The sequence below is a fragment of the Pseudoalteromonas luteoviolacea genome (genome assembly GCF_018100925.1).
In the GTDB taxonomy this organism is placed as follows: Bacteria; Pseudomonadota; Gammaproteobacteria; order Enterobacterales; family Alteromonadaceae; genus Pseudoalteromonas; species Pseudoalteromonas obscura.
In genome coordinates this window covers 230,687-288,357 of sequence record NZ_JAGJEH010000004.1, presented here as the reverse complement: position 1 = coordinate 288,357, position 57,671 = coordinate 230,687, and the positions used below count along the sequence as shown (strand labels likewise).

The window sequence follows — 57,671 nt, the reverse complement described above, 5'->3', positions numbered from 1 at the left end:
GCGAGTATGTTACTTATTTTCATTCCTGCGGCTTTGATTGCTTCGCTTTGCCTGATGGGTATTGTTTATAGTTTTTATTTTTGTATTAAAGAAAGGCAAGCTAAGCGCAAACAAAGTTGAATCGTTGTTAGATGTCGTTGCAATAGTTGATAAGCAATTTACGACTTGAGTAATGAAGAGTTTTACGCATGTACTGGCATTTTATCGTTCAAAAATCTAGTTTTGACGCTGGTTGTCGAAGCGCCCGTGACTGAAGAAGTACTTTTTCCGAACGGGGCGGGATACTGAGTTTCGCTGTGATATCGTCACATCATTGTATACGTCATCGCTATAGTTGAATAAGGAGCTAACACCATGGTTGCAGGTACAAAAGGATACGAAAAAGATGTTTTGGCCTTTGCAAAGGTGAGTTTCGCACTTGAGTTTGAGTATATAAACAAAGAGTTTTTACCTTTCTTACCTGATGCTCCAGCACGAGTACTCGATGCTGGGTGCGGCGTAGGACAGAACTCTGCGGCACTGTTTAAAATGGGCTACGATGTTGTTGCTGTAGAGCCCTTAGGCGCCTTTCTAGAAGCAGCTAAGTTGCAGTTTCCAGAGTTAGAAATTAACTGGCAGCAAGATAGTTTACCTGATTTGAAGCTGCTGACACCCCGTGATGTGCTATTTGACTTTATTCTGCTGGATGGCGTTTGGCATCATTTAAACTATTCGCAAAGAAAGCGCTGTATCGATAGATTGTCTAATTTGTTGTCTCCTGGCGGCGTTTGCGCTATTTCTTTGAGAAATGGTCCGGCAGGAAAAGGCACCCATATCTTTCCAACCAGTTGCAATGAACTATTTAAGTATGCGAAGGAGTGTGGGCTCGAAGTTGTGTTCCATGTAGAAGATCAGCCCAGCAAGATGCCAAATAAACACAATGTAACTTGGTCTCGAGTTGCGCTAAGAAAATAGTTTTTTTCTGACAATTTTTCGATAAGCGCTCGGTGTTTGGTTCATTTGCTCTTTAAAAGCCCTAGATAGCTGGCTCTGTGAGTTAAAGCCAACCGTCAAGGCAACTTCCTGAATGCTTAAGTTACTCGAGGCCAATAGCTCGCATGCCTGTTGGAGTCTAACTTCTTGCAAGTATGCAATGGCCGTTTTACCTGTGGCAGCTTTAAATCGGCGGTTGAAGCTTCGATAACTTATACCAAATTGCTGCGCAACTTCTGCCAGTGATAAGGCGGAGCTCGCATTGTTCTTTAGCCAAAACTGGATAGCGGCAATTTGTTCGTCACTGTGCCGATCGACAGCACCCTCTAAGTAACGTTGCTCTTCATAGGGCTTTCTGATCTCATGGGAAAAATTTTGTTGCACGTGATTGGCTGCGTCTTTGCCATAAAACTGCCCGATCAAATGCACCACAACATCCGCCAAAGCGTTGAGACTGGCTACAGTGTACAACCTATCAGACTGGGTTATGAAATAGTCGGGTTTTAACTCGACAGCAGGGTAGCTTTTCATAAATTGGTTGGCGTAGTGCCAATGTGTAGTTGCTGAATGGCCATTTAACATACCTGACTCGGCCAAAAAACATACGCCTGTGCCAACACCAATAATGGTGGCGCCACGCTCCCATGCAAAGGCTAAGTTTGTAGCGAGTTGCGGATTGTGCCGAACAACGGGTCTAGGGTTTCTCCAGATACTAGGCACAATAATATAGTCGTAGCTATTTAATGACTGAAAGTCAGAATGAACAGCCATATTGATACCAACACTCGTCGTTATATTATTCCCGTCCTCGCTTAAGCACTCTATGGCTAGAGGCTTAAAGTTTTGACCTTTGTGTCGCTTTGCATAAGCTTCACCAGCTTTGAGCATTTCTATAGGTAGCGTTACGCTAGTGATCAATAATTGCTCATATAAAGAAATGGCTATTTTTATTATTTCCATAAAACTCATCGGATCTGGTTAGGTTGGCGAAAAAAGTCAATTCAGTGGCGAATTGTGTAAAGTTATATTATCTACTTCATTCTAGAATTATTGCAACAAATATGTATTAAAGAGTTAAGTATGACAGCATTACCTATTATTGTCGGTATGGGTGGTATTAATGCCGCAGGTAGAACATCTTTTCACCAAGCGTATCGCAGAATTGTGCTAGATAAATTAGATAATGACGCAAGAGCAGATACCTTTTTAGGTTTGGCAACTTTGATGAATTTAGTGTCTGTGGACGGGGACAATCTCGTCACACACCATGGCGATGTCATCAGTAAGTCAGAAGTTGAAGCCAAAGTTGGTGAGCAAGTGATTGCTGGTACTTTAATTCGAAGAATAGAAAAAAACCACTTTGATGTAGATGCAACGCATTGGCAGCAGAAGCTAACAATTACTGCAAATACTGAGCAGGGTATCCGCTTTACCTGTCGTAAAAAAGACTTACCTACTCCAGTCCCTAGTAGTTGGGTGGTCGAAGAGGTGGATGCAAAAACGGTTAACGTCCATGTTCCTGAGCAATTAGAAGTTAAACACGACAGCTTCAGAGACAACCCAATTAAAGCTGCGGGCCAATTACCTACAGGCTTTGAACCTGCAAAAATGTATAACAGCCGTTACCAACCTCGTGGATTACAAGCCACGATATTTGCCGCAACTGATGCGATTAAATCAACAGGCCTTGATTGGGACGGCGTCATGTCTCGTGTGAAGCCTGATGAAATTGGCACTTACTCAGCATCTGTTGCAGGACAAATGGATAATGAAGGCCTCGGTGGGCTGGTAAGAAGCCGACTCAAAGGAGAGCGTGTAAGTACTAAACAGCTGGCATTAGGACTAAACACCATGTCAACTGACTTTATCAATGCGTATGTAACAGGAAGCGTAGGTACTACATTCTCGACAGCAGGGGCATGTGCAACCTTCCTTTACAACTTGCGCGCGGCTGTTAATGACATTCAGGCCGGCCGTACACGTGTAGCGGTTGTAGCCAGCGTCGAATGTGCACTTACGCCAGAAGTTATCGAAGGCTTCGGTAATATGGGGGCTCTTGCAAATGAAGAAGGTTTGAAAAAGCTGGACAATACGGATCAAGTCGATCATCGCAGAACGAGCCGCCCGTTTGGTGAAAACTGTGGTTTCACTATTGGTGAAGGTGCACAGGTTGCGATTTTGATGGACGACAAACTCGCTTTAGAACTCGGTGCTGAGGTAATGGGATCAGTCGTCGATGTTTTTGTAAATGCTGATGGCGTCAAAAAGTCGATTACGGCGCCGGGGCCTGGTAATTATATTACAATGGCAAAATCTGTGGCATTAGCGCAGGAGATTGTAGGCGAAGAATCGCTAAAAGAGCGTAGCTTCATCTTGGCTCATGGCTCAAGTACTCCACAAAATCGCGTTACAGAGTCTGCTATTTACCATAAAGTTGCAGAAGCATTTTCAATTAATGGCTGGAAGCTTGCTGCTCCAAAAGCTTATGTTGGGCACACAATTGCGCCGGCATCAGGTGATCAGTTGGCAATGGCCCTAGGTGTATTTAGCCATAATATTATGCCGGGAATTACGACAATTGATAAAGTGGCGGATGATGTCTTCGATGAGCATTTGGACATACGTAATTACCACTATGACTGTGGCGACATGGACATTGCGTTCATCAACTCCAAAGGTTTTGGTGGAAATAATGCAACAGCAACAGTATTCTCGCCAAAAGTAACGCACAGTTTACTGGCAAAGCGTCATGGCGAAGAGGCACTTAATGGGTATCAGCAAAAACTGGCGCAAACTACCAAGAATCAGGAGGCATATAAAGAAGCCGCAGATTTAGGTAATTACGAGCTGATTTATCGCTTTGGTAACGGCATGGTGGATGAATCACAACTGACCTTAGACCAAAACGAATTACACATTCCAGGTTTTGAAGAAGCGATTAAGCTAACTGGTAACAATCAGTATGCTGATATCAGCAAATAGAATTAATGTTAAGCAACAAAGGCGCTAGGGAATAGCGCCTTTTTTTGTGCTTTAAGTGCCGTTGATCAACGCAAGTGTTTGGCGTGAAACTCGATGTGCTGTTCGATAAATGAACTGATAAAAAAGTAGCTGTGGTCATAGCCATCATGCAACTGAAACTCGATGTTATAGCCGATATTTTTAGCTGCGTTTTGTAGTGCTTCAGGTTTTAGCTGGTCTACTAAAAAAGCATCGTCAGCGCCTTGGTCAATCTTGATTGGGATTTGTCTAGAGATGGTGTTTTGTCTCAAGAGCGCCGTTGCATCGTATTGTGCCCAAGAGGCCTCATCATCACCTAAATACCCGCTAAATGCTTTAATACCCCAAGGACAATTGGTTGGGTTTGAAATGGGGGCAAACGCTGAGATACTCTCGTATTGGAGGCTATTTCTAAGGCCGATAGTCAATGCGCCATGACCGCCCATAGAGTGACCACTGATTGACTTTTTCGTGCTGACAAGGAAATTTGATTCAATAAGCTTTGGCAGTTCGTTCGTGACATAGTCATACATGTTGTAATGGGTTGAGTAGGGGGACTGTGTTGCATTCAAATAGAACCCCGCGCCCAGCCCAAAGTCGTAACTGCCATTTTCATCGTCGGCAACGTCTTCACCACGTGGGCTAGTATCCGGCGCGACAATGACAAGCCCCTGTTCACTGGCATATTTGAATACACCGGCTTTTTGCATAAAGTTTTCATCCGTGCATGTCAGCCCTGAGAGCCAATATAAAACGGGGAGCTTGGTGTCGTTGTTTACTGACTTTGGCAAGAAAATAGCAAAGGTCATCTCGCAATTGTTAGTTGAGCTCTGGTGCTTGAAGCGTTTATGCACGCCGCCAAACACTTTGTTTTCGCTGATTAATTCCATATATTTTACGCTAATTAGAGATTGATAAAGGTTAAAGTGGAAATCAACGGCAAGTGATAGACTTGCCGCGCGAAATCGCAACTAGTAATGAATGACCGAACGGATGCTCTTACCTTCGTGCATCAGATCGAATGCATTGTTAATTTCTTCCAATGCCATCGTGTGGGTAATAAAATCATTTAGCTTAAACTCACCTGCCATGTAGCGTTCTACAATCTCAGGTAGCTCTGAGCGACCTTTTACACCACCAAAAGCAGAACCACGCCAGACTCTACCTGTAACAAGTTGGAATGGACGTGTTGAGATCTCTTGCCCTGCGCCCGCAACACCAATGATCACAGATTCCCCCCAACCTTTGTGGCAGCACTCAAGGGCGCTGCGCATTACATTGACATTACCAATACACTCAAAGGAGAAGTCGACGCCACCATCTGTCATTTCGACGATGACTTCTTGAATTGGTTTGTCATAGTCGTTCGGGTTGATTAAGTCTGTAGCCCCAAGCTTGGTCGCTAAATCGAATTTGTCGGTATTGATATCGATACCGATGATACGACCAGCACCGGCCATAGTGGCACCAATTATCGCTGATAAACCAATGCCACCTAAGCCGAATATAGCGACTGTATCACCTTTTTGAACTTTAGCCGTATTAAGTACCGCACCCATACCAGTTGTCACACCACAACCCAATAAGCAGATCTCTTCTAGCGGTGCTTCTTTATTTACTTTAGCTAATGAAATTTCTGGTAAAACGGTGTATTCAGAGAAGGTAGATGTTCCCATATAATGGTAGATAGGTTCGCCATCTTTGTAGAATCTAGTCGTGCCGTCTGGCATCAAACCTTTACCTTGTGTTTCTCTGATTTTTTGACAAAGGTTTGTTTTACCTGATGTACAGAATTTACATTCGCCGCATTCTGGTGTGTAAAGTGGTATCACGTGGTCGCCGATTTCAACACCAGTAACGCCTTCGCCAACGGCTTCTACAATGCCTGCGCCCTCGTGACCTAAAATAGCAGGGAAAACACCCTCTGGATCTTCACCGGATAGGGTGAACGCATCGGTATGGCATACACCGGTTGCTGTAATTTTCACTAGCACTTCGCCAGCTTTGGGCATCATGACGTCCACTTCCTCAATACTGAGTGGTTTTCCTGGTCCCCAAGCAATGGCGGCTTTGGATTTAATGAATTGTGTCATGTTCTTGTTTTCCTGTTTTATAGAGAGGCTTAAGTATAACCTTTATTAGAAATTTGATAATCTCGAAAATAATAAAAGACTTTTACGGATATGTAATAATGGATAGATGGATTGGTATAGATGAGTTTGTCGCTGTTGCGGTGTGTGGATCATTTACTGGGGCAGCAGATCAATTAGATACATCGGTTGCGCAGGTAAGTCGCAGGGTCAAAGCGCTTGAAAGTACTTTGGGTTACCAGTTGTTAAATCGAACTACGCGAAAGTTATCGCTAACAACAGAAGGAAATGTATTCCTGTCACATGCCAAGCACTTGCAACATGTCTTGGATGATGCAACTTCAGCTCTTAGACAGAGGGACAGCCAACCAGCTGGAAAAATTAAAATGACAGCCCCAGTGATGTATGGCGAACAGTATATTATGCCTTTGGTAAACCAATTTATGTCCAAATATCCAAATATTCAAATTGATATGGAGCTCAATAACAACCAGCTTGATTTAATCGAGCAAGGATTTGACTTTGCGATACGCCTTGGCAATTTAAAAGACTCATCCATGAGAGCCCGGTTACTGACGCATAGACAAACTCTAGTCTGTGGTGCTCCGGAGTATATAGACAACAATAAACCAATCAAAAGCGTTGCTGATTTAGATAACCACGCTTGTTTGGTAGGCCAGTCGAGTGTCTGGCGCTTTGTTGAGAAAGGAAAAGAGCGCCAGATAAGCGTCAAGGGACGGTTGCGTTGTAACAGTGGTTGGGCGCTTGTCGATGCAGCCAAGCAAGGCTTGGGTTTGGCACAGCTTCCCCATTATTACTTAATAGAAGAAATTGAAAAGGGTGAGTTGGTGGAAGTATTGAACGCATTCAGGCCAGAGGCGGAAGGGGTCTGGGCAGTGTATCCACCCAGACGTTATTTGCCTACCTCAGTCAGAGAGCTGCTTGAGTTTTTAGCTGAAGGGTTATTGTCAAACTAGTTGTCATTTCCTAGTGACATTGCTTCTAATGCCTTATTTAAAGCAGCTTCACGGCTGTGACAAAATGCATCTTTACCCAGCTTTTCACGAATATTGATTTTGTTCAGTTTTTCACTGGTCTCTTGGTTAGGTGAATAAATGAACACTTGAACATTCGCATCAATTGCATCTGTGATGGCATTTTCTATGGCCAAGCTTACTGTGACGTCCAACATAGCCACATCACTTAAGTCCAGTACCATGGTTTTATACTCACTGATGTATCTATGCTGACGTGCGATAGCCTTTGACACACTGAAAATCATTGGCCCAGACAAATAGAAAAATAATAGCTGGCCTTGTGCTTGCTCTAGTAGCGCCTTTTCATGGCTATTGAGCGGCACATCTTCATCTGTATCACTGTCGCTGATGGCTTTAACATGCTGCTCTTGAACACGACTTAATCGTTCGATAACCATGATATTTGAGATGAAAACACCCAGACCTACTGCGACGATCAAATCGACAAATACAGTTAAAAGCATAACGCCATACATGATCACCATTTGGCTAAGGCTTAGCTTATGCGCTCGTTGAATGAAACTCCAATCCAGAATATTGTAACCAACATATACGGCGATGCCTGCAAGTACAGCCATAGGGATAGGTTCAGTCAAACCGCCTGCAACAAATACCACAGCCATCAAGATCAGGGCACGAATAATGCCAGCCAGTGGCGAGCGAGCACCAACTTGAATATTGACGACAGTGCCCATAGTCGCCCCAGCCCCTGGTAATGCGCCAAACAAGCCTGAGATCATATTTGCTATGCCTTGACCTCGTAACTCTTTATCTGAGTCGTGTTCTGTTCGTGTCAAACTGTCGCCGATAACCGCAGTTAGAAGCGTATCTATACAGCCTAATGTACCAAGTACCAGAGCATCAATAACCATGGAGGTAAATTGCTCTGCGGTGAACGTAGGCCATACGATTGAAGGTAGGCCACTTGGGATTTCGCCGATGCGGCTAATGCTATCTTTGTCAAAGAGTAGGATAGATACTAGAGTCACTGCAACAAGCGCGACCAATTGTGCAGGAACATATTGGCGATACTTTTGTGGCAGATAAAACAAGATCCCTAATGTGAGGATCCCTAAAAATAACTCAGCAAAATGTAGGTCTAATAAGAGTTCAGGTAAGGCACTGAGAGTACCCAAAACACCGCCCGCCGGTGCCTGATGGCCTAGTAGAGGGGCCAATTGCAAAATAATGAGTATAACACCAATACCAGACATAAATCCGGATATCACGCTATATGGCATTAAGGTGACATATTTGCCTAACTTTAAAGTTCCGAGCAATATTTGAAATGCCCCGGCCATCATAACAACGGTAAAGCCCATTGCTAATCCATTTTCGGGGTACTGTGCCATCATCGTGGTCAAAACTGCGGTCATAATAACCGTCATCGGACCTGTAGGCTCAGAAATCAAAGAGGTAGAACCACCAAATAAGGCAGCAAAAAGACCGACGAGAATAGCGCCCCACATTCCTGCTTCTGCACCGGCACCAGAAGCAACCCCGAAGGCGAGGGCTAGGGGAAGAGAAATAATCGCAGTGGTCACACCACCGAACAAATCCCCCTTAAAATTCATATGCTTAAATCTGTCTAGGGATAACATAGAACTTCCATACCGCAAGATTTCACGCATTTTACACCAAATTGAGACATTAAGTAGCGGATAATTAAAAATTTTTTACACAACTAGGTGTGACCAGTGGATCTTATCTGTGTTAGCATTACCAAATTAGAAGAAATTAAATAATTAAATTTTAATATGTTTCAATCGGTTAGCCTATTTGTAGGGCTTAGATATAGTCGCTCATCCAAGGGAAATGCATTTGTTTCATTTATCTCATTTTTCTCTATTGCGGGGATCGCCCTTGGATTAATGTCTTTGATAACCGTAAATTCGGTTATGAACGGCTTCGAACAAAGCCTAAAAAATGCCATGTTGGATCTCATCCCACATATACAGTTATCGGCAAAAGAACATAATCAGCCAGCTACAAAGCTGGATGCACTTACATCGCTACCAGGTATTAAACGTGTCTCTCCTTATGTGACTTCGGATGTGATTTTACAGACCAATAAAGAGTTGGTCGGTGTTCGGCTACAAGGCTCATTTGATGGCTACCCAACCGCGATAAGCCCTCATATTGAATCAGGCAGTGTGAAATCACTGCATGATGATAGATATCAGCTTGCGTTAAGTCGCTTTTTGGCAAATAAGCTGGACGTTAGGCTAGGTAGTAAAGTGCGAGTTATTTTTCCAGACATTACGAGTTACACTCCCTTAGGCAGAGTCCCCAAGCAAAGGCTATTTACGGTGGCGGCAATTTACAATTCACGCAGTGAGGCCGATACGAGCTTAGCCTTCGCTGATGGCAACAGCTTGATGAAAATGCTAAAGAAAAAGCCCGGCGAATACGATGTGAGTTTGACCCTAGATGACGCATTTTCTGTGTCAGATTTTAACGCTGATCATCAAGCATTATTGTCTCAGTTTACCTACCAAGATTGGCAAGTCCAACAAGGGGCATTATTTGCAGCCGTTGCCATGGAAAAACGCGTTATGTCTTTACTATTAGCATTGATTGTCATAGTCGCGGTATTCAACATTGTTTCAGCGTTATCCATGATGGTAAGTGAAAAGCAAGGGGAGGTGGCGATTTTACAAACCCTTGGATTTACACCTAGTAAGATTGCTCAAGTATTTATGATCCAGGGTTTATACAATGGTGTCGTTGGCACTTTGATTGGCTCGATTTTAGGACTGTTACTTGCTGCGAATATCAATGAAGTTCTGAATTTGATTGGTCTATCCCTATTAGGGGGAATGGCACTCCCAGTGAAATTTGATACTGTGGGCTTGTCCTTTATTATTTTCACCAGTTTATTATTAAGTTTTTTAGCAACGCTTTACCCTGCGAAAAAAGCAGCCAAAGTGATGCCTGCAGAGGTTTTAAGATATGAATGATCCAGTGATTCAATGCCAAGCACTCAACAAGTCCTATCAAGAAGCTGGCAATCAAGTGTCAGTTTTAAAAGGGGTCAATTTATCTTTGCAGCAAGGTGATACGCTTTCGATTGTGGGTAGTTCAGGTTCAGGCAAAAGTACGCTACTACATATACTGGGCACATTGGATGCGGCCACAGATGGCACGCTAAAAATTAAAGGTGTAGATGTTCAGTCTCTTTCGCGTGCGAAACAAGCCGATTTTCGTAATCGTCATATGGGGTTTATATACCAGTTTCATCACTTGTTAATGGATTTCAGTGCACTAGAAAATGTGGCTATGCCACTTTTGATAGCAGGTAAACCAAAGCAAGAGGCAAAAAATGAAGCTACAAAAATGCTTGAAAAAGTGGGCCTTGGACACAGAGCTGAACATCGCCCATCTGAGCTTTCTGGCGGAGAAAGGCAGCGTGTTGCAATAGCGAGAGCACTAGTAACCAAACCATCATTGGTACTTGCAGATGAACCGACTGGTAATTTAGACAAACATAACGCCCTTAAAATCTATGAGTTACTGAATGAACTTAACAAGGAATTCGACACCAGTTTTGTCATTGTAACTCATGATTTGGAGTTGGCTGAAAAGTTAGGACGTGTAGTTCAGCTTGATGACGGTGTTTTGGTTGATTACCAGAAAACAGATAGGAGTGTGCATGCTTAGTCTGTTTTTGAGTAAACGGCTGCGAGAGTCCAAGCATCAAAGCGGTTTTATAGGTTTTCTCAGTAAAGCTTCAACAATAGGTGTGTTTCTAGGTGTTACTGTACTGATAGTGGCTCTGTCCGTAATAAACGGGTTTGAGCAGCAGCTTAAAGAAAGGTTACTGTCGGTTGTTCCACATGTGAGTTATCAAGCGCCTTATGACCCAATCTCGGACTGGCCTAGTAAAGTTGAATTGCTGGAAGCGCAACCTGGCGTAACAGCTGCGACGGCGGAAATCAATTTAACGGGTATGGTTCAGTACAAAGGCCAGTTAAAAGCAGCTCAGCTGAAAGGTATTGATCCAAGCCGACATGTCAACGTTTCGAGCATTCATGAATATATTCAGCCACTAAACCTAAAAGACCTTGCAGCTGACGAAATTGTCTTAGGGCAAGGGCTCGCTGCTCATTTGGGTGTAAACTTAGGGGATAAGGTCACGGTACTTGTCGCAAATCAGCATGCAAAAAATGCCCTTGCGGCACCTAAACGTGTTTCTTTCAATGTAGCAGGCCTGATTGCAATGGGAGGGGAGGTAGATAAAAATTTAGCCTTGGTCAACATTGCGAAGATTCAGCAGGCGCTTTCACTAGAACCAATGACCGTAACGGGATTGCGACTTACTGTTGATGATGTCTTCAATGCGCACCAAATTGCGATGGATGCTGGCAGAATATTGCCAGATCTGGTTTACGTGCAAAGTTGGTTTAGAACACAAGGTAGTTTATATCAAGACATTCAAATGGTGCGAACTATTGTCTACCTTGTTGTTTTTCTGATTATTGCAGTAGCGAGTTTCAATATTATTTCTTCAATGGTCATGGAAGTAAAAGAAAAACAAGCTGACATTGCTATCTTAAAAACGATGGGCACAAGAGACAAAACAATTTTTATGACCTTCGCAGTACAAGGGCTAAGTTATGCATTAGTAGGCGCGTTTTTTGGGCTAATTGTCGGTACTTTAATCGCGCTTAATGTATCAGATATATTCGCTTTTTGGACTTCAATTGATGGTAGTAACCCATTGCAAGGGGTTTACTTTATTGAGTTTTTACCGAGTAAATTGGAATTTTCGGATATCATAATTGTACTATTGGCGACAGTGGTAATTTCAATTATCTCGAGTGTATATCCTGCATGGCAGGCTACTAAGGTGCAACCTGCACGCGTACTTGGTGGTGGGTAGTTTACGCAGCGCAAGATTTAGCTCTCAAAGTGTAAGTAACTTGATTTGTCTTCAAGTACATATTCAATAAAGGCGTCTATTGGAAGAGGTTTACTATAATAGTACCCCTGAACATATTGGACGCCTTTTGCTTTTGCATAAATCATTTGCTCCATGTCTTCCACACCCTCTGCGACTAAGGGTTTATCGAGGTTTTTTGCCAAAGATACAATTGAGTTAAAAACGGATTGCAATTTTCCATCTTTGACCACGTTGGTCACAAACGAGCGGTCAATTTTGATTTCATCAAAGTGCAGCTTACATAAATAACTTAGGCTTGAAAACCCAGTACCAAAGTCGTCAATAGAAATGAGTAACCCTTTGCTTTGTAGAGATATAAGCACTTCATTTACATAGGAGAAATTATCGATTAGGGCCGATTCGGTAAGTTCTAATTTAATGCAACGCGGATCTATGTTGTACTCAGATAAAGCGGTAAGCAATTTACTTTCAAAGTTGACATCCAAAATTTCTACGACACTGATATTGATGGCAAACATATAGTTTTTGGGATCAATACCTTCGCGTCTGAGCTTGTCTTTGGCTTCCTTTATTTGTGAAAGTGTAAACATAGTGAGCTTATTGATATCCCCTGTACTCTCTACAATAGGAATAAACTCAACAGGTGAGACAGGTTGACCGTCGAGCGTCCACCTCATCAAGCATTCAGCGCCAATCAAACATTCCGTCTTGGTATCGTGTAGAGGCTGTAGCACAACATTAAAAGCATTTTTTGACTTTTCATTATGTAAAGCATCTCTTAGCGCAGTCTCTATTTTATTTTGCCGTTCGATCTGTCGCGCTAACCCTTCTTGAAATTCAACCAATCTAAGCTTTTCCGATAGGACATCAAAAGTTGCCATTTCTGCTTTGTTGAGGCTTAGTTCATGGTCATCTTTACTCGTTTCTTTGTAATACCCCAAGGCGACATTGCTATAAAAGCTACTGTCATTGAACTCAAATGGCTCGTTTAGGTGGTTGTATAAGGCCTCGATATTGAGGGAAGAAGAGTTGGGAACAAATACACAAAAGCAATCAGATGAGTGTTTGGAAAAAATACCTTGTTCATATTCTCCTTGGAAGCGTGACAACACTTCCATAAATACAAGGTTCGCGACACCAATGTTCCAAACTTCAGAGATCCTTTGATAGTTGCAAATTCGAATACAGCACATAACGCCTGCGGTATCCAATTCTTGTACTTTTGCTACAAAGGCTTCTCTGTATAAAAGGCCTGTGTGTGGGTCGCGAATTGCCAGTTGTTTATTTAGCCGCCGAATAGCAACTAATTCTTCTATTAAATCTACTTTGACAAAAGTGAGAGAATTTTTTTTTGTATAACTAAACCGAACCCAGTGCACATTACTGTTGTCTACACTAACCCCTAGCTCTAGCTGGTCAAAACAGGTTTCAAATAATACGTCTTGGCTTTTTAAATCGTTAAAGTCTTCGTCGAAAAATTTTAAGGTAGGGCAGTTAATAATATTATCACCTACTTTTAGTGCGATTAAATTACTGGCTTTGTCTGAGATGCCTGTAATGGTGCCGTCTTGTTCATAGGCAACGTAGATAATATCTAGCAGTTCTAGAAGGCTTTTTTGCATAACTAGCACCTTAACACTTTTAAAATTTGATACGGGATATTGCTTAGTGAAAAGACTTTATCAACGGCGCCTCGTGCAATGGCTTCTTTTGGCATACCAAACACAACGCAGCTTGCCTCACTTTCAGCAAAGTTTATTGCGCCAGCATTTTTCATGTCTAGCATGCCAGATGCACCATCATCGCCCATGCCTGTTAGTATTACGCCAATTGCGTTTCGCCCGACTGACTGGGCGACTGACCTGAATAAAACATCCACTGAAGGCCTGTGCCTGCTTACCAAAGGACCATCACGTACTTCTAAATAGTAGTCGCTACCTTGACGTTTTACCAACATATGCTTACCTCCGGGCGCTATGTATACGTGACCTGTTTTTAATCTCATTGCATTTTCACCTTCAACGACTGTATGGCGAGTAACCGTGTTGAGCCGTTGTGCAAACGCATGGGTAAACTTGCTAGGCATATGCTGAACTATGACAATTGGGGGAGTATTGGGTGGCAAAAGAGACAAAAACCCTGTGAGGGCCTCAGTGCCCCCAGTTGAAGCGCCAACCGCGATGACTTTTTCTGGAGTAATAGGTGGTTTAAGCTCATTTGGCGCAGTAGGCGGCAGCATTTCATCAACGGTGTGATTATGCCGTACTGATTCTTCAGCTAAGTAACGCAGAGGTTTCACTTTCGCCTTTCCCGCCGCTTTGATCGCATCAATGATTTGTGTGATACCTTGATTATTAAGGAAATCTGACAGGCCCTGACTTGGTTTGGCGATAACATCGACAGCACCAGAAGCGAGTGCTTCCATCGCGGTTTCAGTGTGCTTTTGTGTGAGTGCCGAGCACATGATAATTGGGGTCGGCTTCTCTTGCATGATTTTCTTTAGGAAGGTGATGCCATCCATTTTTGGCATCTCAACATCAAGCAAAATGACGTCAGGCCAATTCATTTTCATTTTTCGCTCAGCTAATATCGGGTCAGGTGCTGAACCAATAAGTTTTAATTCTCTATCATGCTGTATGATTTCGCCGACGAGTTGCCGCATTACCGCAGAATCGTCAACGATGAATACGCTGATCATAACCTAACCTTTTTATAGATACAGGGTTGAATTAACTCCAGCCCTGGGCGCTTTTTTCTCAATGACTCCGAATGTCCTAAAAACAAAAGGCCACCATGATTAAGACGATGCACAATATTATCAATAATTGCTTTTTGTTTAATTTCGTCAAAATAAATTAAGACGTTGCGTAAAAAGATAATATCAAAAGAATAGTCTACCTTTCGTAAGTGCAACAAATTGTCTACATCGAATGTACAGTGGCTTTTAATTGACTTATTGACCGTAAACGTTCCCTCATTTGGTCCTATGCCCTTTAAACAATAGGCCTTTCGGTATTTTTTAGGGATTTTTTGTGCGGTAGAAACAGCAAAGCACGCTTCTTTGGCCATTTCTACCGCAGTTGGAGAAATATCAGTGCCTGTGACAGACCAGCGTCCATTGTAGAATAAGTCATCTAACACCATGGCTATTGAGTATGCTTCTTCCCCGGTCGAGGAGGCTGCACTCCAAGCTCTGATAGGCACGTTGCGACTACGCCTGTTTCTATAATATTCATACATAAACTCGAATTGAGACTGTTCACGAAAGAAGTAAGTTTCGTGTGTGGTCAGCTTGTCGATAAATATATCAAGTTCTTTGTGTCCGTTAGGACTGGTAATTAACTGGTAGTACTGGTTATGTGTTGTGCATTTTGTTGCTCTAAGCCGGGAACTCAAGCGACTTGCCATTATGTCAGCCTTAGCATTGTTCAACCGAATACCCGTGTGTTCATCGAGCACTCTGTTCAATTGATTGAACTCCAGCTGACTGATGGTCATGTATTAAAATTACCTTTGGCAATAATCAATAAAAAACTGCTCTTGTTCATGCTTTAACGTAGAGTTGATTTCATTCACATTGAGCACTTTTGCAATGTCCAATAATGTGGTGAGCTTGTTATTAATCTTTGCCATTTTCCACTCAAAATGACGAGGGATATTGGAACCAAAGGAAGGGGAAGATTCGAGCTTGTTCAGATCAATAAACTCGATGGACACCACACTATTCACTAACATACCAAGCGTCATTGACTCTTCTAATGATTGGTCAAAAAAATCGTACAACACGATACAACTATATTTGTCATAAGGGGTTACTGATTTTAGACCGAGGCGGCTTTGTAGATCTAACACTGGTATCACGCTGCCACGGACATTGATCACGCCGCGAATAACATCAGAACACATTGGGACCATAGTTGTTTCAACCAATTCAATGACTTCTTTTACAGAGTCAATAGGGATCCCAAAGTGATCATGGCCAACTTTGACAAATAAGTATCTTAGTTCACCTTTTTGCTGAATATGGGTCAGTTCTTGATGTCCATCACTCATGGTTTACCTCATTTGGTGCTTCTTCATCTAAGTTTTCTTGCGTTTCAATGTTGTCACCAGGCTCTTGAGATGTTTCGTTAAGGTCTGCGTTATTGAGATCCTCAATAAGTTTTAGTTCATCTAACGTGAGAATTTTAGATATATCTAAGATTGTCATTAGCTTATCGGGTAACTTGGCCAATCCAAGTACAAATCGGCTGTGAAATTGTCCACCAATACTTGGCACTGCATCAATGTCTGCCCCAGAAATATCAAGTACTTTGGTGACCATATCTACTTTTAAGCCTATCGTTATCTGTTGGCTATTGAACAGGCATTCAGCGATAATAATGCAGGTTCGATTGGTAATATCTTGAGATTGTTTACCAAGGCGCAAGGAGAGGTCGAAAACCGGGATAACCTCTCCGCGTAAGTTAATAGCACCAATAATAAACTCGGGTGCCATGGGGATAGGGTCAACCTCAATATATTCCATGATCTCCTTAACCAAAGAGATATTGATGGAGTAAGAGGCATGATTGAGTTCAAATGCCAAATACTTATCTTTGTCGACTAAACTACTTTGATTAGTATGATCTGTCATAACATTTACTCATCAAACGGTGTATAGCCTTCTTCTGGCATTGAACTTGATGACTTAGCTTCTTGTACAGAACGTCTCAACTTCATCATTTGCCTATCGTTACTGAGTTTGAAGTAGTTCACTGTAGAGCGAATATCACTGGTTTGGTCTTGCACCATTTTGGCGGTTGAAGCTAGTTCTTCCGATGCTGACGCATTTTGCTGCGCAATTTCATCTAATTGCGAGACAGTTCGGTTGATTTCAGCAACACTCGTGCTTTGCTCTGTTGACGCTGCGGTGATCTCTTGTACCAAATCAGCGGTTTTACCAATATTAGGCACCATTCTATCTAGCATTCCTCCGGCATGTTGCGCTATTTTCACGCTATTATCTGCCAGTGTACTGATATCTTGTGCAGCAACTTGTGAGCGCTCAGCAAGCTTTCTGACTTCATCTGCTACTACGGCAAACCCTTTACCGTGCTCGCCAGCTCTCGCCGCTTCAATAGCAGCGTTAAGTGCAAGTAAATTAGTTTTGTAGGCAATGTCTTCGATTATTCCAATTTTTTCAGCAATTTGTGTCATGGCTTTAACGGTATCCTTTACAGCGCGACCGCCATCGTTTGCTTCGCTACTTGATTGCTTGGCAATGTCATTGGTTACCTTAGAGTTTTCTGTATTCATTGAAATTGAGGAGCTCATTTGCTCTAAAGACGCGGAGGTTTCTTCTACGCTGGCTGCGAGTTGGTTCGACGTAGAGCTGAGCATTCGAGATGTTGTTCCCACTTCGTTAGTGCTGTGGGCAATAGATTCAACAGATTCTTGAATGTCTAGCAGGATATTTTGCAGACGTTCAATAAAGCCATTGAAACTGCGTGCAGTTTCTCCTATTTCGTCATTGCCAAAATCTGGAATGCGTCTTGTTAGATCTCCCTCACCTGAACGCAAGTCTTCAGCCGCTTCAGCGAGTGCGTTGATGGGAATTACGATACCCCGGATCAGAAAAGCTGCGGTGGCAGTTGCCAGCACAATGGCCACAACTAATAGGGCCCATACTAACGAAATACTTTCTCGAGCTGCGGTGACCAATGCATTGAGAGATTCATCGCCCTCTTGAATGGCCTCATTTGATATCTCTTCTAAGAGGTCTTCGATTTTGTTGAATACTTCATGTTCAAGGCGGTCAACATCCTTAGATGCCTTGATTTTATTGCGCGGATCATACATGGCAAAAATTTCTTTACCGCCATTGTATAGCTCGAGGTACATCCGCTCGACCTCACTCAGCGCTTTTATTTCTGGAGGTTTTCTTTCTAGGGGTTTGATATCAGCTAAAAAACCAGAGAATGTTCTAGCATCTTTTTCAAATGCAGAGTCTGCACCTAATGCACCACGCATATATGCATTCAGGGAGCTCATCATATCCCCTTGTTCATCAATTAACTCAAGGTAATAGCGAACACCTGGTAGGTCATCGTTAACCACTTCATTGAAGTCACCGCTACTACCTGCATCAGCCACTTCTTCTTCTTTCAATGTATCTAGAAGTTGCTCAAGTGGGATGGCAAACTCTTTGTTTAGATAGTCGTATTTATCAATTGCCTTTGCTTCTAACAAAGGGTCGAAGCGGTCGAAAATCAACTCTTGATTTTCATTTGCGTAGCGAGTAACTAATTCTTCCAGTTGTCTCAATAGAGAATTATTGACTGTTCCAAGTTGTTTCAAGTCCTCTAAATAACGAATGAACTCATTGTAATTTGAACGAAAGTCCTCACTCTCATCAGACTCGCCAGCAATATATTCCAGCACGTTACTGTTCATATCCCCCAGCTCGTCCAACATGTTTAATGCGTAGATTGTTTCAGGTATATCCACTTTACCGACGTCTACCGCAAACTCTTCAATTTCTCCATTTTTAAGCTGAACAGACATTGCTATGACTAATAACAATACCCCCATGGTAAACATCGCAAGAATAATCTTGTTGCGAATCGTAAAGTTCTTAAACATGTTAGCTCTCCGGGATTACCTAATGCTTTTTCTCTAACGCCTCATAAACTGAAATTGCAGACTTTATAAGTGCGGAAACGTCTAAAATAATGGCGACATTTCCGCTACCTAAAATGGTCGCACCGCTAATACATTTGAGTCCTTCGAACAACCTTCCTAGTGGTTTTACAACTGTTTGGAACTCGCCTTTAAGCGAGTCCACTACCAAACCAGCACGCAGCGTGCCGAACTGAACAATGACCAGAGATTCTCTGGTATGATCTATTTGTTCTTCAATACCAAATAAGGTTCTTAACCGTATAAATGGCAGAACTTCAGTTCTTAAATTGATATAACTTTTATCCTGAATATCCTGCTCAGATACCACTTCATGAAGCTCTAAACACTCGACAACGGTATCCAATGGGATAACATAGTTTTCTTTGTGGACCTCGAACATAAAACCATCGATAATAGATAAAGTAAGAGGTAAGCGAATTAAAATGGTTGAACCTTGCCCCGGTGTGCTTTCAACTTCAACACTGCCTCTTAGGCTGTCGATGTTTCGCTTCACGACATCCATTCCCACACCGCGTCCAGAGATATTGGTGATCGACTCAGCAGTTGAGAATCCCGGTTCAAAAATCAACAAGTTAATATCTTTTTCTTGAAGAGTTTGGTTTGCGGAGACTAGCCCTCTGTCGATTGCACGTTTTAAAATCTTTTCTTGATCTAGCCCTTTGCCATCATCACTCACTTCAATCACTATTGAACCTGAGTCATGATACGCTTTAAGTGTTAACTGTCCTTGCTCGGGTTTACCTTGTGCACGCCGTGTATCTGGATCTTCTATACCATGATCAATTGCATTCCTTACAATATGCATTAGTGGATCACTGACTTTTTCTACAAACGTCTTATCCAGTTCGGTTTCTGCACCGACTATGGTTAATTCCACTTGCTTTCCAAGCTCGTCCGCAATATCTCGTACAACACGTTTAAACTTATTAAACGTTTCACCAATTTGCACCATTCTGAGTTTTAATGAGCTATCTCTAATGTTTTCGACAAGCCGTTCTAGAAGCGCCATTGCTTCGATTAGGGTTTCGTTGCCTGTTTCATGAGCAAGCAAGTTGGTTCTAGCGCCAGTTATGACCATCTCCCCAACTTGATCTATGAGCCTGTCTAGTTTCAGCGCCTCAACCCGGAGTGTCTTACTTTTATGAAGCTTTGATGTATTTACAGTTGGTGCAGCGCCTGATTGTTCAAGGGTTTGTTCGGGTGGAGGTGTTTTTTCTTTTTGATTTAGCAATTGCATTATGTCAGCAAAAGCAGGGTCTGCTTCTTTGAGAGAGTGGGTTACAAAGTCAATGTCTTGATATTTTTGAATACTGGCTTTGAGGATCTCTGTGTCGCCTTGAGGCGGTAAAATGGCGATATAAGCTTCACTGCGAATAAATTCAAAAATGTCAATGATGTCATTTTCCGTTTTGTCTGTATTGAACGATATTATAAACGACAAGTAATTGGACTCAGGGTCAAATTGTTGTGGTCCAAACATTGAATCAAACCATGTACTGACTTTGAGATCATCTGTTTCTGAATTCAAATAGTGAATGAACGAGTAGGGGTCCAATCCATTCCTGAGCACATTTTCATTTGGCACAAAAAATAGTACCCAGCGCTCGTTATCAAGTTGGTTTCCCGAGGTCGTTTTTTTAAAAACTTCATCTTGGGCTTCATCGGCATCTGCTTCAATGTATTTAGAGAAGCAAGAAACTAAATGATTTACTTTATTGAGTAGGTCTTGATCGGGCTCTGTTTCAGCAGCGGCGAGTGTGATGAGTGTTTCTGTTGCATCTCTGGTTTCTAGATAGAGTGAAATTAAGTCTTTGCCCAATTGCAGTTCACCATTTCTGGCACTTTCCAATAACGTTTCTGCGATATGGGTCAGTGTAACGACATGCACAAAATCAAAAATGCCTGCGCTGCCTTTGATTGTATGAATGGCTCTGAACAGTGCGTTGATAATTTCGCTCGCATGTTCTTCAGAGGTTTCAGACTCCAAGTCTAGAAGGCCATTCTCCATCTCTTGCAACAGTTCTTTTGATTCAGTGACAAATGTTGCTATAGCCGAAGACAAATCAATAGACATGACTACCCCTTAGTCATTTGGGGGCGTGGACATGCCAACACCCAGTTTTTGACAGCGCGCTTCGATGACGTCATTGGTGGAGATAGTATCAATTTTTAAACCTATCTTTTGGCTGTGATAAACAACCCAAATTATGAGTTGCAGGCCCGCTGAATCGACTTCCGTGGTCTCACTAAAATCAAAAGAAACGCTGTCTTTTTCTGAAATATATGACTTTATTTCATTGAACGTTTGTTGAACTTCGTAAATTGTCAGCTCTGTTGGAAATTTAAAACACTCAGACATACGTATTCTCTACATCATTAAAAGTTTCGATACTGCTTGCAACATCTGTGCCGGCTTGAAGGGTTTGACCATCCAAGCTTTGGCGCCAGCTTTTTTTCCCTCTTCCATCATACTTTGCTGGTTTTCTGTAGTGAGCATAATGACAGGCGTAAACTTGTATTGCGGCAATTGCTTAGCTTGCTTTACAAATTCGATGCCGTTCATATTGGGCATGTTCACATCGCTGATTATCAAGTGTATTTTATTGCCATTTAGTTTAGTTAAAGCGTCTTTACCATCTCTGGCTTCGACAACATTAAATCCCGCCCCGGTTAGAGCAATGTTTACAACTTGTCTGAGAGAATCAGAATCGTCTACAACTAGAATGGTTTTACTCATAACGTCCTCATAAGAAAGTTAAATCATCAACTGTGTCGTCGTCACGACCTTTGGATAAGATGCTACGTTGCTCATTAGTCGCAGCAGTTTTTTTCAATTCATTACTGATCCTTTGATGATTAAATTTGGCTGTTTGGCACTCTCTGCGACTCAAAATAAATTGGTCTATTTCTTCAATCATGATATTTAAAGCGATAGTGACACTGTCTTGGATCTGATCGACTCTGTCTTGAAACTGCAAATCAACAAGGATCTGAGAGATTTTTTCTCGAATTTCTAAATTCGACGCATGTAATTCAGCTGCATGAGATTCGACGTGCTGCGACAGAGCCAGCCATTCGTCAACAACGGTATTTATCTCGGTGCGATATTTTTCAGTCAGCACTTGCTTTTTTTCAAGCTCTGAGTTCATCAAGTCCATTGAAGAGCGCATTGCATTGGCAATACTTTCTATGAGCTGGCCAATACGTACACCGGTCTCGCCACTTGAGTTGGCCAAAGAGCGCACTTCGTCGGCGACCACAGCGAAGCCTCTACCATTCTCGCCAGCACGCGCCGCCTCAATTGATGCATTTAGTGCAAGCAAATTGGTTTGCTCAGCAATTTTTGACACATCAATTGACATGGTTTGAAGTTCGTTACTTTTATCTACTAGATCCTTAATGGTCGTAGTCATCTGTGCCTGTGAGTCGTTGGTTTGTTCAATATAGGCGAGTACGCCATTTAACTTGTCTCGACTAGACTCTGAAACGTCTTGTAAACTGGCCCCACTGTCATTTGCTGTTCTATCTAGCGTAGCTGATATATTGCCAACGAGATTTGAAAACTCTCCTGACATGTTTACGACGGAGCCTTTTGTCTGTTCTCTAGCACTTGACACTTGGGCAATCAATTGTGGAATGATCACGCTGCTGAGTTGCTCTAAACAAGCGAGGTCTTCTTGTTGTTCTTGTATTATGTTGTCGTGGGGTAGGGTTGGCTCCTCTTGTTGCTCAGCCTGCTGTTGTGCGAGTGCCAACTTTTGCATAAACAAACTCGCAGCAGATAAACCCGCCATAAGCACTGAGATAGCTACTGAGTCAATAAATATTAAACCAATAACGAGTACCAATATTGGCACAATGTAAGATACAAACAAAAACATGTTACTTAATCTTCAGTTGGATTAATTTTAGCCTAGTAAAGTATGATTATTGTGCAAACTTTAATTTATGTCTGTACTTTGGCGTTTCTATGTTGCAAGTCATTAACGAAATTAATAGAGTTACAGGCAAGTTGAAGTGCGTAAGAATAAAAGTAAGCAAGGTTTATTATGTCTAAATCACAACAGCAGCAGTCACTACAATTGTGGCAAAGAGAGCAACTACAAGCTGCGCAGCGCCATTTGGCAGAAAAAGGAATTATCACCAATAAAGTCATTGAAAAAGAGTGCCGCATTTTGCCACCAGCGATTGCAGTTTGGAAGCTGCAAGACGAACAGGGCAAAGGGTATTGGGCAATAACAGGACAAGTGCCAACCGATGCTACCGGAGACAAAGCCGCGAGCAATGCGAGAGAAGCTCTGAGGTATTTTTCATATCAATGGCAGCTCAAAGCAGATGGCATTATTACGGCCGGTGTTAAAGAGAAAACACAAGTGGACTTTGCCAACTTACTGGTCAACAAAGCTCATGACATATATGCAATTTATAACAATGACAAATTGTGGGCTAGTGTAGCATCGTAAATGGTTCTGAGTTTATCATCGAAGCTGGGCACTTGAGACGTTGTCTTGGGATCCCCGCTTCCATAAAAACGCCACCCTGTTTGCTGAAGCCTGATTTTACAAAGGTGGGTACTTCTTCCAAAATACATTGCACAAAAACCTCTTTAAGACCTTTTTGCTGTGCGAGATCTGCAAGGTACCCGATTAAAGATTGATAGGCTTGTCTATTTCGGTGATCTTTAACAATTGCGATACGGCTGATTAACCCGTCACTGCACAGCCGACCTGTACCAACAGCCTGGTGGTTTTCATCGCGAATCAAGACATGATCCGCAGTTTTATCATGTTGATCGAACTCAACATGCTTTGGTAAGTGTAATTCGCACACAAACACTCTTTCACGAATTTGGCGCAGCTGTCCCTGAGTTTGTTTCCAACTCACTTTGTCGACGTGATAAATCATGATTACCTCTTAGCGAAAATCATACAACACGCCCTGACGAATAAGGGAAATATCAACCCTTATTATTATTTTAGGTGCCAAATATTGTGACACCTTGTTTGTATGGTTGGCCCTGTCAGTCAGGCATTAAGACCAAGCTTCGACATAATAAAGCCCGTCGTTTATAAGCGTAGTTAACGTTTGTTTGAATTCCAAGCTCATTAACGCTGGTTTTACCTGTTTAAACAAAAAATTTGTATTGTCAGTTAACAACTTTACCTGTTCTAGGTCATTTTGTGACAATTGATAGGTTTCACCATTGATACTCAAGAGTATATATTCACCAATGTTTTGATATATTGCTCGAACGCCACCAGCTCGCACTATTGTGTCATCTGGTTCAATTTCTGATTCTAAGTGGTCGGCAACAAGCGCATCTTCAAGAGGAGCTAAATCCATATCGTGTTTGGGCTGACTGAGATAAGTCCCTAGCCACTTACTAAACAATTCTTCATCATGGATCAGACCTAATAGCATTGCTTGTATTTTGGTTTTATCTTGTGTGGTTATTTCGCCAAGAGAAGACCTTATTGCCAGTTCTGGATCATTGTATCGCTCTATGCCTGCTTCCTCGTCAATGACATGGTCAGCAAAACTACTGATGAAATCTTTTTGATCCGGCGCTCTAAAACCGACAGAGTAATTTAACGCATTTTCAACTGCATAGCCCTCATGAGGACAACCCGGAGGAATATACAAAATATCACCAGGTTCTAAAATATGATCTATTACAGCTTCAAATTGCTCGACTTGAAGAAGGGCTTTATCTTTTGTGAACTGTTTTAAGTTAGGGTTTGGCATACCAACGCGCCAATGTCTTTTGCCTTCGCCCTGAATGATAAACACATCATACTGATCTAAATGTGGGCCTACACCACCGTTCGGTGTTGAAAAGCTCACCATCAAGTCATCGATCCGCCAGTTAGGTATAAATCTAAAAGGGACAAGTAGTTGGGCAGCTGGTGGATGCCAGTGATCAACGGCTTGCACTAATAAGGTGCTATTTGTGTCAGTTAGTTTTTCGAAGTTTTCAAATGGACCATGGTGCGCTTGCCAATTTTCGTCATGATTAGTGATTAATCGAGACTCAATGCTGTCTTCCATTGCCAATCCTGCAAGTTCTTCTGCAGACAAGGGGTCCTGAAAGTCTTTGAAACCTCCTTTAATTAACAAGGGTTTTTTTTGCCAGTACTGACTCAAAAACGCTTCTTGAGTCATGTTATTAATAGACAGCTGGTACATATTTTCTCCATAAAAAAAGCGAAAGTTACAAGCTCAATGCTGTTCCTTTCGCTTAATAAAATCTAATTGACTAGATTAGTTTAATTCGTCAATAAACGCTTCAGCACGACCGATATAGTTTGCTGGCGTCATCAACTTCATTTCCGCTTTAACTGAGTCTGGTAGGTCTAAACCATCGATAAAGTCAGCCATGATTTCTTGATTAACACGCTTACCACGTGTTAGCTCTTTTAGCTTTTCGTATGGCTTTTCGATGCCGTACTTACGCATTACTGTTTGAATCGGTTCAGCAAGCAGCTCCCAGTTGTCATCTAGTTCAGCAAGAAGACGATCTGCGTTTACTTCTAATTTGCTGATACCTTTAAGTGTCGCTTGGTATGCAATTAGCGCATAGCCCATACCAACACCAAGGTTACGTAAAACCGTTGAGTCAGTTAGGTCACGTTGCCAACGAGAAACTGGTAGTTTCTGTGCTAGATGCGCGAAAATCGCATTTGCTAGACCTAAGTTACCTTCAGAGTTTTCAAAATCGATAGGGTTAACTTTGTGCGGCATTGTAGAAGAGCCAATCTCACCTGCAATGGTCTTTTGTTTGAAGTGGTTAAGAGCAATGTAGCCCCAAACATCACGATCAAAGTCTAGTAGGATTGTATTGAAACGTGCAATTGCGTCAAATAGCTCAGCAATGTAATCATGCGGCTCAATTTGCGTTGTGAACGCATTCCAAGTTAGTCCTAGGCTAGTTACAAATGATTCTGCATGTGCATGCCAATCATACTCTGGGTAAGCACTTAGGTGAGCGTTGTAGTTACCAACAGCGCCATTGATTTTGCCTAAAAGAGCGACGTTAGCAATTTGCTCGCGCTGACGTTGTAGACGAACATAAACGTTAGCAAACTCTTTACCCATAGTTGAAGGTGAAGCAGGTTGACCGTGAGTACGAGTCATCATTGGTACTGATTTGTACTCAACTGCTTTTTCTTTGATTGCCGCAAGTAGGTTATCACAGTATGGTAGTAACACCTGATCGCGCGCTTCACTCAGCATTAAACCATGAGATAGGTTATTAATGTCTTCAGATGTACAAGCAAAGTGAATGAATTCATTTACAGCTTGTAGCTCTGCATTATCCGCTACTTTCTCTTTTAGCAAATATTCAACTGCTTTAACATCGTGGTTTGTAGTGCGCTCGATATCTTTGACACGTTGTGCATCTTCTTCACTGAAGTTTGCAACAATGCCGTCAAGTATCGCATTAGCTTCATCACTGAAAGCAGGCACTTCTTTGATTGCGTCTGCTTTTGCTAGAGCTTGTAACCAACGAACTTCAACTGTGACACGGTATTTGATAAGACCGAACTCACTAAAGATACTTCTCAGCTCTTTGGTTTTGCTACCATAGCGACCATCCACTGGAGAGATAGCGGTTAACGCTGAAAGCTCCATAATTTCTCCTAACTAATTGGTTTTTTGAACGATAATTTATATAAACTGTTGTGCAGTGGCGATAATTTTCTTTTTAGAAAAAAAGAAATGGCGGCGTTTACCACCAAGTTGTCTCCACAACACCGCACTTCTAATTCCTGCCAACAACAATGCACGTATTTTGTGTTGAATATGGCTTTGCTGAAGTAAATCTGGTTTACCAAATACTTGGATTTTAGGACCGGCAGGGCTGATAACTTGGGTATAGATATCAGCAAGTGCACCTAATACTTGTTCGTCGTATACATTAAAATGTAAGGTTTGTCTTTCGACTTGTTCAATGCGTTTGGCCAGCTCTGAAAATACAGCGCTATTTGCAGACAAAGCGCGTTCAAGCTGTAACAAGCTACCGACGTATTTTACGATTTCAACGTCTTTTTCACCTTCGCTGGATAATTGCGCTACCAAAGCTTGATAGCCACCTTTTAAAGCGAAGTGGTCGTCATAGACGTCCTCTGGGTTTTGAGGTGACGTATTAAGAATGCTTTGCAAAAATGTATGGACTTCGTTTTCGTTAAAAGTGCCATAACGAGCGCATTTTTGAACAAGCTTAGCTATCTGACATATAGCAGCTAATGGAATAACGGCTTTTGGTTGCATTATTTGATCACCGACTCGATGATACCGCCGCCAAGACAGGCATCATCTAAATAAAATACCGCTGATTGACCCGGTGTAACTGCTTTTTGTGGCTCATCGAACAGCACTCGAGCCATGCCATCTTTACCGACCAGCAGAGTACATGGAATATCTTCTTGTCTATAGCGAGTTTTTACTGTGCAGCGAGTGGTTCCTTGTGGGCCTTCGCGGTCAACCCAGTGCAGTTGATTGGCATTGAGCCCGTTACTATACAGGCGAGGGTGGTCTTTACCTTGACCAACCACAAGGACGTTGCGCTCTACATCTTTATCGACAACATACCAAGGCTCGCCAGAGCCTTCTTTCATCCCGCCGATTAGTAGGCCTTTTCTCTGGCCGAGCGTGTGGTACATTAAGCCTTCATGCTCGCCGACTTGATTGCCTTCAGCATCTTCAATAATGCCTGGCTGAGCAGGAAGGAATTTTTGCAAGAAATCTTTAAATTTGCGCTCACCAATAAAACAGATACCCGTGCTGTCTTTTTTGTTATGAGTGATTAAACCTTGTTCTTCTGCAATGCGGCGTACTTCAGGCTTTTCAATCTCACCGACAGGGAATAGTGTTTGTGCAACGTGTTCGTGGCTTAACGTATATAAGAAATAGCTTTGATCTTTGTTGTTGTCTAAGCCTCTTAGCATTGCAAACTTACCATCACGCTCTTCACGGCGAACGTAGTGGCCAGTCGCTATATAGTCAGCTCCTAGTGCTTCTGCTGCAAATTCCAAAAAAGCTTTGAACTTGATTTCTTTGTTGCACATGATATCTGGGTTTGGTGTGCGACCTGCGCGGTATTCCTCTAAGAAATACTCAAATACATTGTCCCAGTATTCAGCCGCAAAATTGACAGTATGCAGTTCAATACCCAGTTTTTCACACACGGCTTGTGCATCTTTTAGATCTTCAGCTGCGGCACAGTATTCATCGTTATCGTCTTCTTCCCAGTTTTTCATGAACAAGCCTTCTACTTGATAGCCCTGTTCTTTTAGAAGGTAAGCTGAAACTGAAGAATCCACGCCGCCAGACATGCCGACAATGACTTTAATGTTACTGTTATCGCTCATAATATCGCTGTACATCTATATGTAATATTTGAAAGGTCGTGAGTATAGCACGCATTTGGCCGCCCTCAAAAGACACTCCCTAGACTTTATTTGGCTGTAAAACCTTATACTGCCCGTTATTTAGACCACTGAGTGTATATTTGCCAATGCTGTATCTAATCAACCGCAAGGTTGGATAGCCAATGTGCGCAGTCATGCGCCGAACTTGACGGTTTCTCCCTTCAGAAATCGTAATACTTAACCAAGTTGTGGGAATATTTTTTCGCTCTCGTATTGGCGGGTTGCGAGGCCAAATGTTAGGCTCGTCAATGACTTCGACTTTGGCGGGTTTGGTCATGCCGTCTTTTAATTCGACCCCTTTTCTCAGCATCTCGAGTGATTGCTCATCGGGCGATCCCTCTACTTGAACCCAATAGGTTTTGTCAGTGTTCTTTTTCGGCTCGGTGAGCTTGTGCTGCAACTTGCCGCAGTTAGTCAAAAGTAATAAACCTTCGCTATCGCGGTCTAGTCGACCCGCAGCATAGACTGATTTGACATCGATAAAGTCAGCTAAGGTTTTTCGGTGTTGGTCATCAGTAAATTGACATAAAACATCAAAAGGTTTGTTAAAAAGAACAACTTTGACGTCTTCAGGCTTTACCGGTGGTTTTTTGGGGTTTTTGACTTGACGTCGAGCATTACCATTGGGTTTATTTCTAGTCGACGAATAGGGGCGTTTGCTATTTTTATGTGTCATAACTCACAGAGGCCAGCATGATTGGGCGCCTATACTAGCAAAATTGAACAAATACTTCAGCTTGTAAAACGAAAAAAGGCAGCGTATTGCTGCCTTTCTAATTGAGTTTATTTAACTTAAGCGATTAGGTTTAATGCATCGTTAAATAATTTACTTGGACGCATAGCTGCAAACGCTTTTTCATCGTTTGGCTGGAAGTAGCCTTCTACATCCATTGCTTGGCCTTGAACGTCATTTAGTTCAGCCACGATAGCAGCTTCATTCTCGGTAAGTTGTTTTGCAACTGCTTCGAATTTAGCTTTAAGCTCAGCGTCAGTACCTTGGGCTGCAAGCTCTTGTGCCCAGTAAAGAGAAAGATAGAAGTGGCTACCACGGTTATCCAGCTCATTTACTTTACGAGAAGGTGATTTGTTCTCATCAAGGAATTTACCTGTTGCCGCGTCTAGTGTATCAGCAAGTACTTGCGCTTTAGGATTGTTAGTTACTTGGCTTAGGTGCTCTAAAGAAGCAGCTAGTGCAAGGAATTCACCTAAAGAATCCCAGCGTAAGTGGTTTTCTTTTTCGAACTGTTGAACGTGCTTAGGCGCTGAACCACCAGCACCAGTTTCGAATAAGCCACCGCCGTTCATTAGTGGAACGATAGATAGCATTTTCGCACTTGTACCAAGCTCTAAAATTGGGAATAAGTCAGTTAGGTAGTCACGTAATACGTTACCAGTTACTGAAATTGTGTCTTGGCTGTCTTTCATACGCGCAAGTGAGAACTCAGTCGCTTCAACAGGCGCAAGAATGCGGATATCAAGACCGTCTGTGTCGTGCTCTGGTAAATATGCATTTACTTTTTTGATAAGCTCAGCGTCGTGTGCACGCGCTTCGTTTAACCAGAAAACAGCAGGTGTGTTAGATGCACGTGAACGGTTAACAGCTAGCTTAACCCAATCTTTGATTGGTGCGTCTTTAACCTGACACATACGCCAGATATCGCCTTGCTCAACATCGTGTTGAAGTAGTACGTTACCTGCTTGGTCAACCACACGGATAACACCATTTGAAGGTGCTTCAAATGTTTTGTCGTGTGAACCGTATTCTTCTGCTTTTTGAGCCATAAGGCCAACGTTAGGGATTGTACCCATAGTACGAGGATCAAAAGCACCATTTTCTTTACAGAAATCGATAGTTGCTTGGTAAACACCAGAGTAACAACGATCTGGGATCACAAAGCTTGTGTCTTGTTGCTTACCTTCAGCGTTCCACATCTGGCCGCTTGTACGGATAGCCGCTGGCATAGATGCGTCGATGATAACGTCACTTGGTACGTGTAGGTTAGTGATACCACGATCAGAGTCAACCATTGCAATGCTTGGGCGAACGTCGTATACAGCAGCTAGATCAGCTTCGATTTCTGCGCGTTTTGCATCATCTAAGTTAGCAAGTTTGTTGTAAACGTCACCAATACCGTTATTTACGTCAACACCTAATTGCTCGAAAGTTTCGCCATGCTTTTCGAAAACTTCTTTGTAGAATACTTTTACAGCGTGACCAAAGATGATTGGGTCAGAAACCTTCATCATAGTTGCTTTCATGTGAAGAGAGAAAAGTACGCCTTTTTCTTTAGCGGCTTCTACCTCAGCTTCAAGGAAGCTGCGAAGTGCGCTAACACTCATGCGAGAAGCGTCGATGATCTCGCCAGCTAGTAGCGGCGTGCTTTGCTTCAATACATTAACAGTACCGTCTGCTGCAACGTGCTCAATACGTACATCAGTTGCCTCTGCTACTGTTGTAGATTGCTCTGAACCGAAGAAATCACCTTCGCTCATGCTTGCTACATAAGACTGAGAGTCCGCAGACCAAGCGCCCATTGAATGTGGGTTTTTCTGTGCGTATGCTTTAACAGAACCAGGAGCACGACGGTCTGAGTTCCCCTCACGTAGTACTGGGTTTACAGCGCTACCTTTGATTTTGTCGTAAGTTGCTTTGATAGCAGCTTCTTTGTCGTCTTTTGGCTCTTCAGGGTAATCTGGAAGTGCGTAGCCTTTCTCTTGTAGCTCTTTAATGGTTGCTTTAAGTTGAGGGATTGAAGCACTGATATTAGGTAATTTGATGATATTTGCTTCTGGCGTCTTAGCAAGTTCGCCTAGCTCAGACAGGGCGTCTGCGATTCTTTGTTCTTCAGTAAGAAACTCAGGGAAATTAGCGATCACACGACCAGCTAAAGAGATATCTCTTGTTTCTACTTCAACACCAGCTGCTTTTGTGTAAGCTTGGATCACAGGCAGCAAAGAATAAGTTGCTAAAGCTGGTGCTTCATCGGTTTTTGTATAAATAATTTTTGATGTCATCATCATTCCTAGATAGTTTTGGGTCAATTAGACCGTTCAACAATAAGCAAGATCTTGCTAACTTTTGTTACCCAACGCTATTTTGACGATTGAGTGACAAAAAAATTAGCTTTAAATAAAAAGCTTAATCTCTTTGTAATTAGCAAGTTTGTTAGTTATTCCTACTGAAGTTAGGGAATAGAAATAACTAACAGACCTGGACATCGGCAGGGATTGTACCAATCTAATCGTAATGCTGCTAATGCAATTTACTTAAGATATAGAAAAATATGTTACAAGGGGGGATTTATAGTGAGAAAAAAGAGATGAAGCGAGCAACTTGCGTAGCTCGCTTTTAGAGCCTTGAGAATTGCTATGCCATTTCACCAACTTTCGGTGCAATATTAGTAGCATGTAAGCCCTTAGGCCCTTCCTGTAGCTCGAATGTTACATCTTGACCAGCTTTAAGCGTCTTGTATCCATCCATTACAATCGTCGAGTAATGTGCAAAGATATCTTCGTCACTGCCGTCTTCTACGATGAAACCAAACCCTTTGGCGTTGTTAAACCATTTGACTTTTCCGCAAGCCATACTTCTACATCCTTCTATAAGTTGACTAATTAAGTTAATCTAACCTTTGAAATTTGCTAAGCTGTCCATAACATGAACAACTAGGACTAGAATGTAGTTTAAATAACCATACAGTCAAGTTTTTTAGTGCAGTTTTTTAACATTTTATTTATTTTTTAATTCAAGTTTGCTTGAGTATATAAGACAAGACTATATTTAATTATGAGTGGGATAAAAGATTCAGGTGTGTTGGAAGAGGTCAAAGACCTAGAGAAGCAAAAACTTCAACCACCGAAAAAGTACAAAGTAATTTTAAACAATGATGATTACACGCCGATGGATTTCGTCATCGAAGTGTTAATGACTTTTTTCAACATGGATAGCGAAAGAGCAACTGAAGTGATGTTGAAAGTACATCACGAGGGAAAAGCGGTATGTGGAATGTATCCTGCAGACATAGCCCATACAAAGGCTGAGCAGGTGAACAGATACGCTCGCGATCATGAGCATCCGCTCCTGTGTAGCTGTGAGCAAGAATGACCTTATTTATTCTCGTTGGGGGTTGCCAATGCTAAATAAAGATTTAGAAATTACACTTAACACCGCGTTTCGTGAAGCTCGTACACGTCGTCATGAATTTATGACGGTGGAGCATTTATTACTTGCCCTAATCGATAATCCTTCGGCAAGTGAAGCGCTTAATGCCTGTAGCGTAGATACTGACAACCTTAAAAGGGAGCTGTCAGAGTTTATTGATGAAACAACGCCAATCATTCCTGAGTTAGAGGAAGACCGGGAGACTCAACCAACGCTTGGATTTCAGCGTGTATTACAAAGAGCAGTGTTTCATGTGCAGTCTTCAGGTAGAAACGAAGTAACTGGCGTCAATGTTTTGGTAGCTATTTTCTCAGAGCAAGAGAGCCAAGCTGTATATTTACTCAAAAAAGCAGATGTCAGTCGATTAGACATCGTTAATTTTATTAGTCACGGTATTTCAAAATCGGACGATGATCCTGAGCCAGAAGAGCATGAGGATATCAACGAAGAAGGAGCGGAAGTACAAAGCGACGAAAAAACCAAGCTTGAAAACTTTACTGCAAATCTTAATGTGCTGGCAAAAGCTGGGCAAATAGATCCTTTGGTTGGTCGCGACCAAGAAGTTGAAAGAACCATCCAAGTGTTATGTCGCCGTAAGAAAAACAACCCATTACTTGTTGGAGAGGCTGGGGTAGGTAAAACTGCCATTGCTGAAGGGTTGGCTTATCGTATTGTGAATGACCAAGTACCTGAAGTCATTGAAGATGCGGTCGTTTACTCTCTTGATATGGGCGCATTGCTCGCTGGTACAAAATACCGTGGGGATTTTGAAAAGCGTTTTAAAGCACTTTTAAAAGAACTGCAAGCCAAACCAAACGCAATTTTATTTATTGACGAAATTCATACAATTATCGGTGCAGGTGCTGCATCTGGCGGGGTAATGGATGCGTCGAATTTAATTAAACCACTGCTTTCTAGTGGTAAGCTGCGCTGTTTGGGCTCAACAACTTATTCAGAGTTTAAGAACATTTTTGAGAAGGATAGAGCGCTAGTTCGTCGCTTCCAAAAAATTGACGTAGTTGAGCCTAGTGTTGCTGACACAGCCAAGATTTTATACGGCTTGAAAGAACGTTACGAAGAACATCACGGTATTCGCTACACCCAAAAAGCGTTGAAAGCCGCAGCTGAACTGAGCGCAAAATATATCAATGAGCGCCACTTACCTGACAAGGCGATAGACGTGATTGATGAAGCGGGTGCAAATCAACGACTATTACCTATGTCTAGGCGTAAAAAGACCATTGGTGTTGCTGATATTGAGCAAATTGTTTCAAAAATTGCACGTATTCCACAGCAAAATGTGTCATCAAGTGATAAAGAAGTACTTAAAAACCTTGATAGAAACCTGAAAATGCTTGTGTTTGGCCAAGATGAGTCTATTGATGCGCTTACATCGGCTATTCGTTTATCACGCTCCGGCCTTGCAAACGAAGAAAAGCCAATTGGGTCTTTCTTATTTGCTGGTCCGACGGGTGTTGGTAAAACGGAAGTGACTAAGCAGCTCGCCAAATGTATGGGCATAGAGTTTATACGTTTTGATATGTCTGAATACTCAGAGCGACACGCTGTGAGCCGCTTAATCGGCGCACCTCCTGGCTATGTTGGTTTTGAGCAGGGCGGTTTGTTGACTGATTCTGTCATTAAGCACCCTCATGCTGTTGTATTGTTAGATGAGATTGAAAAAGCCCACCCTGATATATACAACATACTTCTACAAGTAATGGATCATGGCACGCTGACAGACAACAATGGTCGTAAAGCCGATTTCCGAAACGTGATTTTTGTTATGACGACAAATGCGGGTGTTCAAGAGACGGTGAGAAAGTCGATTGGATTCCAGCAGCAAGATCACTCGCATGATGCAATGATTGAAATCAATAAGGTATTTACTCCTGAATTTAGAAATAGATTGGACAATATCATTTGGTTTAACCATCTTGAAAAAGAAGTTATTTTGCAAGTTGTTGATAAGTTTATTGTTGAGCTGCAAGCTCAATTAGATAAAAAGTCTGTTAACTTAGAGCTTACTAACGAAGCGAGAGATTGGATAGCTGACATTGGCTACGACAAAGCGATGGGCGCACGTCCGATGGCACGAGTTATTCAAGACAATCTTAAAAAGCCGTTGGCAAATGAAATTCTGTTTGGCTCTTTAATTGACGGCGGTAGCGTTAAAGTGACTGTGAAAGGCAATGCGTTGGAGTTTGATTTTGAGCAGGAGTTAGTTTCTGCATAATATTAGCTAACTAGCAACGTATGAGGACCGGCTGGCGGAGCTGGCTGGTTCTAAAGGTAGTACACAAGCAAAAAACCTAGCCAATTGGCTAGGTTTTTTGCTACATACGTCTTATAGCATCAAACAGATGCTGGCGAGACGGTAGAATTAACGTGCACGGAAAACGATGCGTCCCTTACTTAAGTCGTAAGGAGTTAACTCTACAGTGACTTTGTCACCTGTTAAAATACGGATGTAGTTTTTGCGCATCTTACCAGAAATATGTGCCACAACAACGTGACCATTTTCTAATTCAACACGGAACATTGTATTTGGTAATGTTTCAAGGACCGTGCCTTGCATTTCAATAACGTCTTCTTTCGCCATTTGGAGCGTATCACCTCTATATAAGTTTATCGTTGGAGATTTTGCCCAAAAGCACACAATAAGTAAAGGTAAGAGCTTAAATTAGTAACTTAAATATTTATCCAAGTATCTTCTTTAAGCTGTTGAGCTGGCGCAAACTGCTTTTTGTAGCGCATTTTTTTACATTCGTCTATTTGATAACCTAAATATACAAAATCCTTATTTTCAGAACGCGCGAGGTTAAGCTGCGCCATTATCATGATGGTGCCTAAGCTTAAATGTTCGTAATCCGGGTCAAAAAAAGTATAGATGGCAGATAATGCATTGGGCATAGTATCGGTGACAGCGACTGCAACGAGTTTTTTCTCATGCCAAAGCTCTATAAATGAAATCGGCATCCAGCGACAAAAGAGAAAGCTTTCATATTGCAGTCTATTTGGCGGGAACATAGTGCCATCACTGTGCCTTTGATTGATGTACTTTTCATACAGCGAAAAGTAATTTTCCTTCTCTTGAAAGCTGACTTTAACTGAAAAGTTACTATCTATCTTCTTGTATTTACGCTTTTGTGATTTTGAAGGCACATATTCTTTTGCAAGTACCCTGACTGACTGACATGCACTACACATAGGGCAGTGTGGGCGATAAATTTGGTCTCCGCTACGCCTAAACCCCAGAGATAATAACGCCTCAAACCGAGGAGCCGTATAACACTCGTTATCCAAGATAACGAGCAGTTGTTCTTTTCTATCTGGCAGATAGCTGCAATCAAATTGTTGACTGAGGCCTATTTTAGAAGGAAAGTGTTCAGTCATATATTGCCCCTATGTCTTGTGGTTGCCACATGGTGCTTACAGGGTGATAGTCACTTGCTTCTTTTAGTTTAGTCAAAAATTCTTCTCTAGGAATGACTTTTGCGCCCATAGAGCTTAAGTAAGGGTTATCGAGCTGGCAATCAATAAAGTGAGCATTGTGCTTTTTAAGCCAATTCACCAACGCCCACATGGCTAACTTAGACGTGTTTGGCTGGTTGTGAAACATCGATTCGCCACAAAATACTCCAGAGACCATAATGCCATATAGCCCTCCAACAAGTTGGTTATCTATCCACACCTCTACACTGTGAGCAAACCCTTCTTTATGTGCTTGGCAATATGCTTTGAGCATATTTTTGTTGATCCATGTCCCTTCTTCATTAAGCCTTTGGTTACGACACTGTGAAATCACCTGCTCAAAGGCGTGGTTTATAGTAACCCTAGGGTTGAGTCTATTTTTGGCCTTTTTTAAGGTACGCCCGATATGAAAATCCTTTAATTCCAATATACCCCGTTCGCTAGGTGACCACCACATTATGGGTTCTCGCTCATTAAACCAAGGAAAAATACCTTGCTGGTAAGCTTTTTTTAGCCTTAACGTGTTCAGGCAGCCGCCAATGGCTAATAGGCCATCAGGTTCTTTTAATGCAAAGTGGCAAGGTGGAAATATGTAGTCAGTTGGCGATAGGTGAAACAGCTGTTGTGTCATAAGTGACTTTAGTTTTGAGTAGGAAGTTTGCTAAGACAAGTTTAGCAAATTAAGGGGTGAAGCACGCCATGATTTATGGCGTGCAATTGCATTATTTTAGGTTATCTAAATAACGCTCAGCATCTAGTGCGGCCATACAACCTGTGCCCGCAGAGGTAATTGCTTGGCGGTAGATATGATCTGAAACATCACCAGCAGCGAATACACCTTCAACACTTGTTTGCGTCGCATTGCCGTTTAAGCCTGACTCAACAACTAAATATCCATCTTTCATTTCAAGCTGGCCTGCAAACATGTCTGTGTTTGGCTTGTGACCAATCGCAATGAATACACCAGCTAGATCTAAATCTTCAGTTGTGTCTGACTGAGTATCTTTGATTCTGATGCCCGTAACGCCCATGTCATCACCCAGTACTTCATCTAACGTACGGTCGAAGTGAAGAACAACATTGCCGTTTTTCGCTTTTTCCATCAGGCGGTCAGATAAGATTTTCTCACTGCGGAAGCTGTCTCTACGGTGAATAACGTGTACTTCATCTGCGATGTTTGAAAGGTATAGTGCCTCTTCAACGGCAGTGTTACCACCACCTACTACAGCAACTTTTTGGCCTCTGTAGAAAAAGCCATCACATGTAGCACAAGCAGAAACACCGCGGCCTTGGAAGGCTGTTTCAGATTCTAGGCCTAAGTACTTTGCAGACGCGCCAGTTGCGATGATTAGAGCATCACATGTATACGTACCCTGATCACCTGTTAAGGTAAATGGACGTTTTGTTACGTCTACTTTATTAATATGGTCAAAAATGATCTCTGTTTCAAAGCGTTCCGCATGCTCTTTCATACGCTCCATTAGAGCAGGTCCTGTCAAACCGTGTGCATCACCAGGCCAATTTTCTACTTCTGTTGTTGTTGTAAGCTGACCACCTTGTTGCATACCCGTGATTAAAACAGGGTTTAAGTTTGCACGCGCTGCATAAACAGCCGCAGTGTAACCAGCTGGGCCAGAGCCAAGGATTAATAGTTTACAGTGCTTATCACTCATGAATTTCTATCCTAAAATTTAGTATTAGCATTACAATGATGCCGATTCTAAGTAAATCAACCCAGAAGTAAAATAAAAATCAAATAAAGCAAATTTCGAAATTCTAAACTTGTCAAATATAGTGTACTTGATGGAAAAGTAAGCCAACAAAGCTGAAATTGTCGGATCTTCATGACCTTTCTATTTTTTTTTGTTATGTTTGAAGGAATTTTTTTTGCTACTAAATTATCAGTAGCCCAAGATTAAAAGGTGTATATGGCATTTTGGCAGGACAACTCCGGCTTTGCTTTACAAGCAGACAGCTGTAAAGTCTTAACAGACGCTAAGCATTATCACAGTGAACTTTTGTCTCTGATCAGTAAAGCGAAGCAGCGAATTTATATCGCAGCACTTTATTTACAAGATGACACTGCTGGCCAAGGCGTATTGGCTGCGTTACATAATGCGTCACTGCAGAATCCAGAGTTAGAAATTAAAATACTGGTAGACTTCCACAGAGCGCAAAGAGGTCTTATTGGTGAAGCTAAGTCCGAGGGAAATGCACGTTTGTACTGTGATTACTTGGAAAAGTTTAATTCTAATGTAGAAGTCTATGGTGTGCCTGTTAAAGCGAAAGAGCTTTTTGGTGTGCTTCACCTTAAAGGGTTTGTGATTGACGACACCGTATTGTACAGCGGTGCGAGTATTAACGATGTGTATCTACATCAAGAAGATAGATATAGACTCGATCGTTATTTCCTTATCGAAAATGAGATGCTAGCCAACAGTTTTACTGACTTTATTGAAAAGCATCTAATCAGCTCAGAAGCAGTCCCCCGTATTGATACTCGGCCTTTAACGCCTTTTAGCGATATTAAACTGGCGCAAAAAAAGTTAATGCGTTCACTTAAGCGCGCCAATTACGATATGTCTAAGGCAACCGAATCAACAGACTTAAATGTTCGTGCATTCCTTGGATTTGGGCGCAGAACAAATAAGCTGAATAGATTGATTAAAACCTTGTTTGATACAACAGAACAAGAGTTGATCCTATACACGCCTTATTTCAACTTTCCGGCTCCATTACTTCGTTCGTTGCGCCGTTTACTCAAGCAAGGTAAGTCTATAACCATTGTCGTTGGCGATAAGACGGCAAATGACTTTTATATTGCGCCAGATAAGCCATTCAGCCGCATAGGGGCTTTGCCTTATTTGTATGAGCGAATTTTACACAAGTTTTTAAAGTCACAAAAAAGGTATATAGAGCAGGGGTTGCTTAATGTGTACCTCTGGAAAGATGGAGACAACTCATTCCATTTGAAAGGTATCAATCAAGATAATCAGGTTCATTTGATGACTGGGCATAATTTAAACCCACGAGCATGGGGACTAGACATTGAAAATGGCATTTTAATTGAAGATAGAAACCAAGTATTAAAGCCATTTATAGACGATGAGAAAAACGCGATTTTATCTCATTGCAGAAAATTAAGTGGGCCAGATGATATCGAAACCTTGCAAGATTACCCTGCACCTGTGCAAAAGATACTAGGGCAGGCTAAACGTGTGAAAGTAGACTTTATCATTAAAAAGTTTATTTAGATTTAGAACTGACGAGCGTAGCTCCGTTAGATGAACAGGGCGACTGACTTCAGTCAGTCGCCTTCAAGGCCTATGAATATCTATGGGCCTAAACCATGTTCGCTATCATCTCAACTCCTTTCCCCCTCGAGCAATGCGAGTGACGCCCAAGCGGTTGCTTCATCAGATAAAAATAGATAGGCAGGATCGTCTTTGCTTCGGTTCACACTGATAGAGTATGTTCTCCAAGAGCCGTCAGGCTGTTGATTGTTACGCAGCCAATTGAGAGCGGATGTAATACTTGGATCGTCACTTTTAACACCAGCTTGCATCAGAATATAGGCAATCAAACCAGTTGAATAAGCCTCCGGTTTACGCGCGTCAGGGTGCAGCTTTCTCGGCTTGGTTGGCGCTGTTTTTTCACTGTAGCGCCAATCGTTGAGCTCATATAGGGCCCAACTTCCTTTATTCACTTCATCTCTGTTTTGTTTTTGTAACAACTTACTAATTATTTGATTTTGCTCTTGAGGTGTTAATAACCCTTGCAATCGCGTTGACGCAAAAAGCAACCAAGCTTCTCCAAATAGATTATTTGGATTACGACTGGCTTTGAGCCAGTTTCGCAGTTTATCTACACGACCTTTAAGTGCTGGCAGTGAGTTTTCATTGAAGTAGCCAGGAGCTGTGCCGATAGCAACCGCAGCCTGACAAGCTGCAAAATGCTGTGCTTCTATCGTAGCTAAGGGTTCGTATGTAAAGTTAAACCAATCCCAACCACCATCGGCGCGCTGATGAAGCCAAAGCCGTTCGAAAGCTGTAATCAATAAAGGGGAAGACTGCAAAGCGCCTTCTCTGGCTTCTTTCATCGCGAGCAAGTAAGTGGTATTAATCGCTTCACTACCGCGAGACTGAGTCAATCTGCCGGGAGGATTTACAAACCATGGCGCAACGCCTGGGCCGGCAACAAGGCGGCGACGTATGTTATCAAATATGCGCTCATTCAGTCCTGCTCCTTGTGTAAGCTTAGGACGAACGAGTGTGTAAGTGTGTGTTGTGTGACAGGCATTGCATTGTACTGCGCCGTTATGGTCTGTAGGCGTTTGTTTAATTGGATAATCGAGCCACCACAGCGCTCTATTATCGAGCCACTGAGCGGCTTTGATTTTATTCCATTGAGGCGGTTTGTCTGATGTTTCAATCTGGCCCCATGCCAAAGAAGAATTGAAAAGCATCATTGGTAGCAAATACTTAAGGCCATATGAGCCAGATAACGAGATTGAATTTTGCGTTTTGCAATGTAGTGTGCGTTTGTTTTGCATAATAGCTTTAGGCGCAATTGCCTAACCCCATTTAATTTTAAAGCAGTACACCGAATGTAAGTTCGAACTAGTAACAAAAGTAAACTTTGACGGACTGGAGTTAGTAATCATCAAATTGTTTATTTTGGGCTTTGACTAGTGGGTAATCGATTTCCGTTTTGGCGATCATATGGTAGTAAGTTGTAAAGATGTTCATAGCAGTGTGTGCCACAATTTCGCTGATCTCTGCATCCGTTAGTTTCAATTCTTTTAACTTGATAAACTCGATATCATATACTTGCCCGCGGGATTCGAGGATATGATTAACAAACTCTAATATACACTGTGTTGTTGATTCTTGAGACTTACCCTTTAAGTTAAGTGCCATTTCCTTTGTGCTTAGACCTGCCATTTCTCCGATGGCAGTGTGTGCTGATGCGCAGTAATCACAGTTGTTTTTGCCAGCCACCGCTAATGCAATTTGTTCGCGCAGAGCGGGCGTTAAACTTCCTCTAGCCAACGGGCTACTCATACCAAGAAATGCTTCTAGTACCACATGCGAACTTGCGAGTGTTTTGAAAGCATTCGGTATGCCACCAAATTGCTTTTGAGCGAGTGCTAGTACTTCTTTGGTTTCACCCTCAGCAATATTTGGATCAATCGGTTTGATACGAGTCATAGTTACACTCCAATTATGATGTTTAGCGAAATAAAAGCGTCTATGAACAGATAAAATAAACAGGAAGTAAATATAGACCTCTGTACTTTAAACCTGCTTCAGACGCCATATATTTTGAGAACAACAAGCCTGCTAAACAATGTTGGAAGGTATAGGATTTATGTCAAACCGTATTATCTTGGCATTATTTAAGACGCACAAAGCCAGCTAGTATAGACGTTGGGGGTATACTAGCTTGGACTTGTAAAATATTTGATTAGTAACTATTTTTGTCTTCTTAATTGGCCAGGGCTGACACCGATAATCTTTTTGAAAGCCTTGCTAAATGAGGCTTCTGAACGATAGCCAACTTGTTCTGCAATACTGATCATAGACTCTTTCCCTTCTTTCAACAGGTCCTGAGCGATATGCATTCGCCATTGACTCAGGTACGACAGAGGCGTCATACCGATGATTTCATGAAATAGATTAGCAAATGCTGAGCGTGACATACCAACAGAGTGTGCCATTCGCTCAACTGTCCAGGCTTGGGCTGGCTGTTTGTGGATCAGGCTTAATGCGTGACTAAGACGCGTATCAGCGAGCGCCCTAAAGTACCCAGTACCAGAGTGTTGTTTGTTCATATGCCATCGAAGTAATTGAATGACAAGCACTTCGGTTAGACGATCAACTATGACGGTGCCCCCAGGTAATGTTGAACGGGATTCATGGGCCAGCATATTGGCGAGGTTGTTTAACCATAAGAGTGAGGGTTCTTCATTTGTTTTAATATGCAAAAAATCAGGCATATCTCTTAGCAGAGGCAGTTGGATATGCTGTTGATATTTAAAGTATCCACATAAAAGGGTGGTATTGTTACCATCCCCAGTAAATGGATTTTCGTTATTTTGGATCTGCGTTAGTAATTCGTCACCTGATACACATACGCCATTTGGTTGGTCGCCAATTTGGTGAGCAGATCCCGTGGGGAAGGCGACAATATCTCCAGTTGAGAGGTAAGTGGCATGCTGTGATTCAGGCATGTTTAGCCAAGCACTGCCCCGTACCACAAAATGAAAAGTACCATAGTCTGTCTTTTGCTCCTTTATGCCCCAAGGTGCGGAGAACTCAGTGCAAAAGTAACTGCTAGCTTGGAGGCGAAGCGCATTTAGGATATCTGATAATGCGTCCCCTCCAATTAAGCTGTTTCCAGCATTGGGGACCTGATCATTAGATTGGGGTTGAACATGATTAAACACTTGTTTACTCCCATTGGTTAATGTGAACTAATAAAAGTACGATTGGACATTTATGTTGCACTAAATATCATAGTTAGTACAAGGAAAAACTATAAAATTGTTGATTCTATCGTTTATTAAAGTGGAGAGTATCACGATGAATGAAACAGCAAATGAAGTAACAGGTTGGAAATGGACAATGTATGCTGGGTTAATACCTTTGATGGCGGGGTTTTTTATGTTATTGACTTCAAATATCTCTATGTCGAATGATATGTCGCTTTGGACATTTGTTATTCACAACTTAGACTTTAGTTTTTCTCAGCTTGCAGCAGTCGATCCGCAAGCGGGTCCATTTGTTGCGTTTTTAGCGATGCTTGCAAGTGTTAACATTGTTTCAGCAGCCGTGCCCATTATTCTTATCTCTATATTTGCTCTTAGAAAGGGGCAAAAATGGGCTTGGTATTACCTTTTGTTCATGCTTGTGTGGGAAGGCTTTAATGATGTTTATAGCGTGACTCTGTTTTATTTTGAAACAGGTGCCCCCATGTTTATTATGCCATGGCTATTTTGTATTTTGATGGCGACAGGTCTATATAAAACACGCCAGCAGGTTTTTAATCAGTAATATACATTATAAGTCGGGCATAGTGACATATATGAGCGGGTTGCAATGACCCGCAGTCGTTTTTAAATAATACAGGCGTCATTTAGTCAATCAAAATTTTTCATGGCATAGGTTCAATCGCGAAATATCACTCCTCGCTATGCCTGAGCGTTAAGTGGTACCTTTCTACGCCTTTCTGCATTCCAACAGTCTTTTTTCCATATCTAAAACACATGTTGCTGGCTTCATTACCGGACACTGGTGGGATTTACTTTTAGCAATTTTATTGCAGCTTACAATCAAGTTTAATTTGTTTATTTCCCTTTATATTTGTACGAATAGACAAGATTTTAGTTCATATGGTCATGGTTGATACAGAGAAGCTGGGAAATAATCTATAGCGAGCCGTTGATAGATGACGTTATTTTTGCAGCTGGCCTGAAATATCTAGGGGCGAATGGCAATAGATAGATGAAGTCGCGACATGCAATTCAACTGTTTCACGATACATTGCTGCTGATATGAACGTAGATGCAAAGCATTAAGCGTAATGACAGCCGCCGTTTTGTTACGTTTCTGGACACGGCATTGAGAACTCGAAGCTTATTCATTTTTTAAGGAGGCCGCCTATGCTCACTAATTCAATTAATTCTATGCACAAAATTGGACAAGGCACTGCTCTGCTGGGAGTGGTGCTGCCATTATTGCTAATTGGGATACTCAAGTTCACCCCTACAGAAGTTGAGGCATTGAAACCAATTATCAATGGCACCCCTTGGTTAACTTGGTTATATGCCTTATTTGGCTTTGAGGGAGCGTCTTATTTTCTCGGTGTGTTTGAGATAATTACGGCTACTTTATTAGTCATGTCGGTTTGGTCTGCACGTGCAGGTATTGCCGGCGGGGCTATGGGGGCGATGACTTTTTTGGTGACGGTGAGCACTTTACTTGTGCTGCCTATATGGGAGGAAAAAGAAGGCGGATTTCCATATGTCAATTTTTTAGGTCAATTTTTAATCAAGGATGTTGCGTTGTTAGGTATTTCAATATTAGTAGCGACTCACTGCTTTACGCGTTTACGTGCTCGCAGCTGAGCCAATGAAGCAACTCAAATATAAAAAAGTAAGGGGGTATAGAGCAAAAATTTAAACCGCAAAACCCACTTTTTAATAGCAACCCGGTTTATAGGAGACCACCATGATTAAATTGCTAAAAAAATTACCCAATAAATCAGCTATGGCGGCGATAGCTTTTGCTATTGGTGCAAGTATAAGCGCTGCCCCGGCTGTTGCGAGCCATCACTTTGAAAGTAAATTGGCTCAGGAGCATCCGCAGTTTGATCTGACTGACATGTTTGTGTTTGACTCTGAGCGACGAGGTTACACTGCATTTATGATGGATGTGAATCCAACAACGAAAGGCAGCGCAGCTTTTGGTGAGAAAGGAGTATACAGCTTTCATATTGCCAGTGATAAATCTTTTGGTAGTGGTGGAATGACTATTACAGCACATTTGGAAGGAAATCAGTTGGTTTTTGGGCTCGTAGATGGCGCGAATCAGGCCGTAGGTACAAAAGGTAAGGTATTTGGTAGGGTTGAAGTAGGCAAAACTGTTAAATTTAAAAATGGCGTGAAAGTATGGAGCGGAGCAGCACGAGATCCATTTGTAGGAAACTCCGAAGGTATTGTCGGATTTTTAACCACACTGATTGGCAAAGGTAAGCTTGAATTGTCCCAGTTCAATAAAGGGGTTGATTTATTTAAAGACTTTAACAGCAGCATCATTTTAGTTGAGGTGCCTAACAAAATGTTGCCTAAAAGTATTCATGTATATGCGAGCAGTGCTATGTACAATGTTGACCAGTGGGTGCAAGTGAATCGAGTGGCAAATCCGCTTGTCACGCATATGTTTTTGGCAAATAACAAAATGGAAGTGAGTGAGCATATTCAACACCGCCCTGATAGTGATATGACTCGCAGATATGCGATATCTGGGATGGTACTAAGGGCTGTCTCATTGGATGGAAAATTATCTAATCCTGTAGAGTATGCGGACTCGGTGGCAGCACAATTGTTACCTGATATGATTTCTTACAAGGTGGGCAGTCGTGCAGAGTACAGCTACCCTAAAGTTAATGGTCGTAAACCCAGTGATGATGGTATGGACGCCGTGCTGAGCTTAATGGTTGGGCGCAAGGTGACTGATCATGCAAACACCTTTAATCGACACCCTGTTAAGTTTCCATACGTAGTACCAGTGCAGTAATAGGCTAATTATATTTTACCCCGACCATGGTGTTTCTCAATTTTGAGATGCACCATTATGGGTATGAAAGCCTTCGCTTAAACAGCCACTTAAATATACTAAGTGTGTATTGCAATCTGATATCTTAGGTACGATATTATGGCTTATACCAAAGATCTAATTGATATTATTTTGTCAGGATTTCGCTACACAGGTAGCGTCATTAACCACCCGACGTTTCAAAATGCATTTCATGATTTTGAAGCATTAAATCGCGATCGGATGCCATTTCATTACATCGAAAGGGGTGAATGTGTTATTTCTACAGCAAACAATGACTATCATCTGAAAGAGGGGGATTTCATCGCGATATTACGGCCGACTCACCACCACACACTCAAAAGTGCTCATGCTCAAATCCCCCAAACAACAACTTTGATTTGCGGCTATTTTGAATTCTTAGCGATTTACAACAAACCCTTCTTAGATAGCTTGCCCGACGTAATTGTTATTAAAAAAGAACACATGTCTGAGTCCAGAAGGTTGGCCATGGTGATGCAGATGTTAGTACAAGAAGTAAATAGTAAGGAATATGGAGCAAACGTAGCGGCAAAGTCTTTGACAGAATTGCTATTTACGCTCATTTTACGATATGTGTTGAACTCAAGTTTTGTTGATAGAGGGTTAATCGCAGGGTTAGCTCATCCACATTTGTCGAAGTCACTGGCCGTTTTTCATAAAGATTTCTCTTCGCCTTGGACAGTAAAGCAACTTGCACATGCTGCTGGCTTGTCTCGCAGTAAATTTATTGCGTGTTTTAACCACATTATTGGCCAGTCTCCTGGTACATATATGACACAGTGGCGCATGATTTGGGCCGCAAACCAACTGGCGCAAAGCGACAGAAGCATTTTTGACATTGCGCTGAGTGCAGGGTATCAGTCTGATGCGGCATTTAGTCGAGCATTTAAGCAATTTTATGATTTGGCGCCTTCTGCCTATAGAAAAGCGGCAATAAATGTCGCCTACTAAGAGCGACACAGATTTTAATAAAGGAATGTTGCTGGTGAGATAATAATCCATGCTCTCTGTGCATGGCGAGTTGTTCGATATTGCAATGTTAAATAAAAACGATTAGTCAAATTGTTAGAACTTTCGGGGAAAAACCAGAATACAGTTTTTTTTATACTTTTATCTCCAATTAAATATATGCGGTGATGAAAGTGAATATAGCAACCAAAGTTTCAAAAACACGTTCTACAGGTTTTAATCAGACACATCAAAAACTATCACTTTATTATAGGCCCAGTTGTCCCTACTGCCACTATGTACTTGGCGCACTAAAAGCCCACAACATTAACATTGAACTAAGAAATATTACAGACAGTGCTGAGTATGAAACCGAATTGATTAAACATGGGGGTAAACGGCAAGTTCCCTGTTTGTTGGTTAGGGGAGAAGGTGCTGACAATTGGATGTATGAATCACAAGATATAATTGACTACCTTTTGCTCACCAATGACAGTGATGCTGCCGATTCAGAGTGCTCTGGTGAATAGAGGTGATGTCAGCAGTCAAATCTCAGAGCACTTTTATTGCGTTACTCTTGGTCGCAATAAGCGTGTATTCTGCGCAAAGTCAAAGTAGAGGAAGTGCATTAGCCATTGATTATATTCAAGGGGAAGGCGGGGCTTCGGGCGTTAAGCTAGCTTACTTGGAAAGGCTAATGACCTCGTCTGATTTGTTGGCGAGTTTCGATGTATCACTTGAAGCAAGCATCAACCTATGGGATAGGGAAAAATACCATATCAAGGAAACTAATCTGGTGTTTGCCATTTCTCCAATACTTCACTATCAGGTAATGAGTTTAAAAAATGGCGCTGCAATTTTTGCTGAGCTTGGTATTGGCGTGGCGTATGTAAAAAATAAGGTATTTGTTGGGAAAAACATCGGTAGTCACTTACAGTTTGAAGATAGAATTGGAGTTGCGATGAAGTTTGGTGAAAAGAATAAGGATATTATCGCCTTACGCTATTTACATTATTCTAATGCAGGGATAAAGCGTCCCAATCCGGGGCTGGATTTCATTAGCCTTTCTTTTACGCGACTTTTTTGAGGTAAGTAGCTAAAGGCAGGCTATTTGAGCCTAAAACCGGGGACTTTTTTGTCGGGGTCAATAGGGATGTTAAGCGCGAGAGTTAAAGTCGACAAAAACATTGCATGTGCACAGGTCGCCATGATTTCAACGACTTGTGCTTGGTTGAAACCACAAGAAAGCAATGAAGCTTGGTCATCAATGACAAAATTGCATAATCCTTGACTGCGGTTTTTGGCCACCGTAATAGCGCAGTGATATTGCTCAGGAACGACTCCTTGAGATTTATTGTCGACGATCTCGATCAAGGCGTCATAGTCTAAGTTTTTTGCAAGAAATAGTGTATTGTATGCGTGTAACTCTGCACAATAAGGTGAGGCTTGTTCACGTGATACCGTGAACATGATGAGCTCTTTTAATAACACAGGCAAAGTTCCGTTTTGATATAAATCAGCCCAAATAGCGCAGGTAACTTTAAGTGAGCTATAGTCATTACCTAGGTAAAGTGCCCAGTTGGGCAAGTGTTCAAGTTTAAATTGTTCCAATATTGCATCATAAAGCTCACAGACACGTAAGGAAGCATCTTGGTATAAAAGCTGCTGCACTGGCATTGATTAACCCCTTCTGAGTGAATACACCAACAATGATAGGTATTATCATTGTTGGTGTATTCACTTGCGCATATTTTGCTTGTTCAAGCGTTTGTCCTGATACATCCGTTCATCGGCTAAGGCAAAAATACCCTTGGCCGTTTTATCACCTTCGCTGGAGGCCGCAAATCCGATACTAGCACCTACTTGCTCAAAACCTCTTGCAACAACGTTTGCAATAGCCTGATTTAAGCGTTCTTTGAGTACTTTTGCTAAGTCTAAGTTAGCGAGGTAGTAAATAACGACAAATTCGTCGCCGCCTATCCTGTAAGCTCTGTCACTATCTCGGCACGCAGCTGTGAGCTCTTGGGCAAAAGTTTGCAGCAATTTGTCTCCTTGCTGATGACCCAGTTGATCATTAATTTGTTTCATTCCATCTAGGTCAATAACAGCTATGACGAATTGGTTTTTACTATCCGTTGTTTGCGCTTTAAAAGCTGCTGCGATATCTCTATCAAATGCCAATTGATTGAATACGCCAGTGAGATTATCTCGCTCTGCGAGGTGTTTGTGTTTCTGTACTTCTTGCTCTTTTTGTTGCAATGAAATCGCTTTTCCGATGATCACTGATGCCATGTGTAAAACGTCTTCTGCCAGTGACCAATTTACGAAACTATTATCATGCATCAAAAAAATATGCCCCACGACACACCCTCTAGAGTCTTTGTAGACATACCCTGCGTATACTTGTGCGCCAATTTCTTGTATGTGAGTGTCGTTTGGGAATAGCTCGGTGAGGTTTTCAAATCGCGTAAACTTCTGGGTTTGTTCGACAGACTCACAGGGAACACCTGCAAGTGAATAGGTAAAATTGTCCACCAGTTGGTTTGTGTCCCAATGAGCTAATACTTCAACTGTACAGTCAGGTTTAAATTTATTGACTGCCACCCAACGCCAGCCAAGTAGTTCGCCCAAAACACGAGTGATAGAAGTAAATATGCTTTCTTCGCAATCTACACAGCCCAAGATACTCTTTAGGATCTTGTCCTTAAGGTCGTAATACGATTGCTCTTGAAAGAAGATCACAACCTGATAGTTCGACACTTGTGCAATAGAGGCATTGCCGCCTTCAATTTGACACTCGTGAGATTGTCGGTTCCGCTCAGATACCAGTGTCTGAACCGCATTTTGGGATGTTTGCTTAGTGAATTGCCACACTCTATTGGCGAAGATCTTTTGCCCACGGTTATCAAACACTGCGGCGGGCTCTCTAAGCTCTTTTAGCAGCAATTGTAAATTATCTAACAGTGGTGTTGATTGAGTATGTTGGCCCATAGCTGTGCCTGCAAGATGATATACCATTGAAAACTATAGTTGAGATAGCCCAACTTGGCACGAACAAGGAGCGAAGAGAATCCTGATACGCTATCAATTGTGACAGTTGCGGTTATTCAATAGGTTAAGGACGATCTGACATGAAAAGCGGTTTCTCAAGCATATTTCCAATCGGGCTATTTAGGCACAATGAATAAAGAGTTAATTGGCGATATGTGCTTGCAGCCTCAACAGCTAAAAGTGCCTTGAACTGAATATTGAGCTAGGTACTCAGGAGTGCAAATCAATGGTGAATCGTGTGTGGGTATTATTATCAGGAACGCTGTCGTTACCTATATTGGCTGGCAGTGATGTTGATATAGAAACGATCTCGGTTTCTGGTCATAACATAAATTTAATTGGCCGCTCTATCTCGGCTTCGGAAGGTGTTGTTGGTCAAAAGGAAATCTCAGTTCGTCCACTAGCACGCAGCGGTGAAATTATGGAACTGGTTCCAGGTATGATTGCTACGCAACACAGTGGATCTGGAAAAGCGCTTCAGTACTTTCTTCGCGGGTTTAGCTTGGATCACGGTACGGACTTTGCCACTTTTGTTGATGGTATGCCAGTAAATATGCGCTCTCATGGCCATGGACAAGGTTATACAGATATGAACTTTGTGATCCCAGAAACGATTTCTACTTTGGCATATAAAAAAGGCGCTTATTACGCTGATGTTGGTGATTTCAGTGGTGCTGGTGGTGCATCTCTATCTACTGTGGCTGTATTAAACCAAGGAGTGGCTGAAGTTACGATTGGAGAAAATGAATTTCGTCGCTTGTTACTAATGGATAGCCTACAAGTACAAGGTGGCAATGCTATTTTGGCATTTGAGGGGAATAATTATCGTGGTCCTTGGTTAGATGTGGATGAAGACGTTGAAAAATTAAATGGGTTATTCAAATACACCAAGTCTATAAAAAATGGTGTGATGACGCTCAACTTTATGGCCTATGACAATCAATGGAATAGTGCAGATCAAATACCAGCGCGAGCCGTAGAACAAGGCATTCTAGATCCACTAGGGTCTTTAGATAAAACGCTAGGCGGCGCGTCCGACCGATACAGTTTTAGTGCAAACTGGGAAAATGAAAGCTGGCATGCATCAGCGTTTGTAATTGATTACAGTTTGGCACTGTGGTCCAACTTTACTTATTTTTTAGATGATGCAGATTCTGGGGATCAATTAGAGCAAGTCGATGAGCGACGAATATATGGCGGTCATGTTAGCTACGAGTTGTCTAGCATGTTGAATAATACACTCATGTTCAATACGTTAGGTACGCAAATTCGTATTGATGACATTGACGAAGTCGGCTTATATAAAACTAAACAAAGGCATAGATTGGGCACGGTTCGAAGCGACCGCATTAAAGAGTCCAGTGCCAGTCTATATTGGGACAACAAAATAGATTGGTTTAATAACTTTTCTACTGTTTTTGGGGTCCGCTACGACTATTTTGATTTTGACGTCACAGATAATGCTGGTGAAAATTTTTATGGACACAATTTAAACGTCAATAGCGGTAAACGAAATGACGATTTAACTTCGCTAAAGGCAAGTCTTATCTATGATCTCTCTGAACAGTGGCAAAGCTACTTGTCATTCGGACAAGGGTTTCACTCAAATGATGCGCGGGGGACAACGATTCAAATTGATCCTGTGTCGGGTGATCTCGTTGACACAGTTGATGCATTGGTTGAGTCCTCGGGTTATGAATTAGGGTTTAGAGGTTTTATTGATGACAAAGTCAATACGTCTATCTCTTTTTGGGCGCTGGATTTAGACAGTGAACTATTGTTTGTTGGCGACGCTGGCAATACTGAACCGACCGATGCATCAACTCGTAAGGGTGTTGAGGCTACCATGTACTTCCGAATGAGCGAATGGTGGAGTATCGATATTGAGTATGCATATACTGACGCTCAATATCGCAATAAAAATGCGAATGAAAAGTATATTCCTGGCACCGTAAAGCACGTGTTGCAAGCAGGGTTGAATTTTGAAGAAGGCCAGCATTGGTTTGGCAGTATCCGTGTTCGATACTTCGGTGAACGCCCATTAACTGAAGACAATTCGGTTTCATCTGGTTCCAGCACTATCTGGAATATGCGTATTGGTTATCGCTTTGATGACTGGGTGATAAAAGCTGATATTTTAAATTTGACCGATAGCCGCAATCACGATATTACATACTTTTATCAATCGCAGCTGGCGAATGAAGCAGCACCAGTTGACGATGTGCATCACCACGCGTTTGAGCCTCGTGCAATACGTATCTCTACAAGCTACCAATTTTAACGTTAGGGCAAACTTAAAGCTCAACATCAAATCTAAAAATACAGTTGGACATAATTGAAGTCGCATCGGACATACACGGTTCAAAGGTCATAAGGAATAATACCTTTAAAGCGATATACAAATGATTGCTACAAAATGAAATGACTTTATTTGGTGATTTAGGGATCTCTTCTGATATGAACTTGACACCCGTCGATCGCTATACAATCTTAACTTACTGCACTGTAGGGTGTTTACACAGTTACAAGCGAGGGGGGATGACGATCATTTACACAGGAATTGAAGCAAAGCCTGTATGTTCGAGAGAATAATTCATCGGCGACTAACACATAAAAGACTTTTCAATTAGGTAGCTTATGAGTAAGCAGCAACTGAGCAGGAATAACAAAATTACACATTTAATCGCGGAATACCTCAGGATCCGAGCGCGTTCAACTGCGCTATGTGAAAGACTTGAGGTTGAGGATTATACAGTTCAACCCATTGCGGATGTAAGTCCACCTAAATGGCATTTGGGGCATACAACATGGTTTTTTGAAGAGGTTATCCTAGTAAAACATATGGTTGATTACTCTAGGTATCATCAAGGGTATCGCACGCTGTTTAACTCTTATTACAAGTCAGCTGGCGCACACTGGTTGCAAAGCCAGCGGGGTGAACTTTCGAGGCCAACCGTCAGCGAGATCATGAGTTATCGAAATTATGTAGATAAACAGCTAGTGAACTTTTTATCGACTGCTGAAGTAGACAGCGCCATTTTATCTTTATTAGAAATTGGATTGCATCATGAGCAACAGCATCAGGAATTATTGCTCATGGACATTAAATATATTTTGGGTTGTAATCCTCTTTCTCCCACTTATTGTGAGTCTTCTCTAGACAATACCCATATTGAAACAGCACCTTGGCGCTCATTTGACGAGGGGATGTACGAAATCGGTGCTACAGACAGCAGTTTTGCATACGACAATGAAAAGCCGAAGCATAAGAGCTACAACTATGCATTTGCCATGAGCGAACAGTTAGTTACAAACGGGGAGTACTTGGACTTTATTCAAGATGGAGGGTATGACAGAGCAGAACTTTGGCTGAGCTTGGGGTGGGAATGGTCAAATGACAATAAAATTGGCCATCCTTTATATTGGCAAAAAATAGATAATGAATGGTATGAGTTCACATTGCATGGATTAATGCCATTAGCGCTCAATCTCCCTGTCACACATATTAGTTATTTTGAAGCGGATGCGTTTGCCAACTGGAAAGGCAAGAGGTTGCCAACGGAACAGGAACTAGAGGTCTACCTGTCAGCTAGCTCTGATCTTGAGAGGATATCCAATATTAAAACGCAAAGCGCAAAAAGTGCAGACATTTTTCATCCTACATCAAGTGACATGCCTTTTGGGCAAGTTTGGTGTTGGAGCAAAAGCCACTACTCGGGCTACCCAGGTTACAAACCCTATCAGGGCATGCTTAATGAATACAATGGTAAGTTCATGTGCAATCAGTTTGTTTTGAGAGGTGGATGCGTGGCTACACCCAGTGATCATTACCGCCATAGCTACCGAAACTTTTTTGCCCCCCATCAACGCTGGATGTTTTCAGGCATTAGATTAGCGAAGGATATTTAATGACACACTTCAGATTACTCACGCAAGACTCGCACGGTGAAAATACGCAAGATGACCAGCTGGCAATCGAGGTATTGACAGGCTTGAGTGCTTCACCAAAACATTTGTCAGCAAAGTACTTTTATGACGACATTGGGAGCGAAATTTTTCAGAAAATTACTCAACATGAAGACTATTACCTGACTGCCAAAGAGGTCGAAATTTTAACCCGAATAAGCGGGCAGCTCGCACAATTAGTTGATGAGCAAGAAATTGATATTATTGAGCTTGGCGTGGGGGATGGTCACAAAAGTAAGTTGATTATAGATGGTTTTTTACAAAGTGGTTGTAAAGTAAACTTCTATCCTATTGATATTTCAGAAAAAGCCATGGTGATGTTACAAGAGAACATCATACCGGATGACAAGCTGTCGATTCATGGCGTCGTTGCAGAGTACTTTGAAGGGCTAAAGCTTGTAAGGAGCCAATCAAGCAACAAGCAGTTGGTGCTATTTTTAGGCTCTAATATTGGCAATTTTAATCGTGAGCAGAGCCAAGGTTTTCTGAGAAAACTCTGGATGAGCTTAAATGCATCAGATTACATACTGATCGGCTACGACTTGAAAAAAGACGTGAACAAGCTCACTGCGGCATACAATGACAGAGCTGGACTGACAGCACAATTTAATCTCAACTTACTGCACCGAATCAACAAAGAGCTGGGTGGCAACTTTCAGTTGGAAAAGTTTCAACACTTTGGCGTTTACAACCCCATTTTGGGTGCTATGGAAAGTTACGTGTTATCAACCGAAAAACAGGACGTATATATAGAGGCGTTGCAACGCACGTTTCATTTTGATGCATATGAAGCCATTCATTTAGAGTACTCGTTTAAATTCACACAAAGTGATATTGAGTGTTTATGTCAACAAACAGGTTTTAAAGTCACTAAGCATTTTACAGATGAACAGCATGATTTCGTCGACTCTCTTTGGCAAGTTGTTAAAGATGGCCAGTAACGCAGGCTGACCACGAGCAATTACGGTATTTTTAGACGGGAAAATACATTGTTAAAAACACACTTTGAAGACATCCAAAAGAATGAAGTTTTTGTTCGTCAAGTGTTTTGCTCGGGTCGTTATAGAGGGGGGGCTGCTCATGTGAAACTGTGTGCGAACTTAGCAGAGTTTACTGATGGTGAGTACCTCCAATCAGTTGCTATCCGTAATGGGGCGGCTGCAACCGCTTTTATATTTGTTCAATCTGACGGCCCACATTTAATTCGCTGGTTTTCACCCCATGGTGAGATTCAATTTTGTGGTCATGGAACTTTAGCAGCCGCAGATGTATTGATAACGTTCCTGAATAGCTCACAAGAGACCCTAAACTTTCAATCTGCAAGTCACTCAATTTGTGTGAAAAGGACGGCTTTAAGTAAATATATTATGTTTCTTCCTCAGCCCGAACTGAGAATAAGCTCACTAACGCATGATATGCGTAACATTTTTGAACAAGAGGTAAGAAATTTAAAACAAACGAAGCCTGAAAATGGCTATTTCGTAGCTCAGTTGCCAAATAAAGATAGTCTATTAAAGTTTGATTTTGCAGTAGATAAATACTGTCAAACTACACGCAGAGCGCTAGTTTTAACGGCACTAGATGATAATCACTCAAACACTTTATATTTTAGATATTTTGCACCACAGTACGGAGTCAAGGAAGATTCTGCAACCGGATCTGCTGCACCACTTTTGGCGGTATATTGGCAGCTGCCCAGCCACCAAGTTTTCGACTGTTTCCAATTGTCCAGTCGCGGTGCTTTTTATCAAATATCGCGAGAAAGCAATCAAGTATGTGTTTTTGCATGCGTACAAACTCCTTCATAACATTAAATTTTATCTAGCTCGCTAAACAAAAAATCCAGTTTTAATTTTTTCAATATCGTCATTGACCTCAACTTAGCTTGAGGTTTTATTGTGCGCGTACTTTATGAATTGACATCCATTAAAAGAGGTTTGACGTATGAAAATAAAAGCTTGGATAGCAACTGTTGTCATGATAGCTGCACTAATAGGCACCATGGGGTACATAAAGTGGATTGAAATGTCTGCTATTTTAGCGGCTGCATCAAATACCCCGGAATACTCTGAGACCGTGGAGGCTACCCGAGTTGAAAAGGCGACATATACACAATCCGTTGCCGTAATAGGCAATGCTGTTGCACCTGATCATGTTGTGCTGCTGAGCGAAACATCAGGCGTGATCAAAGCGGTCAACTATTCATCTGGAGAGCGGGTTAAAAGCGGCGAGGTTATCATTCAATTAGATATTCGCAGCGAACAAGCTACCCTCAAGGCTGCTATTGCAAAGAAGAAACTAGTGTCTTCGAATTATAATCGTGTCAAAGCGCTTAGCGCTCACCAAGCGATCAGCCAAGAAGAGCTGGATACCGCACAGGCCAACCTAGTAGTCATTGAAGCCGAAATAGAAGCAATCAAAAACATAATTAGGAAAAAGACTATCACAGCGCCATTTGACGGTGTATTGGGTATCCACTCAGCGAAAGAGGGGGAGTTTTTAAATGCCAATACACGTGTTGTGTCAGTCACTGGCGATCTCGGTTATATGTGGGTCGACTTTTATATTCCGCAGACATATCACAAGCTAGGTGTTGGGAATCAAGTTCATTTACTAAAAGTGGAAGAATCAACGGTTCCATTACAGGCAAACGCAAGTATTGTCGCAGTGGAAGACGCGCTACAAGCAGGGATCCGAAGCCGCAAGTACAGAGCGAAAGTATGGCGTTCTGCTTTGGAAGTCGATGCAAATGAAGCCCTGTCGGTTCATGTGCCGGTGAGACAATATGACAATGTTATTAGCGTGCCTAACATGTCTGTTCTAAGGGATGTTTCAGGAGGATATATTTTCGAATTAATACCTACAGGTGGTAATGAGCAATTCAGAGCTAAACGTCGACAGGTAGAAATTATTGCTTCGGATGAACATGTGACATTTTTAAAGCCGAGTGTGGCACCTAACAGTTTGGTTGCAGCACCTGGTGCATTTAAGTTGTTTGATGGCGTGTTGGTAAATATTGTCAGTCTACCAACTGCTCTGGCTGGTAATTCGACTCCATTGGACAAGGAGCTATAAGATGGAAATTTTCGTAAAAAAACCAATCTTGGCGATTGTCTTATCTGTTGTTATTTTGTTGAGTGGTCTACTCGCCGCGACTAAAATCTCCGTTTCTCAGTTTCCTAAGATTGAAAGTACCTCACTGGTTATTTCTACCCAATATAGTGGTGTATCAGCGCAAACCGTACAAGGGTTTGTAACAGATCCCATAGAACGGGTCGCGATGACAGTTCCGGGTGTTGACTTTGTTGATTCTACAACTATTGCAGGCTCATCCACAGTAACAGCGTGGCTCAAATTGAATCAAAATAGTACAGACGCGATGGCTGAACTCAACTCAAGGCTTAGCCAAATAAAGTTTGAGCTGCCCGAAGGCGCAGAAGACCCTGCTGTTACCGTTTCTCGAGTCGACAGACCCGGTGCAACCTTTTATTTAGATGTTGAGGCACCTGATCTGAGCCGAGCTGAACTCACTGACTTTCTTAGTCGTAAAATCACACCACTACTGTCAGGCATTAATGGCGTGCAGAAAGTAGATTTAGAAGGGGCAAGAAACCCTGCGATGAGAGTGTGGTTAGACCCGATAAAAATGGCCGCATTTAACATTGGCAGTAATGAAGTATATGACGCGATGAAAAGCAATAACGTAGTCGCTTCGCTAGGTCGTGCGAAAAATAATGCGCATGAGATAGATTTCTTAAGTAACGCAACCATGAAAACGGTTAATGACTTTGAAATGATGATCATTAAAAAGTTTGATGGCGGATTCATTCGGTTAATTGATATCGCGAGAGTAGAGAAAGGAGAAGATAGGGGCAGGGTAGATGCTCGAATCAACCAACGTCAAACCATTTACCTGTCTGTTTATCCGCTACCGGGGGCGAATGAAATCGAAATCGGTGATGCGCTGTATGCACAGTTGGAGCAAATTAATGCAAGTTTACCGCAAGGCATCAAAATCAATATTAGCTTTGACGGTACACTTTATATGCGAGATGCCTTGCAGGAAATTTTTACAACCTTGCTAGAAACTGTGGTGCTTGTCGGTATTGTTATTCTGTTTCTCATGGGATCTTTTCGCTCGGCGATTGTTCCTTTAGTGACGATACCCATTTCAATTCTAGGCAGTATTGCTGTGATTTTAACGATGGGCTTTTCACTTAATTTACTGACGATTTTAGCGATTGTACTTTCAGTGGGATTGGTCGTTGACGATGCCATCGTGGTGGTTGAAAACGTTGCCAGGCACATGCGTCAGGGCAAATCTCGTCTCGCAGCTGCGCTGATAAGTTCCAAAGAGCTGTTTTCACCAATTGTGGCAATGACAATAACTTTGGCCGTAGTGTATGCGCCAATTGGTTTTGTCTCGGGTCTCACGGGCGCTTTATTTAAAGAGTTTGCGTTTACCTTGGCAATCGCTGTTTTCATCTCCGGTATTGTTGCTGTTACTTTATCTCCGGTGATGAGCGCATTTGTGCTCAATGAAGGCGGCGCAGAGAGCAGTTTCACCAAACGGGTAAACCAGTTTTTTGACAGA

General features: G+C 42.0%; 54 protein-coding genes (2 of these 54 running past the window's edge). 23 read left to right on the top strand and 31 right to left on the bottom strand.

The genetic code is table 11. The annotated features are described in order from the left end of the window. Both J8M00_RS10310 and J8M00_RS10305 read left to right on the top strand, forming a co-directional pair. Positions 1-120 carry the final stretch of a hypothetical protein gene (locus J8M00_RS10310; protein WP_023401649.1) on the top strand. Its footprint begins 144 nt before the window's first position, so only the last 120 of its 264 coding nucleotides appear in the window; its start codon lies off the left edge, out of view; the stop codon is at positions 118-120. A 234-nt stretch (positions 121-354) separates the two neighbouring features. Further along, the gene (locus tag J8M00_RS10305; protein WP_211010168.1) at positions 355-954 is read left to right on the top strand and encodes a class I SAM-dependent methyltransferase; all 600 of its coding nucleotides are present in this window, start codon (positions 355-357) and stop codon (positions 952-954) included. On the opposite strand, the gene J8M00_RS10300 is transcribed toward J8M00_RS10305, so the two are convergent. Further along, on the bottom strand, positions 943-1,932 hold the full coding sequence (locus J8M00_RS10300) for a GlxA family transcriptional regulator (protein WP_247687317.1): 990 nt from the start codon (positions 1,930-1,932) through the stop codon (positions 943-945). The two genes, J8M00_RS10305 and J8M00_RS10300, sit on opposite strands and share 12 nt — an antisense overlap. Before the next feature lie 120 nt (positions 1,933-2,052). Here J8M00_RS10300 and J8M00_RS10295 point away from each other — a divergent pair, with 120 nt between their 5' ends. Then, positions 2,053-3,954 carry a beta-ketoacyl synthase gene (locus tag J8M00_RS10295; RefSeq protein WP_211010166.1) on the top strand — a complete coding sequence of 634 codons (1,902 nt, stop codon included), beginning with the start codon at positions 2,053-2,055 and terminating at the stop codon, positions 3,952-3,954. 65 nt (positions 3,955-4,019) lie between these two features. Here the strand turns inward: J8M00_RS10295 and fghA are convergent, their stop codons facing one another. Beyond that, a complete protein-coding gene (fghA, locus tag J8M00_RS10290; RefSeq protein WP_211010165.1) occupies positions 4,020-4,862 on the bottom strand; it encodes an S-formylglutathione hydrolase in 843 nt (280 codons plus the stop codon). 81 nt (positions 4,863-4,943) lie between these two features. Next, entirely contained in the window at positions 4,944-6,065 is a 1,122-nt protein-coding gene (locus J8M00_RS10285; RefSeq protein ID WP_211010164.1) for an S-(hydroxymethyl)glutathione dehydrogenase/class III alcohol dehydrogenase, read from the bottom strand. Between the two features lie 98 nt (positions 6,066-6,163). On the opposite strand from J8M00_RS10285, the gene J8M00_RS10280 reads away from it, so the two are divergent. Next, the gene (locus J8M00_RS10280) at positions 6,164-7,039 is read left to right on the top strand and encodes a LysR family transcriptional regulator (protein ID WP_211010163.1); all 876 of its coding nucleotides are present in this window, start codon (positions 6,164-6,166) and stop codon (positions 7,037-7,039) included. On the opposite strand, the gene J8M00_RS10275 is transcribed toward J8M00_RS10280, so the two are convergent. After that, positions 7,036-8,700 carry a SulP family inorganic anion transporter gene (locus tag J8M00_RS10275; protein ID WP_211010162.1) on the bottom strand — a complete coding sequence of 555 codons (1,665 nt, stop codon included), beginning with the start codon at positions 8,698-8,700 and terminating at the stop codon, positions 7,036-7,038. The genes J8M00_RS10280 and J8M00_RS10275 overlap by 4 nt on opposite strands. Before the next feature lie 156 nt (positions 8,701-8,856). Between J8M00_RS10275 and J8M00_RS10270 the strand changes: the two genes are divergently transcribed. From J8M00_RS10270 to J8M00_RS10260, 3 genes are read left to right on the top strand one after another with little or no spacing between them, the layout of a single operon-like run. Next, entirely contained in the window at positions 8,857-10,059 is a 1,203-nt protein-coding gene (locus J8M00_RS10270; protein WP_211010161.1) for a lipoprotein-releasing ABC transporter permease subunit, read from the top strand. Continuing rightward, complete coding sequence (gene lolD, locus J8M00_RS10265; RefSeq protein WP_211010160.1) at positions 10,052-10,759, top strand: lipoprotein-releasing ABC transporter ATP-binding protein LolD; 708 nt, start codon at positions 10,052-10,054, stop codon at positions 10,757-10,759. Before J8M00_RS10270 ends, lolD begins: the two co-directional genes overlap by 8 nt. Then, entirely contained in the window at positions 10,752-11,981 is a 1,230-nt protein-coding gene (locus J8M00_RS10260) for a lipoprotein-releasing ABC transporter permease subunit (RefSeq protein WP_211010159.1), read from the top strand. Before lolD ends, J8M00_RS10260 begins: the two co-directional genes overlap by 8 nt. 17 nt (positions 11,982-11,998) lie before the next feature. Here J8M00_RS10260 and J8M00_RS10255 read toward each other — a convergent pair whose 3' ends face one another. From J8M00_RS10255 to J8M00_RS10210, 10 genes are read right to left on the bottom strand one after another with little or no spacing between them, the layout of a single operon-like run. Next, a complete protein-coding gene (locus tag J8M00_RS10255; RefSeq protein WP_211010158.1) occupies positions 11,999-13,624 on the bottom strand; it encodes a bifunctional diguanylate cyclase/phosphodiesterase in 1,626 nt (541 codons plus the stop codon). 2 nt (positions 13,625-13,626) lie between these two features. Beyond that, positions 13,627-14,700, bottom strand: coding sequence for a protein-glutamate methylesterase/protein-glutamine glutaminase (locus tag J8M00_RS10250; RefSeq protein WP_211010157.1), 1,074 nt, complete (start codon positions 14,698-14,700; stop codon positions 13,627-13,629). Next, positions 14,697-15,500 carry a CheR family methyltransferase gene (locus J8M00_RS10245; RefSeq protein ID WP_211010156.1) on the bottom strand — a complete coding sequence of 268 codons (804 nt, stop codon included), beginning with the start codon at positions 15,498-15,500 and terminating at the stop codon, positions 14,697-14,699. The genes J8M00_RS10250 and J8M00_RS10245 overlap by 4 nt, the downstream gene beginning before the upstream one ends. A gap of 9 nt (positions 15,501-15,509) precedes the next feature. Next, positions 15,510-16,055 carry a chemotaxis protein CheW gene (locus tag J8M00_RS10240; protein WP_211010155.1) on the bottom strand — a complete coding sequence of 182 codons (546 nt, stop codon included), beginning with the start codon at positions 16,053-16,055 and terminating at the stop codon, positions 15,510-15,512. Then, a complete protein-coding gene (locus tag J8M00_RS10235) occupies positions 16,048-16,638 on the bottom strand; it encodes a chemotaxis protein CheW (protein ID WP_211010154.1) in 591 nt (196 codons plus the stop codon). Before J8M00_RS10235 ends, J8M00_RS10240 begins: the two co-directional genes overlap by 8 nt. A 5-nt stretch (positions 16,639-16,643) precedes the next feature. Then, positions 16,644-18,626: a methyl-accepting chemotaxis protein gene (locus J8M00_RS10230; RefSeq protein WP_023401665.1), complete on the bottom strand. Its 1,983-nt coding sequence runs from the start codon at positions 18,624-18,626 to the stop codon at positions 16,644-16,646. A 19-nt stretch (positions 18,627-18,645) separates the two neighbouring features. Then, a complete protein-coding gene (locus tag J8M00_RS10225; RefSeq protein WP_211010153.1) occupies positions 18,646-20,760 on the bottom strand; it encodes a chemotaxis protein CheA in 2,115 nt (704 codons plus the stop codon). Positions 20,761-20,769: 9 nt separating this feature from the next. Further along, complete coding sequence (locus J8M00_RS10220) at positions 20,770-21,045, bottom strand: STAS domain-containing protein (RefSeq protein ID WP_211010152.1); 276 nt, start codon at positions 21,043-21,045, stop codon at positions 20,770-20,772. 9 nt (positions 21,046-21,054) lie between these two features. After that, complete coding sequence (locus J8M00_RS10215) at positions 21,055-21,423, bottom strand: response regulator (RefSeq protein ID WP_039608997.1); 369 nt, start codon at positions 21,421-21,423, stop codon at positions 21,055-21,057. 7 nt (positions 21,424-21,430) lie between these two features. Further along, positions 21,431-22,567 carry a methyl-accepting chemotaxis protein gene (locus J8M00_RS10210; protein WP_211010151.1) on the bottom strand — a complete coding sequence of 379 codons (1,137 nt, stop codon included), beginning with the start codon at positions 22,565-22,567 and terminating at the stop codon, positions 21,431-21,433. 168 nt (positions 22,568-22,735) lie between these two features. Between J8M00_RS10210 and J8M00_RS10205 the strand changes: the two genes are divergently transcribed. Further along, entirely contained in the window at positions 22,736-23,149 is a 414-nt protein-coding gene (locus J8M00_RS10205; protein WP_211010150.1) for a DUF4826 family protein, read from the top strand. Here J8M00_RS10205 and J8M00_RS10200 read toward each other — a convergent pair. From J8M00_RS10200 to cspD, 8 genes are all read right to left on the bottom strand, one after another. Beyond that, positions 23,133-23,591: a GNAT family N-acetyltransferase gene (locus J8M00_RS10200; protein ID WP_211010149.1), complete on the bottom strand. Its 459-nt coding sequence runs from the start codon at positions 23,589-23,591 to the stop codon at positions 23,133-23,135. The two genes, J8M00_RS10205 and J8M00_RS10200, sit on opposite strands and share 17 nt — an antisense overlap. A 126-nt stretch (positions 23,592-23,717) precedes the next feature. Next, positions 23,718-24,872, bottom strand: a complete 1,155-nt coding sequence (locus J8M00_RS10195; protein ID WP_211010148.1) for a cupin domain-containing protein — start codon at positions 24,870-24,872, stop codon at positions 23,718-23,720. 75 nt (positions 24,873-24,947) lie between these two features. Next, entirely contained in the window at positions 24,948-26,318 is a 1,371-nt protein-coding gene (gene purB / locus J8M00_RS10190) for an adenylosuccinate lyase (protein ID WP_023401673.1), read from the bottom strand. A gap of 36 nt (positions 26,319-26,354) precedes the next feature. Next, the gene (gene hflD, locus J8M00_RS10185) at positions 26,355-26,957 is read right to left on the bottom strand and encodes a high frequency lysogenization protein HflD (RefSeq protein WP_023401674.1); all 603 of its coding nucleotides are present in this window, start codon (positions 26,955-26,957) and stop codon (positions 26,355-26,357) included. Continuing rightward, a complete protein-coding gene (gene mnmA / locus J8M00_RS10180) occupies positions 26,957-28,057 on the bottom strand; it encodes a tRNA 2-thiouridine(34) synthase MnmA (protein WP_023401675.1) in 1,101 nt (366 codons plus the stop codon). Before mnmA ends, hflD begins: the two co-directional genes overlap by 1 nt. Before the next feature lie 79 nt (positions 28,058-28,136). After that, positions 28,137-28,793: an rRNA large subunit pseudouridine synthase E gene (locus tag J8M00_RS10175; RefSeq protein ID WP_211010147.1), complete on the bottom strand. Its 657-nt coding sequence runs from the start codon at positions 28,791-28,793 to the stop codon at positions 28,137-28,139. A gap of 116 nt (positions 28,794-28,909) precedes the next feature. Beyond that, complete coding sequence (locus J8M00_RS10170) at positions 28,910-31,132, bottom strand: NADP-dependent isocitrate dehydrogenase (RefSeq protein ID WP_211010146.1); 2,223 nt, start codon at positions 31,130-31,132, stop codon at positions 28,910-28,912. A gap of 352 nt (positions 31,133-31,484) precedes the next feature. After that, positions 31,485-31,703, bottom strand: a complete 219-nt coding sequence (cspD, locus tag J8M00_RS10165) for a cold shock domain-containing protein CspD (RefSeq protein ID WP_023401678.1) — start codon at positions 31,701-31,703, stop codon at positions 31,485-31,487. A 201-nt stretch (positions 31,704-31,904) separates the two neighbouring features. On the opposite strand from cspD, the gene clpS reads away from it, so the two are divergent. Both clpS and clpA read left to right on the top strand, forming a co-directional pair. Beyond that, positions 31,905-32,222 (top strand): ATP-dependent Clp protease adapter ClpS, encoded by a 318-nt coding sequence (clpS, locus tag J8M00_RS10160; RefSeq protein ID WP_023401679.1) that lies wholly within the window; start codon positions 31,905-31,907, stop codon positions 32,220-32,222. A gap of 28 nt (positions 32,223-32,250) precedes the next feature. Further along, positions 32,251-34,515, top strand: coding sequence for an ATP-dependent Clp protease ATP-binding subunit ClpA (clpA, locus tag J8M00_RS10155; RefSeq protein ID WP_211010145.1), 2,265 nt, complete (start codon positions 32,251-32,253; stop codon positions 34,513-34,515). Positions 34,516-34,662: 147 nt separating this feature from the next. Here clpA and infA read toward each other — a convergent pair whose 3' ends face one another. The 4 genes from infA to trxB form a co-directional block, all read right to left on the bottom strand. Next, the gene (infA, locus tag J8M00_RS10150) at positions 34,663-34,881 is read right to left on the bottom strand and encodes a translation initiation factor IF-1 (protein ID WP_023401681.1); all 219 of its coding nucleotides are present in this window, start codon (positions 34,879-34,881) and stop codon (positions 34,663-34,665) included. An 89-nt stretch (positions 34,882-34,970) separates the two neighbouring features. Beyond that, positions 34,971-35,675, bottom strand: a complete 705-nt coding sequence (locus tag J8M00_RS10145) for an arginyltransferase (RefSeq protein WP_211010144.1) — start codon at positions 35,673-35,675, stop codon at positions 34,971-34,973. Then, positions 35,668-36,384, bottom strand: a complete 717-nt coding sequence (gene aat, locus J8M00_RS10140; RefSeq protein WP_211010143.1) for a leucyl/phenylalanyl-tRNA--protein transferase — start codon at positions 36,382-36,384, stop codon at positions 35,668-35,670. The genes J8M00_RS10145 and aat overlap by 8 nt, the downstream gene beginning before the upstream one ends. 91 nt (positions 36,385-36,475) lie before the next feature. After that, on the bottom strand, positions 36,476-37,426 hold the full coding sequence (gene trxB, locus J8M00_RS10135; protein ID WP_211010142.1) for a thioredoxin-disulfide reductase: 951 nt from the start codon (positions 37,424-37,426) through the stop codon (positions 36,476-36,478). 255 nt (positions 37,427-37,681) lie between these two features. Between trxB and pssA the strand changes: the two genes are divergently transcribed. After that, a complete protein-coding gene (pssA, locus tag J8M00_RS10130) occupies positions 37,682-39,007 on the top strand; it encodes a CDP-diacylglycerol--serine O-phosphatidyltransferase (protein WP_211010141.1) in 1,326 nt (441 codons plus the stop codon). Between the two features lie 110 nt (positions 39,008-39,117). On the opposite strand, the gene J8M00_RS10125 is transcribed toward pssA, so the two are convergent. From J8M00_RS10125 to J8M00_RS28605, 3 genes are all read right to left on the bottom strand, one after another. Then, the gene (locus J8M00_RS10125) at positions 39,118-40,221 is read right to left on the bottom strand and encodes a hypothetical protein (protein WP_211010140.1); all 1,104 of its coding nucleotides are present in this window, start codon (positions 40,219-40,221) and stop codon (positions 39,118-39,120) included. Between the two features lie 184 nt (positions 40,222-40,405). Continuing rightward, on the bottom strand, positions 40,406-40,963 hold the full coding sequence (locus tag J8M00_RS10120; protein ID WP_211010139.1) for a carboxymuconolactone decarboxylase family protein: 558 nt from the start codon (positions 40,961-40,963) through the stop codon (positions 40,406-40,408). 263 nt (positions 40,964-41,226) lie between these two features. Next, a complete protein-coding gene (locus tag J8M00_RS28605; RefSeq protein WP_211010138.1) occupies positions 41,227-42,201 on the bottom strand; it encodes an AraC family transcriptional regulator in 975 nt (324 codons plus the stop codon). Between the two features lie 136 nt (positions 42,202-42,337). Here J8M00_RS28605 and J8M00_RS10110 point away from each other — a divergent pair, with 136 nt between their 5' ends. The 6 genes from J8M00_RS10110 to J8M00_RS10085 all read left to right on the top strand — a co-directional run bounded on the left by J8M00_RS10110 (position 42,338) and on the right by J8M00_RS10085 (position 47,147). Beyond that, positions 42,338-42,808 carry a hypothetical protein gene (locus tag J8M00_RS10110; protein ID WP_211010137.1) on the top strand — a complete coding sequence of 157 codons (471 nt, stop codon included), beginning with the start codon at positions 42,338-42,340 and terminating at the stop codon, positions 42,806-42,808. A 608-nt stretch (positions 42,809-43,416) separates the two neighbouring features. Continuing rightward, a complete protein-coding gene (locus J8M00_RS10105) occupies positions 43,417-43,881 on the top strand; it encodes a DUF417 family protein (protein WP_211010136.1) in 465 nt (154 codons plus the stop codon). A gap of 103 nt (positions 43,882-43,984) precedes the next feature. Next, on the top strand, positions 43,985-45,052 hold the full coding sequence (locus J8M00_RS10100; protein ID WP_211010135.1) for a DUF4331 family protein: 1,068 nt from the start codon (positions 43,985-43,987) through the stop codon (positions 45,050-45,052). A gap of 138 nt (positions 45,053-45,190) precedes the next feature. Continuing rightward, positions 45,191-46,063: an AraC family transcriptional regulator gene (locus J8M00_RS10095; RefSeq protein ID WP_211010134.1), complete on the top strand. Its 873-nt coding sequence runs from the start codon at positions 45,191-45,193 to the stop codon at positions 46,061-46,063. 191 nt (positions 46,064-46,254) lie between these two features. Then, entirely contained in the window at positions 46,255-46,590 is a 336-nt protein-coding gene (locus J8M00_RS10090) for a glutaredoxin family protein (RefSeq protein WP_211010133.1), read from the top strand. 5 nt (positions 46,591-46,595) lie between these two features. Then, positions 46,596-47,147 carry an acyloxyacyl hydrolase gene (locus tag J8M00_RS10085; protein ID WP_211010132.1) on the top strand — a complete coding sequence of 184 codons (552 nt, stop codon included), beginning with the start codon at positions 46,596-46,598 and terminating at the stop codon, positions 47,145-47,147. A 20-nt stretch (positions 47,148-47,167) separates the two neighbouring features. Here J8M00_RS10085 and J8M00_RS10080 read toward each other — a convergent pair whose 3' ends face one another. Then, positions 47,168-47,737 carry a hypothetical protein gene (locus J8M00_RS10080; protein ID WP_211010131.1) on the bottom strand — a complete coding sequence of 190 codons (570 nt, stop codon included), beginning with the start codon at positions 47,735-47,737 and terminating at the stop codon, positions 47,168-47,170. A 60-nt stretch (positions 47,738-47,797) separates the two neighbouring features. After that, a complete protein-coding gene (locus J8M00_RS10075) occupies positions 47,798-49,051 on the bottom strand; it encodes a GGDEF domain-containing protein (protein ID WP_211010130.1) in 1,254 nt (417 codons plus the stop codon). 286 nt (positions 49,052-49,337) lie between these two features. On the opposite strand from J8M00_RS10075, the gene J8M00_RS10070 reads away from it, so the two are divergent. The 6 genes from J8M00_RS10070 to J8M00_RS10045 form a co-directional block, all read left to right on the top strand. Continuing rightward, entirely contained in the window at positions 49,338-51,392 is a 2,055-nt protein-coding gene (locus J8M00_RS10070) for a TonB-dependent receptor (protein WP_211010129.1), read from the top strand. A 356-nt stretch (positions 51,393-51,748) separates the two neighbouring features. Beyond that, on the top strand, positions 51,749-53,020 hold the full coding sequence (gene egtB / locus J8M00_RS10065; protein WP_211010128.1) for an ergothioneine biosynthesis protein EgtB: 1,272 nt from the start codon (positions 51,749-51,751) through the stop codon (positions 53,018-53,020). Continuing rightward, positions 53,020-54,018 (top strand): L-histidine N(alpha)-methyltransferase, encoded by a 999-nt coding sequence (locus J8M00_RS10060; protein WP_211010127.1) that lies wholly within the window; start codon positions 53,020-53,022, stop codon positions 54,016-54,018. Before egtB ends, J8M00_RS10060 begins: the two co-directional genes overlap by 1 nt. A gap of 48 nt (positions 54,019-54,066) precedes the next feature. Further along, on the top strand, positions 54,067-54,885 hold the full coding sequence (locus tag J8M00_RS10055; RefSeq protein ID WP_211010126.1) for a PhzF family phenazine biosynthesis protein: 819 nt from the start codon (positions 54,067-54,069) through the stop codon (positions 54,883-54,885). Between the two features lie 136 nt (positions 54,886-55,021). After that, complete coding sequence (locus tag J8M00_RS10050) at positions 55,022-56,152, top strand: efflux RND transporter periplasmic adaptor subunit (RefSeq protein WP_211010125.1); 1,131 nt, start codon at positions 55,022-55,024, stop codon at positions 56,150-56,152. 1 nt (position 56,153) lies between these two features. Further along, positions 56,154-57,671, top strand: the 5' end (the start) of a protein-coding gene (locus J8M00_RS10045; protein ID WP_211010124.1) for an efflux RND transporter permease subunit. Its footprint extends 1,533 nt past the window's final position; 1,518 of the gene's 3,051 nt are visible here — the first part of the coding sequence; the start codon lies at positions 56,154-56,156; its stop codon lies beyond the right edge, outside the window.

Coding starts and splice junctions, on each gene's coding strand:
- J8M00_RS10305 (WP_211010168.1), top strand. CDS start 355: ATGGTTGCAGGTACAAAAGGATACGAAAAAGATGTTTTGGCCTTTGCA.
- J8M00_RS10300 (WP_247687317.1), bottom strand. CDS start 1,932: ATGGAAATAATAAAAATAGCCATTTCTTTATATGAGCAATTATTGATC.
- J8M00_RS10295 (WP_211010166.1), top strand. CDS start 2,053: ATGACAGCATTACCTATTATTGTCGGTATGGGTGGTATTAATGCCGCA.
- fghA (WP_211010165.1), bottom strand. CDS start 4,862: ATGGAATTAATCAGCGAAAACAAAGTGTTTGGCGGCGTGCATAAACGC.
- J8M00_RS10285 (WP_211010164.1), bottom strand. CDS start 6,065: ATGACACAATTCATTAAATCCAAAGCCGCCATTGCTTGGGGACCAGGA.
- J8M00_RS10280 (WP_211010163.1), top strand. CDS start 6,164: ATGGATAGATGGATTGGTATAGATGAGTTTGTCGCTGTTGCGGTGTGT.
- J8M00_RS10275 (WP_211010162.1), bottom strand. CDS start 8,700: ATGTTATCCCTAGACAGATTTAAGCATATGAATTTTAAGGGGGATTTG.
- J8M00_RS10270 (WP_211010161.1), top strand. CDS start 8,857: ATGTTTCAATCGGTTAGCCTATTTGTAGGGCTTAGATATAGTCGCTCA.
- lolD (WP_211010160.1), top strand. CDS start 10,052: ATGAATGATCCAGTGATTCAATGCCAAGCACTCAACAAGTCCTATCAA.
- J8M00_RS10260 (WP_211010159.1), top strand. CDS start 10,752: ATGCTTAGTCTGTTTTTGAGTAAACGGCTGCGAGAGTCCAAGCATCAA.
- J8M00_RS10255 (WP_211010158.1), bottom strand. CDS start 13,624: ATGCAAAAAAGCCTTCTAGAACTGCTAGATATTATCTACGTTGCCTAT.
- J8M00_RS10250 (WP_211010157.1), bottom strand. CDS start 14,700: ATGATCAGCGTATTCATCGTTGACGATTCTGCGGTAATGCGGCAACTC.
- J8M00_RS10245 (WP_211010156.1), bottom strand. CDS start 15,500: ATGACCATCAGTCAGCTGGAGTTCAATCAATTGAACAGAGTGCTCGAT.
- J8M00_RS10240 (WP_211010155.1), bottom strand. CDS start 16,055: ATGAGTGATGGACATCAAGAACTGACCCATATTCAGCAAAAAGGTGAA.
- J8M00_RS10235 (WP_211010154.1), bottom strand. CDS start 16,638: ATGACAGATCATACTAATCAAAGTAGTTTAGTCGACAAAGATAAGTAT.
- J8M00_RS10230 (WP_023401665.1), bottom strand. CDS start 18,626: ATGTTTAAGAACTTTACGATTCGCAACAAGATTATTCTTGCGATGTTT.
- J8M00_RS10225 (WP_211010153.1), bottom strand. CDS start 20,760: ATGTCTATTGATTTGTCTTCGGCTATAGCAACATTTGTCACTGAATCA.
- J8M00_RS10220 (WP_211010152.1), bottom strand. CDS start 21,045: ATGTCTGAGTGTTTTAAATTTCCAACAGAGCTGACAATTTACGAAGTT.
- J8M00_RS10215 (WP_039608997.1), bottom strand. CDS start 21,423: ATGAGTAAAACCATTCTAGTTGTAGACGATTCTGATTCTCTCAGACAA.
- J8M00_RS10210 (WP_211010151.1), bottom strand. CDS start 22,567: ATGTTTTTGTTTGTATCTTACATTGTGCCAATATTGGTACTCGTTATT.
- J8M00_RS10205 (WP_211010150.1), top strand. CDS start 22,736: ATGTCTAAATCACAACAGCAGCAGTCACTACAATTGTGGCAAAGAGAG.
- J8M00_RS10200 (WP_211010149.1), bottom strand. CDS start 23,591: ATGATTTATCACGTCGACAAAGTGAGTTGGAAACAAACTCAGGGACAG.
- J8M00_RS10195 (WP_211010148.1), bottom strand. CDS start 24,872: ATGTACCAGCTGTCTATTAATAACATGACTCAAGAAGCGTTTTTGAGT.
- purB (WP_023401673.1), bottom strand. CDS start 26,318: ATGGAGCTTTCAGCGTTAACCGCTATCTCTCCAGTGGATGGTCGCTAT.
- hflD (WP_023401674.1), bottom strand. CDS start 26,957: ATGCAACCAAAAGCCGTTATTCCATTAGCTGCTATATGTCAGATAGCT.
- mnmA (WP_023401675.1), bottom strand. CDS start 28,057: ATGAGCGATAACAGTAACATTAAAGTCATTGTCGGCATGTCTGGCGGC.
- J8M00_RS10175 (WP_211010147.1), bottom strand. CDS start 28,793: ATGACACATAAAAATAGCAAACGCCCCTATTCGTCGACTAGAAATAAA.
- J8M00_RS10170 (WP_211010146.1), bottom strand. CDS start 31,132: ATGACATCAAAAATTATTTATACAAAAACCGATGAAGCACCAGCTTTA.
- cspD (WP_023401678.1), bottom strand. CDS start 31,703: ATGGCTTGCGGAAAAGTCAAATGGTTTAACAACGCCAAAGGGTTTGGT.
- clpS (WP_023401679.1), top strand. CDS start 31,905: ATGAGTGGGATAAAAGATTCAGGTGTGTTGGAAGAGGTCAAAGACCTA.
- clpA (WP_211010145.1), top strand. CDS start 32,251: ATGCTAAATAAAGATTTAGAAATTACACTTAACACCGCGTTTCGTGAA.
- infA (WP_023401681.1), bottom strand. CDS start 34,881: ATGGCGAAAGAAGACGTTATTGAAATGCAAGGCACGGTCCTTGAAACA.
- J8M00_RS10145 (WP_211010144.1), bottom strand. CDS start 35,675: ATGACTGAACACTTTCCTTCTAAAATAGGCCTCAGTCAACAATTTGAT.
- aat (WP_211010143.1), bottom strand. CDS start 36,384: ATGACACAACAGCTGTTTCACCTATCGCCAACTGACTACATATTTCCA.
- trxB (WP_211010142.1), bottom strand. CDS start 37,426: ATGAGTGATAAGCACTGTAAACTATTAATCCTTGGCTCTGGCCCAGCT.
- pssA (WP_211010141.1), top strand. CDS start 37,682: ATGGCATTTTGGCAGGACAACTCCGGCTTTGCTTTACAAGCAGACAGC.
- J8M00_RS10125 (WP_211010140.1), bottom strand. CDS start 40,221: ATGATGCTTTTCAATTCTTCTTTGGCATGGGGCCAGATTGAAACATCA.
- J8M00_RS10120 (WP_211010139.1), bottom strand. CDS start 40,963: ATGACTCGTATCAAACCGATTGATCCAAATATTGCTGAGGGTGAAACC.
- J8M00_RS10110 (WP_211010137.1), top strand. CDS start 42,338: ATGAATGAAACAGCAAATGAAGTAACAGGTTGGAAATGGACAATGTAT.
- J8M00_RS10105 (WP_211010136.1), top strand. CDS start 43,417: ATGCTCACTAATTCAATTAATTCTATGCACAAAATTGGACAAGGCACT.
- J8M00_RS10100 (WP_211010135.1), top strand. CDS start 43,985: ATGATTAAATTGCTAAAAAAATTACCCAATAAATCAGCTATGGCGGCG.
- J8M00_RS10095 (WP_211010134.1), top strand. CDS start 45,191: ATGGCTTATACCAAAGATCTAATTGATATTATTTTGTCAGGATTTCGC.
- J8M00_RS10085 (WP_211010132.1), top strand. CDS start 46,596: ATGTCAGCAGTCAAATCTCAGAGCACTTTTATTGCGTTACTCTTGGTC.
- J8M00_RS10080 (WP_211010131.1), bottom strand. CDS start 47,737: ATGCCAGTGCAGCAGCTTTTATACCAAGATGCTTCCTTACGTGTCTGT.
- J8M00_RS10075 (WP_211010130.1), bottom strand. CDS start 49,051: ATGGGCCAACATACTCAATCAACACCACTGTTAGATAATTTACAATTG.
- J8M00_RS10070 (WP_211010129.1), top strand. CDS start 49,338: ATGGTGAATCGTGTGTGGGTATTATTATCAGGAACGCTGTCGTTACCT.
- egtB (WP_211010128.1), top strand. CDS start 51,749: ATGAGTAAGCAGCAACTGAGCAGGAATAACAAAATTACACATTTAATC.
- J8M00_RS10060 (WP_211010127.1), top strand. CDS start 53,020: ATGACACACTTCAGATTACTCACGCAAGACTCGCACGGTGAAAATACG.
- J8M00_RS10050 (WP_211010125.1), top strand. CDS start 55,022: ATGAAAATAAAAGCTTGGATAGCAACTGTTGTCATGATAGCTGCACTA.